The organism is Streptomyces sp. NPDC001194 (assembly GCF_042896985.1).
Lineage (GTDB): Bacteria > Actinomycetota > Actinomycetes > Streptomycetales > Streptomycetaceae > Streptomyces.
This window is the reverse complement of record NZ_JBIAXU010000023.1, coordinates 54,289-96,364: the sequence shown is the minus strand read 5'-3', so window position 1 is coordinate 96,364 and position 42,076 is coordinate 54,289. Positions and strand designations below refer to the sequence as shown.

Here is a 42,076-nt window from a genome sequence, read left to right as displayed (position 1 = left end):
GCGGCGAGTAGTGGGACGTTTCCGGTGGGGACGAAGTTGAAGGTGACCAATCTGGACAACGGTCAGTCGACGACGGTGTCGGTGAACGGGCCGTCGGGCAGTTGTGTGCTGTTGAACAACTCGGCTTTCGACAAGGTGCGGGAGCCGGGCAAGAACCTGATCCGCAGGGCGCGCATCGAGCGCGTGGGCGGCGGCGGCGCGCCGGCCGGTGCGACGGGTGCGACGGGTGCCACCGGTGCCGCGGGTGCGGCCGGTACGGGCGGTGTGCAGGTGCCGCCGGCCACCGGGCAGGTGGTGTGCCAGGGGTCGACGGTGACGTTGTCGGGGGAGGGTGGTGCGCCGGCGGCGAGTAGTGGGACGTTTCCGGTGGGGACGAAGTTGAAGGTGACCAATCTGGACAACGGTCAGTCGACGACGGTGTCGGTGAACGGGCCGTCCGGCAGTTGTGTGCTGTTGAACAACTCGGCTTTCGACAAGGTGCGGGAGCCGGGCAAGAACCTGATCCGCAAGGCGCGCATCGAGCGCGTCGGCTGAACCGCCGGAGGGCCGGGCGGGGGCCTCCCGGCCCTCCGAGGACGCCACCAGGCCCCGGTCAGAGGCCGGGCGGGGGCGTCAGGCCGTACCTGGCGATGACGTCGGGCAGCCAGGCGGGCCGCCCGAGGACGAGCCCGTACTTGGCGGCGAGTGCGGGCAGCGCGTCCTCGGGCGGCGGCTGACCGTCGGCGAGCATCTCGGTCATCTCGCGGAAGAAGTGCTCGAATCCGGCCGGGCTGATGATCTCGATCATTCGGGCGGGGACGGACCCGGCGTTCCACATCGTGTGCAGTTCCCCGCGCGGCTTGGTGATGTAGCCGCCCGCGCCCAGAACGGTTTCACGGTCGCCGGAACGGAAACCGATCTCGCCTTCGGTGACGATCGAGTACTCGTCCTCTCGGGTGTGCAGGTGCGGCGGCACCAGTGCCCCGACCGGGAAGGGGTGCTCGACGACGGAGACCGAGCCGTCGGTGTCCTCCCCCCACAGCTTGAAGGCGACCCCGATCGAGCCGAGGAAGCCCTCGGAGCCCTCGCCGGGACGAACGATGGTGAGCGGCGGGGCCAGCGGCTCTGTCATGGCGATCACTCCTCGACAGAATTTGGAGATACACTGGTGTTCTCTTAAAAAGTCTCCACCGCATGCGCCAGGACGTCAAGAATTGAGTGATCAGCAGCGTTCGACGACACGGCGTGGCTATGAGATGCGCAAACGCGCCGAGGACATGGGCCGCACGAGGCAGCGCATCATCGAAGCCGCCGTGCACCTGCACGGCACCGCCGGCCCGGCGTCGACGAGCATCGCGGCGATAGCCGAGCGCGCCGGCGTCACTCGGCTGACCGTGTACCGGCATTTCCCGGACGAGAACGCCTTGTTCGAGGCCTGTTCGGGGCACTGGCTGTCGCGGCAGGAGCTGCCCCGGCCCGAGAGGTGGGCTGCGTTCGAGAGCCCCGTGGAGCGGCTGACGGCCGGGCTCGCCGACCTCTACCGCTTCTACCGCGCGGGCGAGCAGATGCTGACGCTCGTCATGCGCGACCAGCACGCCGTACCCGAGGCGGTGCGCGAGGCCCGGCAGCGGACGAGCCGGGAGTACGTCGAGGTGCTGGCCGGCGCCTGGCCCGCGACCGACGCCCCGGTCCGGCGGGCGGTGATCGGGCACGCCGCCGCGTTCTCGACGTGGCGCTCGCTGTGCCGGGAGCAAGGGCTCACGGACGACGAGGCGGTCGAGGTCATGGTCGCGCTGGTGGAAGCGCTCGACGCGAGGACGTGAGGGCCCGCCCGTCCGGCATCAGGGGCTCATGGGCTTCCGTGGTGTTGTGGCGGGCGCCCGTACGGTCTCGTACGGGCTCCCGCGGTGGAGTGCCGGCCCCGCCGCGCGGTCCCGCGCGGCGGGGCCGGAATTCGGGGCGTGGTCAGCGCTCGGCGCCGGCGGGGGTGTTCGCGCCGACCGGGGTCGTCGCGTTCGGGCGGTCGGACTGGCAGCGCTGCTTCTCCGAAGCGGTCAGAGGGCCGGTGCGCTGGTAGATCCGGTCGGAGAGGTCGGTGGAGGGGTGGTCGACGACGGTGTGGAGGCGCCAGTCGTAGTTCGGGTCGGTGGCTTTGGCGGTGGCTTCGAACCACCCTTCGGTGCGCCGGCGGCCGGCCTGCGTCTCGATCCAGGAGGCTTCGGCCGGCTGGACGATCTCGGTGACCGGGCGTTCCCGGGTGGTGTTCCAGGCGGGGGAGAGGCCGGTGCCCTGCGTGTACTGCTGGGCCATGTTGCTCGGCGCTCCGGTGCCGCTGCCGGGCAGGCCGGCGGCCGCGGGGAGGTCGCCGTAGGAGCGGTTGGCGGTGGAGACGGGGCGGGTGCGGTTCAGCGTGTTGCGGGTGCAGTTGAAGTAGGTCTCGGCGGCGACGCGGGCGGGGGCGTAGTAGCTGAACGAGTAGTCCTCCTCGGCCGTGAACGTGCAGCGGTTCACGGCGCCGTTGCAGTGGGCGACGGCGTCCGCCGGGGTTCGGCGGTCGTTGCCGTAGAAGGCCTCGGAGGCCGGCAGGGCGCCGGCCGGGATGGTCTTGTCGACCGGCGGCGGCTCCTGGGTGGCGCGGACGTTGGTGATGAGCGGGCCGCAGTAGCCGTTGTTGTTCTGGGCGGCGGCGACGGTGGAGACGAAGGTGAGCAGCGGCTCGTTGGCTCCGGCGGTGAAGGCGAGGGTGACCCCGGTGCGCCAGGCCGGCTTCCAGTAGTTGCCGGCGAGCTTCTCGGTGGTCGGCAGGGTGGTCCGGTCGGTGAGGGGGCCGCCCTCGCCCTGGACGGTGTAGGTCTGGCCCTGTTCGAGCGCCGCGGCGGTGCAGTAGTTCGAGACGCTGGGGCTCTCGTCGTAGGTGACGGTGACGCGCGCCCCGGTGCGCACTCCGCGCAGCCGCTGCTTGAGGCCGTACGAGGCTTCGCCGGGGAGGCGGAGCATCGCGGCCGTCAGGCCGCCGGGGTGGCCGCCGGTGGCCGCGTCCCAGCGCCAGACACCGCCGGTCGTTCCGGTGCCGGAGGTGGAACCGACCGACCAGGCGTACGGGTTGGCGCTGGTGTTGACGCCGGTGAAGGCGGGCTGGGCGAAGTCGCCGCCCAGGACGGTGACCGGTACGGGGGCGGCGGCCCGGGCGGGCGGTACGGCGGCGGAGGCCTGGGCGGCGGTCGCGCCGCCGAGCAGGCCGAAGCACAGGCCCAGGCCGATGACCGGGGCGGTACGGGTGAGGGCGGTGCGGGTGGGCGCGGTGCGGGCGGGTCCGGCGGCGCTCTGGCGCGTCTTCATGGCGATCTCCACGGGTGCGGGGGGCGGTCAGGGCGTGCCGGGGGCGAGCACGTCGCGGTCCTTGAACCGGGAGCCCTCGGGCAGGTTCGCGGGCGTCAGGCCGCGGGGCGGGGTGGGGGTGGTGGTGTCCTCGGTTCCGGTCTTGCCCTCGGGCCGAAGCCGGTCGCAGGTGTTGCCGGGCACGGTGAAGGTGTCCGCGACGAAGGTGCTGGAGTTCACGGTGGAGGGGCCGTCGACGACGACCTTGCGGATGCCGAGGCCGCTGCCCGTGGTGATCTCGCCCTCGATGCGCTGCATGGCGGAGCTGGCGCCGAAGACGAGCGCGTCGCCGGGGCGCACGGTGGTGTTGTAGGTGGTCTTCTCGATGTGCTCGGTCGTCCAGGAGCGCTGGTAGGCGAGTTTGAAGGCGCCTTCGAAGGCGCCCTTGACGCCGAGGGACCCGGCGAGCTTCCCGCTGCCCGAGGCCCCGGCCTCGGCGCCGACGGTGGCGGTCGGGCCCTTCGACTTGTCCGGGGTGGAGAACTCGCCCTTGGCCTTCGCGTCGACGCCGGCCGTGACCTCGCCGGAGGTGCTGATCGTGCCCTCGATCGAGATCTTCCCCGTGATCTCACCGCCGAGGTTGTCGGTGCTCGACGTGCGCAGCGTGACCTCGCGGGCGACCGTGATGGCGTCCTTGGTGCAGTTCACGACCGCGTTGCCGAGGGACTTGACGGCGCTGTAGTACTCGCCCGACGCGGCACGGTTGATCTCGAAGCGACAGCCTCCGGGGTGTGAGGCGCAGTACTCGGTGACCTTCTGCGTCGAGGCGAGCGGGGTAGTGCCCTCGTAGCCGACGGGGGTCGGCACCTCGGGCGGCGTGGCCGCGTGCGAGGAGGCGGTGGTGGTGCAGGCGAGCGCGAGGACGGCCGAGCCGAGGGCCAGGGCCGCGCGTCGGCCCGGGGCTTGAGTGATCGTCTTCATCGGTTCATCTCCCCGCACAGAGAGGTCAGTTCCGTGGACTGGGACAGTCCGGCCGGCAGGTCGGCCGCGAAGGAGGCGCAGCTGCCCGACAGGGCTGATTCGGCGTTGCCGGACGGCTCGGGCCGCATGGCGCCCATCTCGCCACGGGCCTGCGCCATGTCGGTCTCCTGCGTCGCGCCGCCGCCGATCAGGTCCGTCATGCACGACTTGGACTCCGCCATGCACTTCTGGGCCGCCTGCTTGGCCGCCGCGATGTCCTGCTTGGCGGCGGCGCCGTCCTGCTTCGCGGCGTCACGGTCCTTGTCGACGGCCCCGCGCTCTTCGGGAGAGGCCGAGCAGGGCTTGGCCTCTCCTCCGGGGCAGGGCTCCTCGTCGTCGAGGGGCGCCGCGAGTGCGGTGATGCGGTGGACGTGGGCCGGTGGGCCGGTCAGCGCCGCCGCGGGCGGGAGCCCGCAGACGAGGGTGAGTGCCGCGATGGACACGACGACGGGGATCCGGGGAATTTTGCGCATGCCTGGTACGCCCCTTCAGGGGTGACGCGACGAACGGGAGTTCGCATCCGCACTGGATGCGCACGCAACGTAACAGTCCGCTACGCACCGTTACCAGTGTCGTGATCATGGTTCACCCGTATTGCCCCGGACGAGGCCGACGCGCGAGGGGGCGACCGCATCCTTCGGCCCACCGCATCCTTCGGCCCACTGCATCCTTCGGCCTACTCCGTTCTCGGCCCTGCGGAGGACGATCTCGCGGAACCGCCACGAGAGGGTTGATCCGTGCGAACAACCATCGGATACACCATCGAAAGCATCGGCTACGTCGTCGGAGCCCAGGGCCTCGTCAGCTTCGCTTCGCAGACCTTCTTCGGCACGGAGTGGGGCTGGCTGCACAAGCTCGTCGACCTTCCCTCCGCCGCCTACCTCGGCGTCGTCGCCGTGGGGCTGGCACTCGTCCTCGGCGGCGTGAAGACGCGGAAGGCGCCCGCACACCAGGGGCTCGCCCGACCGGCGGGGCCTTCCGGCCCGTGACCGCCCTTCACCCGCGGACAACGCACCCGTTCACGGTCCCGGGCCCTACGCTCGGGGCATGAGGCACAGCGACCGAGTCCCCGAGGTTCACGACGCACGGGAAGCGGGGGCGGACGCCACGGCGCGCCGACTCGTGATCCTGCGACACGCCAAGAGCGCCTGGCCGGACGGGGTTCCCGACCGCGACCGCCCGCTGGGGCCCCGCGGGCTGCGCGACGCGCCCGCGGCCGGCCGACTGCTCGCCGGCTCCTTCGGCGTACCGGATCTCGTGCTGTGCTCACCGGCGCGCCGCACCCGGGAGACCTGGGACCTGGCCGCGGCGGAGCTGGACCGCACGCCGCCCGTCCGGCACGAACCGCGCCTGTACGCGGCGGACGCCCAGGACCTGCTCGACGTGGTCCGCGAGGTCTCTCCCGAGGTGGGCGCCCTGCTGCTGGTCGGGCACAACCCGGGCCTTGAAGACCTGGTGCTGCTGGCCGCAGGGGCGGCCACGGGGGATGCCCTGGAACGCGTCCGCACCAAGTTCCCGACCTCGGCAGTGGCCGTACTGACCCTGCGGGGCCCCTGGTCGCAGCTCGGGCCGGGCGCCGCGCTCCTCACGGACTTCGCCGTCCCCCGGGGGTAGCCGGGCGGCGGGGTCCTCGGCGCCGGAAGCGCCCGGGCGGCCCGCTAGCATGCGACGCATGGCCATCAAACTCGAGAACGTCGGGATCGCGGTGCGCGACCTCGAAGCAGCGATCTCCTTCTTCACGGACCTCGGCCTCACGGTCCTCGGCCGTGACACGGTCAGCGGTGAGTGGACCGACACCGCCGTCGGCCTCGACGGCAATCACGCCAAGATCGCGATGCTCCAGACGCCGGACGGTCAAGGCCGCCTCGAGCTCTTCGAGTACATCCACCCCGAAGCGATCGAGACGGAACCCACCCGTCCCAACGAGATCGGCATGCATCGCGTCGCCTTCTCGGTCGACGACATCGACAAAGCCCTGGAGACGGCCGCGAAGCACGGATGCCGTCCGCTCCGCGGCGTCGCCACCTATGAGGACGTCTACAAGCTCACGTACCTCCGCGGTCCCAGCGGCATCCTCGTGATGCTCGCCGAGGAGCTGAAGAAGAACTGACGGGCGGGTCGGGCCGGTTGCCCGGCCTCCGCCCTCGGACCTACGAGCCCAGCGTCGTGTCGAGCCAGTCGAAGACGACCTCGCAGTGCAGTTGCGGGGCCATCGGGGAGCAGTGCAGTTGCGCCCCCTGGGCCGCCGTCAGCTTCAGGTAGTCCTTCGGCGAGGTGAGGGCGTCGTACATGCGGCGCGGCTGGCCGGGGTAGAACTGCTCCCCCTCGTAATCCAGCACCAGGGTCGGCGCCTTGATGCGGCCGACGACGTCCGTGATGGTCAGCGCCTTCACGCGGGTGGCCGGGGTGTAGAAGTCGGTGAACAGCCTGCCCTGGCGGGCTTCGAGCATCGCGGGCACAGAGAACGGCTCGAACCGCTTCTTCATCACATCAGCCGCGTCCGGGGGCAGTTCGGGGACGACTTCCTTGTTCCAGATGTCGTTCGTCTGCTGTTTGTCCGGGGTGAGGATCCTCCGGATCTCGGGCGGGAAGCCCAGCCACGGCTCCACGCAGCCCGGCATCGCGACCAGGGCGGCGATGCGCGTCTCGAACGCCGCGGCCCGCGGAGCGAGGTCGCCCGCCATGCTCAGTCCCGTCAGGGCGATCTTCCGGGAGTCCACGTCCGGGCGCGCCGTCAGCCAGTCGACGAGGGGCGTGACGACCCGCTCCCAGGTGGGGGTGAACACCACGCGGTCCACGAAGAGCAGTTGCCCCTGGCCCGGTCCGTCGTACACGAGGGCGTTCCAGCCCCGTTCCAGCGCGGCCGGGACCCCGTACGTCCACATGTCGACGTTCTGGCCGTCGCTGCCGTTGGTCAGGATCACCGTCGGGCGCGGGGCGCCCGACGCGTCGGGCCGGAAGAACCACACCGGCAGCGGCGTGGTCCCGTAGGGCACCTTCGCCTTCACCGGGGCGGGCTCGCACAGGTCGCAGAAGGTGTCCCAGGCGGCGCGGCCCGCCTTGTAGAGCTGCTCCTCGCTGCCGGGGTCGTCCGAACCCAGGACGAAGAACAGCGCCTGGCCGTAGTACTGGGCCGCACGCAGGGCCCGGAAGCGCTTGGTCTGGCCGTCGGCGGGGGCGCCCGGGGGCGCCGCCATGAGCCGGTCGCCGAGGCTGCGGAACGTCTTGACGTACGACTGCGCCGTCAGTCCGGCCGCGTTGATCGCGTTCACGGCCGTCAGGACCTCGCCGACCTCCGCGGCGCCGGCGCCCGAGCCGCCGAGCGCGAGGAGCCCGTTGAAGTTGTACGCGGGGTCCTTGAACAGCGTCATCGCGCCGGGGGTGAGGCCGCCGCCCGCCGCGGCCGGGCTGCTGGTGGCCGCGGCCGGGGCGCCGGGGGCGCCGCCGCGGGCGCACCCCGCCAGCAGCGCGGCTCCCGCGCCGGCGGTGAGGAGTGCGCGACGCGTGGGTCGGGAGTGCGGATCGCCGTGTACGGGGCTCATGGCACCGGAGCGTAGAGCCGGACCGGCGCCGCGACCTCCCGGACGGCCCCGCGCGGAGCGGGCCGACCACGGCCCCGACCCGCCTCCGGACAGGGAGGTCGCGGCCCCGGCCCCGCCGTAGGGCCCTTGCGCCGTCCGGGCGAGCGGAGCCGGCCGGGGCCGGGCGTGCCGGCTGTTGCGTACGCTGGCGGGTATGCGCATGCGCCCCACCCTGAGCTGGACGCCCCCCGTGGGCCTGCGGCCCGGCACCACCGATCCGGAGCCGGTCGCCGACGCGCTGCGCGGCGGGGACGTGCTGGTGCTCAGCGGGGCGGGCATGTCCACGGAATCGGGCATCCCCGACTACCGCGGCAAGGGCGGGAGCCTGAGCCGGCACACCCCGATGACCTACCAGGAATTCACCGCCAGTGCACAGGCCCGGCGCCGGTACTGGGCACGCAGCCACCTCGGCTGGCGCACCTTCGGCCGGGCCCGGCCCAATGCCGGGCACCGGGCCGTGGCGGCGTTCGGGCGCAGCGGCCTGCTCTCCGGTGTGATCACCCAGAACGTCGACGGGCTGCACCAGGCCGCCGGCGGTGCGGGCGTGGTGGAGCTCCACGGGAGCCTGGAACGGGTCGTCTGCCTCTCCTGCGGCGCCTTCGCATCGCGCCGGGACGTCGCGCGGCGGCTCGAGGACGCCAATTCCGGCTTCGAGCCCGTTGCCGCCGCTCTCAACCCGGACGGTGACGCCGACCTCACCGACGGGCAGGTCGGGGACTTCCGCGTGGTGCCGTGCGAGCGGTGCGACGGCATCCTCAAGCCGGACGTGGTGTTCTTCGGCGAATCCGTTCCGCCGCGCCGGGTCGAGCACTGCCGCGAGCTGGTCGGTGGGGCGCGCTCGCTCCTGGTCCTGGGCTCCTCGCTGACCGTGATGTCCGGGCTGAGGTTCGTCCGGCAGGCTGCCCGGGCCGGAAAGCCCGTACTGATCGTCAACAACGACCCCACCCGCGGCGACGAGCACGCTCTCGCCCGGGTCGCGCTCCCCCTGGGCCCGACCCTGACGGCCCTGGCCGAGCGGCTGGGCGTACCGCTCGACGACCGCGCGGCAACCTGAGACGGCCGGGCCGGCCCTTCGGCCCTTCGGCCCGTCCGTCTCGGCAGGTCAGCCGTGGTCCCCGCGGCGGCCCTGCGCACCGTGCTCCTGGGCGCCCGGGCCGCCCCCCATCATGGCGAGCATCCGGCGGCCGCCGGTGCGCAGGAACCGGATCAGGAACGCGGCGGCGAGCAGCAGGAACGCGATGTTCAGGTACGTCGTGTAGTTCCAGGAGATCCCCTCCGTGGGGATCGTGGCGTCGGCCTGGTCGGGGATGAGGCCCAGAGCACCGAAGAGGAACTCGACGGCGTAGCCCGCGACGACCGCCGCGGTGTAGAAGGTCCAGAGCAGGAAGAGCGCGGTCCGCGCGCCGTAGTACTTCCGGTAGATGTTGAGGATCGGCAGGATCAGCAGGTCGGCGAAGATGAACGCGACCACGCCGCCGAAGCTGATGCCCCCCTGCCACAGCACGACGGCGAGCGGCACGTTCCCGATCGAGCAGACGAACGAGGCGATCGCGACCAGCGGGCCGATGAGCGGGCCGATCAGCTTGGACGCCAGCGGATGGCCGTCGAGGAAGAGCGCGCTCCAGAACGAGTCGGGGACCCAGGCGGCGATGGCTCCGGCGATCAGCAGGCCGACCACGAGGTCCCGCAGGATCGCCGCCCACTCCATCACGAAGACGTGACTGGTGGAGGTGAACCCCTCGCCCGACAGCAGGCGCCGGGCGAAGGAGCCCTCACGCTTGACGGACATGTCCATCGCGGCGTGGCCCTCCATCGAACCGGCGACGCCTCGTTCGGCCTGCCGCCGCGCCTGGCGCAGCAGCCCGTCGCGCAGGAACAGCCGGAACAGCACGGCCAAGGCGATGATCATGACGGGTCCGCCGACGAACTCCGCCGCGGTGAACTGCCAGCCCATCAGCAGGGCCAGGATCACGCCGAGCTCGATCACGAGGTTGGTCGACGCGATCTCGAAGGCCATCGCCGCGGTGAAGTTCGCGCCCTTGCGGAACAGCGAGCGGGCCAGTGCCACCGCCGCGTACGAGCACGAGGAAGACGCCGCACCCAGTCCTGCCGCGACGGCCAGGGTCTTGGGACGGTCGTCCCCCAGGAGCGAGACCACCGTCGACTTGTGGACGACGGCCTGCACCACGGCGGACAGGGCGAAGCCCAGGATCAGGGCCCAGGTGATCTCCCACGTCATGGAAAGAGTGATCGACAGTGCGTGGACGACGGCGTGGATCATTCCCGAAGCCTCCCGGTTCGGGTCCCGTGTCGGGCACTGCGACACGTCGCCAGTGCGAACGGTGAGGTGTACCGCCACAGCTCGACGGGCGACGGCGGCACCGCGGCCTTCGCCGCCCGGTCGCGAAGCGGCGGCGCTACGCGCTGCGGGCGAGCCGCTCGCGCGGTGCCAGCGGCACCTCTGCCCACACCTGTTTGCCGCTGCTGAGCGGTACCGAGCCCCACGACGCCGTCGTCGCCTCGACGATGAGGAGCCCGCGGCCCCCGGTCGCCGTCCAGTCAACGGACGCGGGCTTGACCGGGCTGCGGGGCGAGCCGTCGTTCACGGCGATGCGCAGCCGGTCCGCGGACAGGGTCAGATCCAGCCGGACCTCGCCCTGCGTATGGGCGATCGCATTGGTGACCAGCTCGGACACCACCAGCAGCGCGACGTCGAGTTCCGCTTCCACGCCCCACGAGCGCAGGGCGCGCGCGGCGAAACGGCGGGCGTGCTGGACCGCGTTGGGGAGCCGCCAGACGGTCCAGTTCGTGCGCATCGGCCGGACGCGGGTGCCGTCGTAGCGCAGGAGCAGCAGCGCCACGTCGTCGTCCCGCCGGTTGACGCCGGCGAGCAGTTCGTCGGCCACCATCCCCGGGTCGGCGGGGTCCGCCGTGGCCAGTACCTCGCACACCCGGCGCATGCCGTCCTCGAGACGGACGTTGGACGACTCGACCATGCCGTCCGTCAGCAGGGCCAGCACGGCTCCCGGCACCAGGCCGACTTCCGTCAGCGGGAACTCGGCGTCGGCGACCACTCCCAGGGGCGGTCCTCCCTCGACCGCCAACTCCGCGGTGCTGCCGTCCGGGTGACGCAGGATCGGTTGCAGGTGGCCGGCGCGGACGAACCAGGCGATGCCCTCCTCCATGTCCAGGTCCACGTACAGGCATGTGGCGAACAGGTCCGTCTCCATGCCGACGAGCAGTCGGTTGGCCCTGGCGATGACGACGTCGGGAGGGTGCCGCTCCACCGCGTAGGCCCTCACGGCCGTCCGTATCTGGCCCATGATCGTCGCCGCTCCCGCGCTGTGTCCCTGCACGTCCCCGATGACGAGCGCCACGTGGCCGTCGTTGAGCGGGACGACGTCGTACCAGTCGCCGCCCACTTCGAGTCCCGCGGTCGCGGGCAGGTACCGGGCGACGGCCACCCCGCCGGGCAGCGAGGGCAGTTTGCGCGGCAGCAGGCTGCGCTGGAGCATCGTGGCGAGTTCGTGGCCCGCGTCCAGCGCGTGCGCGCGCATCAGCGCCTGGCCCACCAGTCCCGCGGTGGCGGTCAGCAGCGACCGCTCCTCGGGCCCGAACCGGTGCTCACCGTCCCATCCGACGAGGCAGACCCCGACCATCCGGCCGTCCGCCGGCAGCGGCAGGACCGCGAGACCACCGGGTCCGATGCCCGCGAGAGCGGGTTCGAGGTCCGCGCCCGGAGGCCACAGGCTCACGTGGCCCTCCCGGATCGCGTTCTGCAGGGTGGGCACGTCGTGCATCGAGGCGTCCGGCCACTCCGACCGCCATTCCGAACGCCACATGTCCGGCCAGGCCCGCGGCTCGGGAGGGTCGAGCACGGTGATCACGAGCCGGTCGGCTTCCAGCTCGGCGACGAGCACACGGCTCGCGTCCAGCGGGTCGCGCAGGGAGCCCACGACGATCTGGCTGACGTCCCTGATGGTCGCCGCGCCGGCCAGTTTGGTGGACAGCCGCTGCACGATGGAGACTTCGTCGGCGCTCGGACGCAGGTAGGAGGCGTCGGCCACGACACCGAGGACCCGCACGGGGGTGCCGTCGTCGTCCGTCATCACCCGGCAGCGCAGGCCCAGCCAGCGCAGTTCTCCTCCCGGCCTGCGGATGCGGAACGCCAGCTGCTGCGGGTCCGTCGTCAGCCTGTCGGGCTCCACGATGGCCATCAGCGCGGGGACGTCGTCCGGGACGGCCGCCGCGAGCAGCGTCTCCACGTTGCCGCCGAACTGGTCGGGCGGGATGCCGAGCAGCTCCAGTACGCGTGCGTGCGCCTCCATCCGGCCGGAGCCGAGGTCCAGGATGAAGGCACCGCCCCGCAGCGGCACCAGCGTGTGTCCCAGTACGGGGCGCGGGGCCGTACGGCCGGGGGCGTGGGCGGCCGCGGATTCGAGTCCGGCGGCGACCTGGTCCGCGTACAGCTCCAGCAGGCTCCGGCGGTCGCTGCTGAACCCGTCGGGGACCTCGCCCGCCACGATCAGGCAGCCCAGATCCCTGGCGCCGTGCCCGAGGGGCAGGGCGCCGAGCGAGAGCTTGGCCGGCGACGGCCTGAGGGAGTCGTTGCGTACCCGGCCGGGGAAGTGGTGCGGGTCCTCCTCCACGTACGCGGCCAGCGCCTTCGGGGTCAGCCACAACGGGCGGCCCGAGCGGTACGCCTCGGCGGCCGGGGAGTGCCCTTCCACGGAGAGGACGGCCGGGAGCCCGTAGAGCATGGAGCGGTTCCCGGTCATCTCGGCCAGGTGGAGCTCCTTGCGGCCGTCGGAGAGGACGTAGACAGCGGCCAGCTCGGCCCCGCAGAAGGCGAAATGCTCTCTGGTCACGGTCTGTATTGCCCTCGTGTGACGGCAGCCACGTCGACCGCCCTTCCTCCATGCTGTCGCGCTTTGCACCGTCAGCGCGAGTCAGGAGGGTCGGGGGCGTGGTGGGGGGCGTGCCGCGCCAGGGGTGCGAAGGGGCGGGGACGGCGGGACAGGCGGGGGTGCACGGCCGTACACCCCGGGTGTGGGCCGATCGTGCGCCGTACGTGCCGTCCTGCGGGGAGCTCAGCGTCCCAGCCGGGCGTCGAGCCAGGTCAGGACCTCGGGGGTGACGGGGTCGGTGATGTCCGCGAACTCCTGGTGCTTGGTGAGGAACTTTGCCACGTACGGGCAGACGGGCACGATCCGCAGTCCGCTGGCGCGGACGTCGTCCAGGGCCTGCCGGACGAGGACGGCGGCGAGCCCCTGGCCGGCGTGGGCGTCGTCGATCTCGGTGTGGAAGAAGACCCGCCGGTCGTCGCGGTCGCGGTAGGCGGTCAGGCCGGCGCGGTCGCCGTCGACGAGGATCTCGTAGCGGTGGCGGGCGTCGACGTGCCGGACGACGGGGGCGGTGGTGGCCTGCTCGCTCATGGCGAAGGTCCTTTCGGTACGCGGATCAGTGCCGGGAGGGGTTCTTGCGGGGTGTGATGACGGCGTTTGGCAGGGCGGGGGCCGGGATCCGGCCGCCGGGGTGGCCGTCGACGGTGCCGAAGCGGTCGGAGGCCCGTTCCCATTCATCCCTCGCCTCGACGATGTCCTGGTGGCTGCGGCCCACGAAGTTCCACCACATCACGATCTCCTCCTCGAAGGGCGGACCGCCCAGCAGGACCGTCCGGGCCGGCCGGTCGGACGCGCCCACGAGGGTGAGGGCGCTGCGGCCGGGGGAGGCGTAGCCGAGTTCGGCGGGGCGCAGGAGGGCGCCGTCGAGACGGACGTCGCCCTGGTCGACGAGGAGTCCGTGTTCGAACGCCGGGTCGACGTCGAGGGTGACGGTGGCGCCGGCGTCGACGAGGACTTCGGCGCCGAGGAGCGGGGTGAAGGTGCGCACGGGGGAGACCGCGCCCGCGAGGGCGCCCAGGAACACCCGCAGCCGGGCCCCGTCGAGGCGGAGCGGCTCGGGTGCGTGGTGCTGGAAGTCGCGTGGGGCGTTGCGGTGTTCGCCGGGGAGGGCCACCCAGAGCTGGACGCCGTGCAGGACGGTGGTGCCGGGAGTGGAGACCTCCGTATGACTGATGCCGTGGCCTCCGGTCATGAGGTTGACCTCGCCCGGCCGTACGAAGGCGTGGGTGCCCAGGCTGTCGCGGTGCTCGATCTCCCCGCTGAACAGCCAGCTCACCGTCTGGAGTCCGGTGTGCGGGTGGGGCGCGACGTCCATGCCGCCGGAGTCGGCGACCCGGTCGGGGCCGTAGTGGTCGGCGAAGCACCAGGCTCCGATGAGCGTCCGGGACCGCTGGGGCAGTGTGCGGCGTACGGTCATCGCCCGCGGTCCGCCGAGCGGGACGTCCCGGGCGGTGAGCACCTCGACCGCGATCTCCGTGTGACCCATCTCCCCGGTCCCTCCCACGCAAAGTAGTTTCGCTTTCAACAATCATGGGTGATCATAGTCCCGAAGGCAACCCACGACAACAGGCGAAGGAGCACAGGGTGATCGAGACGGAACGGGCCGCGGAAGCCCACCGGACCGGCGACCGGATCCACGTCGACAAGCAGAGCCCCGCCGCGTACCGGGCGCTCGTCAAGACCGCCGACGCCGTCCGCACGACGGCGGCCGAGGCGGGCCTGGACCGGCTGCTCGTCGAGCTGGTCAACCTCCGGGTGTCCCAGCTCAACGGCTGCGCCGTCTGCCTCGACGTCCACACCCGGGCCGCACTGCGCGCCGGGGAGACCACCCGGCGCCTCGGCGTGCTCGCGGCCTGGCGGGACACCGAGCTCTTCACCGCCCGCGAACGCGCCGCCCTCGCCCTCGCCGAGGCCACCACCCACCCGGCGGACGCCCTCGCCCAGGAGCGGGCCTACGCGCGGGCGCGCGAGGTCCTGGACGACGACGAGATCTCGGCCGTGATCTGGGTGGCGATCACCATCAACGCCTTCAACCGGGTCTCGATCCTCAGCAAGCACCCGGTACGGGAGGCCCCCATCCGCTGAACCGCCGAGGCCACCGCGGCACGGTCGTGGAAGCGATCGACGGCGGTCTCCGGCCGTGCGTCAGGCCCGCGCGGCCTCGGACCGGCATGCGGATACGAGCCATACCCGCCCTGAAGTCGCCCCCCATGCGACCGGATTCCGGCCGGTGCACGGCCGTCCCACCGGACCACACTGGGGCCATGGAGACGGTGTACGCCCTGCTCGTGGGCATCAACGAGTACCCCGCGGCAATGCGTGCCGGTCTGCGCGGGTGTCTGAACGACGTGGCGGGGGCCCGCGCCGCACTGGAGGCCGCTGCCCCGGGCCGGGTCCGCGCCCGTGTCCTCACCGACGGCGCGGCCACGGCCGCCGCGGTGGAGGAGGGCATCCTCGGCCACCTGGGGCGGGCAGGTGCGGGGGACACGGCACTGCTGTGGTTCTCGGGGCACGGTACGGAGTACCCGGCACTCACCCCGCAAGAGCTGCTCCTGGAGCCGACCGGCCGCTGCCAGGCGCTGGTGTGCGTGGACGGACCGCTGCCGGACAAGCGGCTGGGCACGCTGCTCGACGGGGCGGCGACGGGCGGCGCCCGGGTGGTGGCGGTACTGGACTGCTGCTTCTCGGGCGGCGCCAGCCGTGCGGAGGAGGGGGCCGTCGCCCGTGTGCTGGCGCCGCTGCCGCAGTGGCGGCCGGCCGCCGGCGCGCGGGACCTGAGCGGCCCCGCCCGGCCGGCGGGCCACGTACTGCTGGCGGCGAGCCGGATCGGCCAGCCTTCGTACGAGCGCCCCGTCGAGAGCCCCGAAGGGCCGCGCATCCAGGGCGTGTTCTCGTACGCCCTGACCCGCGCGCTGCGCCGGGCCGCGCCCGGGGCCACCGTCCGGGAACTGCTCGCGGAGGCGGACGCGGGGGTGCGCCGGCTCGTGGCGGGGCAGCAGCCGGTGCTGTTCCCGGCCGAGCCCGGCGGGCCCGCGGACCGGCCGTTGCTGGGCGGCACGGCCCGGCGGCCGAGCCCGTACCTGCTGCGCGAGGGACCGGAGGGCTGGGAGGTGGACTGCGGGCGGGTGCACGGACTGACCGGTGGCGCGGGTACGGAGTTCACGGCGTCGGGCGGCCGTCCCGTACGGGCCACGACGGTGCGGGCGGACCGGACACTGGTCGCTCCCGAAGGCTGGACTCCCGATCCGGGATCGGTGCACGCGGTGGCCCTGTCGGCCCTGGCGCTGCCCCCGGCCGCGGTGGTCCTCGACACCGAGGGCGCCGAGAGCACCGAGGGCGCCGAGAGCGCGGAAGGCGCGGAGGGTACGGAGCGGGCCGAGGACGCCGGGCGGGTCCCCCTGCCCGTCTCGCCGTTGCTGCGCGAGGTGGCGGCCGGTTCGGCGGAGGAGGCCGCGGCGGGGCTGCTGCTGCGGGTCGAGGTGCGGGGCGGGCGGGCACGGGTGCTGCGCCGTGACGGATCGCCTTACGTGCCGCCGCTGCCCCTGGCCACGGACGCGGACGGGGCGCGGCTGGGAGACTGCCTGACCCGGCTGGTCCACTGGCACCGGATCCGCGACCTCAGCTCGGGCCTGTCTCCGCTGAGCGGGCACGTCAGGGTGGAGGTGCTGCCCTGGCATACCCGCGACGGCGAGCCGCTGCGGCCCGACGGGAACGGGGAGGTCGTCCTCTCGTACGCGGGCGCGCGCGAGCCCTGGGTCACCGTGCGGCTGCGCAACACCGGCCCCCGGCCCCTGTGGTGCGTACTGGTCAGCCTCGACGACCGCTTCGGCGCGGGGACGGACCTGTTCCCGGGCGAGTTCATCGGACCGGGCATGACCGGCCACGCCCTGGACGGTCAGCCGCTGCGGCTGGTGCTGCCCGCGTCCCGGCCCGTGCGCCCGGGGGCCTCGGTACGGGACTGGCTGACGCTGGTGGTGGCCGAGGGGGAGCTGAACACGGTGCCGTTCCACCTGAGCCGCTGGGAGCCGGACGCCGACGCCGTACGCGCCGGTGCGCCGTGGCGGGCCCCGGCCGACGGCCTGCTGCGGCTGGCCGGCCCCGGGCGGCCCCCCGGGGACCGGGACCTGCTTCCGGCGGACCCCTTCGGCCCGGGCCAGTGGGCGGCGAGCACCACGGCCCTGCGCACGGTGGTTCCGTAGACCTGCCCCTCACTGCCCGAGGTGGGTGAAGCCCGCCCAGGCGGTGAGGTCGTGCGGGTCCAGATGGGCCAGCCGGGCCGCCAGCGCGGGCGGCATGCCTTCGGGGACGGTCCGGTCCGGGTCCAGCATCCACAGCTGGGCCCGGCGCAGGGCGCGGGCGGGCGGCTCCTGTTCACGGCGCAGGTAGTGGTGGGTCAGGAACATCAGGACCGAGGTCGCGTCGTCCGGTACCGGCCACAGCGAGCCGATCACGGAGCGGCTGCCGGCCACGAGGAAGGCGGAGGAGAGGCTGTAAGCCTCGTTGAGTCCGCGTCCCGAGACCTGGCTGCGGCACGCGGCGAGCACGACGAGCCCGAGCGGCCCGTGCGCCGCTCCGCTCAGTTCCTCGGCGGTGAGCACACCGTCCTTGAGGACGAGATGGGAGCTGCGGGGCCGGTTCTCCTCCACCGTGCCGTGGCAGGCGAGGTGCAGGACGGCGCCGCCGTCGGCGCGTTCGCGCAGCCACCGGGCGACCTCGCCGGGCGTACCGTCGCCGCTGCGCAGGCCCAGGTGCTCGCCCTCGGGGTAGAAGGCGCGCCGGACGGCGTCGGCCTCCTCGCCCGCGTACGGCAGGTCGCCCGTGGGGTCGCCGACGACCAGCGCCGTGCCGGTGAACGGGACGGCGGGGCGGGCAGCGACCTCGCAGAGCAGGCGCGCGGAGGCCGCGTACGAGATCTCCGCGTCCTGGAGGGCGTAGCGGCGGCGCGTGCTCCCGTAGGCGAACGCGGCGTGCCAGGGCACGAGCCCGAGGGGGCCCATCGGCACGAGGACCAGCCGGGGCACCCGGTCCGGCCGGCCGCGGGTGTCGAAGCGGCCGAGGAGCGGGCGCAGCGCGGCCCGCCAGGCCCAGGAGCAGAGCCGGTCGAGCTGGTCCCGCAGGGCCGGCTCCGGGGCCGGGCGGAGGGGGCCGTGACCGGGGACGGGTTCGATGTCGCGGGGAGCGGTGCCCCGGCCGGGACTGTACCTGCGCAGCGGTCCCGCGTCCGCCCGCAGGTCCGGCAGCGGCACCGCGCGGACGTCCCCGCGGGAGGTGACGACGACGGCGGTGCCGGGGCAGTCGGAGGTGGCGGCCACCAGGTAGACGAGGGCGTCCTTGCCCTGGGCGCGCAGCGCCGCGCCGATCTCCCCGAGGTCGGGCGGGTCGAGCAGCCGGGTGCGGGCTCCGGCGAGGGCGCCGACCACGCGGCGGCGCAGCTCGCCCGGAGCGGAGTCGGGGTCGTCCGCGGCGCCGGCGGCACGCCACTCGGCGGCGAGGGCGTCCTGTCCGGCGGCGGTGAGCAGTTCGGGGACGGACCGGCTGGTGGTGGCTGCGTGCAGGACCAGTCCGCGGCACGCGTCGAGGGCCTGGACCGCGTCCTCGAGGGCCCGGTCGGCCACGCACCAGCCGACGATCTCCTCGGAGAGGTCGGTGGCCATCCGGGCGGCCTCGGCCGCGTCCTGGGTGCCGGACTGGAGCAGTGCGGAGCACACGAAGCCGCGCATGGCTTCCAGCCCCAGCCGGCGGCCGCGTTCGCGGTCGCTGCTGCCCGCTCCCGAGCGGACCCGGTGGGCGCGTCCGAGGGAGCTGGCGGAGAGGGCCCACAGCCGGTGCTCGGGGCCGCCCATCGCCCCGACGGCCCCTTCGAGGAGGGTGATGGCGCGCTCCAGGTCGTGGGCGCGCTGCGGGGAGCGCCCCCGCTCCTCGGCCATGACCAGGGTGGAGTACATCGAGCCGGCATCGGAGGCGAGGCGGATCCAGGTCTCGCCGCCCGGTTCGCTGAGCCGGACGGCCTCCTCGCCGAGAGCGAGGATCTCGCGGATCCGGGGCACGTCGGCCGCGACGAGGGCGTCCTGCTTCCAGGCCAGGGTCAGGCTGCCGATCACCCCCGCCCGGTGCGCGCGCGGAATCCTGGCCGCCATGCGCCGCAGTTCGGCCACGGACGGCCGTCCTGCGGGGACCGGCAGGAGGGGAACTCCGAGGCGGGCCGCGAGGTTGTTGCGGGACATCCGGGCGGTCTCCAGAGTGGCCCAGCCCTCGATCCAGCCGGGATCGTCGGCATCCCCTTCGGCAACGGCCCGGGCCGCTTGCGCCACGTGCCGGTCCGCGCCGGCCAGGTCGCCCCGTTTCACGGCCATGCCGGCCCGCGCCCCCGCCTGCTGGAGGCGCAGCAGACGGTCCATGTTCGGGGACGGGCCCAGAGCGGACCGCAGCCGTTCCCAGTCGTCCTGGTCGATGGCCAACTCGCTCGTGATCCCGCGCAGTTGCGCGAGCATGCCCGAGGCGATGGTGGCGCCGTACGTCAGCCAGGGGCTGTCGTTGCCCGCCCGCGCGGCCTCCGCGAAGTGCTCGATCGCCTCGGCGAGCCGGGCGGCGTTGTCGTTCAGCATGCCCTGGGCGAGGCGGTAGTTGCCCAGGACCGCGTACCCGTGTCCGCGCCAGGCGGGATCCTCGTCCGCGTACGCGCGGACGGCTGCGGTCAGTTCGCGGTCGCGCTCGGGGCCGATCCGCTCACCGCCCGGATCCAGGATCACCATGTTCTGCAGGAGGTGCGCCGCGCGCTCGGCCCGCTCGGCTCCGGGCGCCGTCGCACGCCAGAGGTCGACCAGCTCCGAGAAGTGCCGCTCCCAGGACTCGCGGGCCGGTGAGCCCTCGCCGTACAGGATCTCGTCGAAGGTGAAGTCCGGGGACTCGCCGTCCCCGTAGCGCTCCCGGAAGTCCCGGTAGATGCGCATGATCTCCTCGCCCGACAGGGTGTCGGACTCGGCCTTCCCCTGACGTTGCCGGGCATCGGAAACCGTCAGGAGCAGCAGGTCGCGTACGTCGGAAGGCAGCTCTTCGCCGTCCAGGGCCAGCTGTCCGGCACGCTCCATCACGCTCAGGCGCGCCGGGTCCTGGTCGATCTCGTAACGCAGGCGCTGGGCGGTGGCCAGGGCCAGGGCCGCCCGAGTGACCTTCCCCTCGGCGGGCCGCCACCGGTCCACGGCCCGGGTCAGCAGGGCGATGGCGAGGTCGAGGGCTTGGGGGTCGAGTCCCTGCTCGACGCGGGTGACGAGGAACCTGCCGAACCGGTCGAGGTAGAACCACGGCAGCGCGTCGACGTCCGCCTCTGCGCCCAGCAGCTCCGTCAGCTCGGCGGCGGCCCGGTCGCCCTCCGCCCGCTCGGACCAGGTGGCGGAGATCGCCGCGCGGGCGAAGGCCGTCCGCAACCGTGCGTCCCTTTCCCAGGAGGGGTGGCCGCCCGCCTCGGCCAGCGCACGCAGCAGCTCGTCCCGGGCCTCCTCCAGTACGGCCCGGTCCGCCGTGTCGTGGCCCTGGAGCAGGAGGGAGGTCGCGCGCGACAGGCGGACCAGCGGCAGGTCCCTCCTCCGGTCGCCGGCCTCCAGCACCCGGGCGTAGTAGCCCGCGGAGCGGGAGTAGGAGGCGGCGTCGGCGCCGGTCAGGCCGCGGCGTTGCCACAGGAACCCGAGGGCCTCCAGGAGGTCCGCGTCCCCGCCGTCCGTGTCGTCCAGTGCGGCCAGACCCCAGCGCAGGGCCTCGTCGAGGAGGGCGGGCGCGTCGGACCCGTCCATGACGCGGATCTTGGTGATGTTGGCGAGGAGCCGCCGGGCGAGCACGGCCGTTCCGTCGTGCTCGGCGTCCGCGGGCAGTTCCGGCAGGCCCCGGGCGAGCAGGCTGTGGATCTCGGCTGCCGACTCCGGGTCGGGCCGCTCGTCGTAGCGCAGGGCGAGGAGGTGCCCGTACATGATCCGGCGCAGCGGCCAGGCCGGGCCCTCGGCCGGGCCCCGGAAGGCCTGGCCGAATGCCTCGGCGGCGAGGTCCCGGTCTTCGGGATCGGCCTGCTCCGCGTGGAGCCGGTAACTCAGCTCACCTGCCTGCCCATACCGTTCCCGCGCCTCGGCGCTGCCGGCGGGAAGCGCCGTGAGCGCGGCCATGGCCGCGTCGCGGGCGGCTCTCAGGGGGTGCGCGGCAGCGGGCACGGGTCCTCCGGGGCTCAGGGCGCGAGGCGCGCGTGGTAGGGCAGGAGGATCCCGTCGAGCCAGTGGCGGCCTTCGGGCGTCGTGAAGTCGACGGGGTCCTCGCCGGTGGGAGCCAGGACGGCGGGCGGGCAGCGATCGGCGAAGAGGACCAGGGCGCGTTCGCCCGGCTCCCGTTTGGAGGACCACAGGAAGCCCTGCGCCCACGGATCGGTGTGCCGGCGAATCCAGTGCGCCCAGTCGCGGGTGTACGGGTAGTCGCCGGCTTCCGCCTGCACCAGCCAGCTGTCCTGGTGTACGGCGGCCAGGTCCTGCCCGGTGACCAGCGCGACCACGTCGAGGGACTCCGCCAGGCGCAGCGCGGAGAGCAGCCGGCCGGTGACCGCCACCCGGGGCACCAGCCGTGCCGCGCCCGTCGGGTCGAAGGGCAGCGAGTGCAGGACGCTCTCGCCGACGGCGGCCTGCGGTGTGAGTCCGGCGTACAGGTAGCCGTACCGGTCGCAGGAGGTGGAGTCGAAGCGGCCGCCGCCGTAGAGGCAGTGGGCGGGGACCGGGTTGAAGGAGCCTCCGGGCCGGCGCGCGGAGTGCACCCGGTAGAGCGGGGTGCCCGCGGCGAGGGTCACCTTGGCGGGGGCGCCGGCCGGCTCGGCGGGCGGCCGGTAGTTGGGCACGGGTCACTCCCCTTCGGCGAGGAACGCGGCGGTCCCGGCGAGCCGTCGCTCGTCGGCGGTGTCCAGCAGGGCGACGGGGGCCGGGCTCCCGGCCAGCCAGGCGTTGGGGGAGAGCCACCAGTCGGCGGCGCCCCACGGGTCCTCGTCCGCGCCCAGCAGGAGATTGACCTCGCGCACGGTGGGGCGGGCCCGACCGCCGGCGGCGAACTGGAAGGCGGGCAGCCGGATCAGCCCGCCGGGGGCGCGCAGCCGGATCAGGTGGGGGGCGTACGGATCGTCGCCGGCCTCGAGGACTTCGGCGTCCCCGAGGGCGGGGGCGGCGAGCAGACGGTCGCGGACCTCCCCGAGGACCGGCCCGGCCATGCGGTGCCCGTCGAGGACGAGGACGGCCAGGTCCTCGGCGGTGAAGCCGAGGTGTTCGGCCGTGGGGGCATCGAGAGCCGCGGTGAGCCGGCTCTCGCCGGAGAACCGGCCGGGCAGCCGCTCCTCCAGCAGCCGGGCGGCGAGCAGCGCCGCGCGCCGGGAGGCCCCGCCGCTCTCCGTACGCAGAGCGGTGAGGTGAAGAGCGAGCCCGTCCAGGGCGGCGCGGTCCAGACGGGCGCGCAGCTCGTCCCAGTCGGCGGCCGCGGCGGCCAGCCGCGCGTACGGGTCGGTCATGTCCGGCCCCCCTCGGGATCGGCGAGCAATTCCGCGACCAGGTCGGCGCGTTCGGGCCTGCGCACCAGGAGGTGGACGTCCCAGTCGCCGCCGCGGGCCAGCTCGGCCTCGACGGCGGCCCAGACGGCGGCGAGGCTGTCGGCGGGGGTGAGGCCGCCACGGCCGGCGCCCAGCAGGGGGAGGCAGACGGAGGCCCGGCCGGGGCCGGCCGCCAGCAGGGCGAAGACGCGGGTGACGGCGCGGGTGACGTCCGTCGGCAGCACGTCGTAGTCGTTGGTGCCGGGGCGGGGCACCGCCACCGCGGCGTGGTGGATGTGGCGGATGCCCTGTTCCTCGAGGGCCCCGGCGCCGGTCACGGCGACCGTGCCGGGCGCCACCGGGAGTCCCCCGGGGGCGTACCGGTCGGTCCAGGCACGCAGTTCGTCCTGGATGCGGTCCTCGACGATCCGGCCGGCCGGATCCCGTACGGCGCCCGCACGGCGCAGAGAGGCGGCGACGGAGGCCTTGTAGGGCTCGGGCAGGGCGAGGTGGGTGTTCGACGGCGAGACGACCACGTCGATGTCGCGCAGCAGGTCGACGGCGTGCACGTGCAGGGTCAGCCGGTGCTCGCGGCCGCCCGCGCGGACGGTGACCGGGCGGTGGCCGGCGGCCAGTTGACGGGCCTGCCCGCCGGGCAGGGACGGACGGCCGTCGCCGTGGCCGCTGCCCGCGCCCGCGCCGTCGCCGGGTAAGGACCGGGCGGCGCCGCGTACCAGCTGTTCGGCCACCTGCCCGAGCACCATCAGCTCCTGGTGCTTGCGGAAGCGCTCCACGCTGACCCCGTACACCCGGGCGGCCCGCCTGCGCCGGTCGGCGGGGGGCCAGTCCCGGGTGCCGCGCGCGAGGCCGAGGCTGTACTCGGCGGCTTCCTGGAGGGTGCCCCCGCCCATGGCGGCGACGGCGGTGCGCAGCAGCCGCTCGACGGCGGGGAAGTGCGGCTCTCCGGAGCCGGTCCCTCCCGGACCGGCCGCCATGCCGGTGAGCACCGGGAGCCGGAGCTCACGCAGTCGGACGATCCCGGCCCGCCGCACTTCCCTCACCTCCGCGAAGACCTCCCCGTAGTCCGGCAGTTGTGTGGGCGACATGGCGGAAGGATCGCACCGCCCGCTCTCCCCGTACAAGCCGGAACCGGCCCTCTTCTCCCATGATGCGGACGGGCCCGGTCGAGGCCGGGTCGCCCGCCGGTCACGGCCGGGCGGGTCCGGGTCGGATCCGGGTCGGGAGCCGCCGCGCCCGCCGCAGTCGGCGCCTGCGCGGGGCACCACGGGGCGCGCGCATCACCCCCGCGACACCCGGACGGTCAGTCAGGGGGCATGAGCCACCCCGGCCGACTCCCTCGCGCCCGGCGTGATCGGCGGGACCCCTAGTGCATCGGAGGGAGGCGGGCGGGGCGGGGCGCGGGTGCGGGGGGTGGGGGAGGGCATGCTGGGGTGTCGTCGGCCAAGGGCTCCGCCCGGCCGGCGACTCGACCGCTGCCGCCGCCGCCCGCCACTGACCGCCGACCGTCGTTCGATGCCCGCCCGCCGGGAAGCAACGGAGACCCATGTCCGCGCCCGCCGCCCCCGAAGCCACCGCCGCGACCCTGCTGCGCCGCCCCCAGATCTGGGTGGTCCCCACCGTTCTGACGGGACTCCTCGCCCTCCTGCTGTCCCTGCTCTACATGGGCGGCATCGTCAATCCCAACGGGCACCTGCGCGACCTGCCGATCGCCCTCGTCGACGACGACACCGGAAAACAGGACCTCGGCGGCCAGATCACCGCCGCCATCGCCTCCGACACCGCGGGCGGCAAGGCGGACTGGCGCGTGATGACCCGCGCCCAGGCCCAGGACCAGCTCGACTCGGGGAAGGTCTACGGCGCACTGGTGGTCCCGGCCGGCTTCTCGGAAGCCGTCGCCGCGCTGACCACGTCCGGGGCCACGCACCGGCCGACCATGATCGTGCTCACCAACCCCGGCAAGGGCAGCCTCGGTTCCTCCCTGGCGAGCCAGATCAGCACCAAGGCGGCCCACAGCGCGTCGCAGTCGGTCGGCCGCCGGCTCACGCAGGCCGCCGGAGCCCAGGCGAGCCCGACGACGAAGGTGCTGCTCGCCGACCCCGTCGACGTCGTCACCCAGGTCGGGCACCCCGTCGGCACCAACAGCGGTCTCGGCCTTTCGGCCTTCTACTACACGCTGCTGCTGGTCCTCGCCGGGTTCATGGGCGGCAACGTCATCAGCAACGGCGTCGACACCGCCCTCGGCTACGCCGACAACGAGATCGGCCCGTGGCACACCCGGCGCCCAACCGTACCCATCAACCGCACGCAGACGCTGCTGCTCAAGATGGTGATGACCGCCGGCATCACGCTGGTCAGCTCCGCACTCGTGATGCTGGCCTGCATCACGATCCTGGGCATGGACGCCTCGCACCTGCCGCTGCTGTGGATCTACTCCTACTGCGCGGCCCTCGCGGTCGGTCTGGGGGTCCAGGCCATCAACGCCGCCTTCGGCGGGATCGGCCAACTGGTGTCCATGTTCGTGTTCATCGTGCTCGGCCTGCCGTCGTCGGGCGCCACCGTCCCCCTCAACGCGGTCCCCGCGTTCTACCGGTTCCTGTCCTACTTCGAACCGATGCGCCAGCTCAGCGACGGAGTGCGCGCCATCCTCTACTTCGACGCCCGCGGCGACGCCGGCCTCAGCCGCTCGTGGCTCATGATCGCGATCGGCGTCGTCCTGGCACTGCTGTTCGGCTTCGCCATGACCAGGTACTACGACCGCAAGGGCCTCAAGCGCCTCACGCCCCAGCCGGCTTGAGCGGGACCCCGGCGGCTCCCCACGACGATCCGCCGGACCCCGATTCCGTACCGGGGACCGGCGCACCGCGCCCGCCCGGTCACCGCGCCCGCGGCTCCGCCGGTGCGCCCTCCAGCAGTTCCCGTACCAGCTCGCCGACCTGCTCCGTCTCCAGCAGGAATCCGTCGTGCCCGTACGGGGAGCGGACGACCCGGACCTCGTCCGCCGACGCGATCCCCGCCGCCAGTTCCTCCTGCTGCGCGAGCGGGTAGAGGCGGTCGGAGTCCACCCCGGCCACCACCGTCCGCGCCCGTACCCGGCCGAGGGCCGCGCGCGTACCGCCGCGGCCCCGTCCGACGTCGTGGGTGTTCATGGCCTCGACCAAGGCCACGTAGCTGGCCGCGTCGAACCGCCGGACGAGCTTGTCGGCCTGGTGGTCGAGGTACGACTCGACGCGGTACCGGCCGCCGAGCCGGGGCTGCTCCCCGTCCTGGGCCTCGTGGCCGAAGCGGCTCTGCAGTTCCCCGGCCGACCGGTAGGTGATGTGTGCGATGCGGCGGGCGATGCCCAGACCCGTGTGCGGCCCCCGACCGGGTCCGGCGCCGTGGTAGTCGCCTCCCCGCCACCGGGGGTCGGCGCGGATCGCGTGCAGTTGCGTGCCGGCCCAGGCGATCTGCTCCGCGCTCGCCGCCGCCGGGCAGGCGATCAGCAACAGCGCGGCCACGCGCCGGGGTTCCCCGACCGCCCACTCCAGCGCCCGCATGCCGCCCATGGAGCCGCCGATCACCAGGGCCCAGCGCCCGATGCCGAGCGCGTCGGCGAGGCCGGCCTCGGCACGTACCTGGTCGCGCTGGGACAGGCGCGGGAAGGCGCTGCCCCAGGCGCCCCCGCGGGGGCCTGGAGAGGCGGGTCCCGTGCTTCCCTGGCAGCCGCCCAGCACGTTCGGCGCCACCACGAACCACCGGTCGGTGTCCAGTGCGCGGCCCGGGCCGACCAGCGCGTCCCACCAGCCGGCCGTCGGGTGGCCGGGGCCCGCGGCGCCGGCGACGTGGCTGTCCCCGGTCAGCGCGTGCAGGACCAGGACGGCGTTCGAACGGTCGGGCGCGAGCCGCCCCCAGGTCTCGAACGCCAGCCGCACCCCCGGGAGCACGCCGCCCGCCTCCAGCGCCAGCGGCCGCGTGCGCCGGAACCACTGACGGCGTCCGGGCGGGTCCCCCTCCCGCCACGCACCGGTGGCGGGAGGGGGGACCGCGATGGCCGGGGCCGCCCCGGCCGGGTTCAGGACGCTTCCTTCGCGGCGCGGAAGCCCGCCTCCAGATCGGCCTTCAGATCGGCCGTGTTCTCGATGCCGACCGACAGGCGCACGAGCCCCGCGGTGGTGCCGGTGGCGGCGAGCTGCGCCTCGTCGAGCTGGCTGTGGGTGGTGGACGCGGGGTGGATCACGAGGCTGCGTACGTCTCCGATGTTCGCGAGGTGGCTGAACAGTTCCAGTCCGTCCACGAACCGCCGGCCCGCCTCGACGCCTCCGCGCAGCTCGAACGAGAGGACGGCCCCGGCCCCGCGCGGCAGGTAGCGGCGCGCCGCCTCGTACCAGCGGTTGGACGGGAGGCCGGGGTAGTGCACCGCCGAGACCTCGTCACGCTGTTCGAGCCACTGCGCCAGGGCCAGCGCGTTCGACGAGTGCCGCTCCAGGCGCAGGCTCAGCGTCTCCACGCCCTGCAGGAGCAGGAACGCCGAGTGCGGTGCGATGGCGGGGCCGAGGTCGCGCAGCAGCTGCACGCGCAGCTTGACCGCGTACGCGCCCGCGCCGAGGGCGGGCCAGTAGCGCAGGCCGTGGTAGCTGGGGTCGGGCTCGGTGAAGTCGGGGAAGCGCTCGGGGTGCGCACCGAAGTCGAAGGTGCCGGCGTCGACGACCACGCCGCCGAGTGTGGTCCCGTGCCCGCCGAGGAACTTGGTGGCGGAGTGGACGACGACGTCCGCCCCGTGCTCGATGGGGCGCAACAGGTACGGCGTGGGAACGGTGTTGTCGACGATGAGCGGCAGCCCCGCCGTGTGCGCGACCTCGGCCACGCCGCGGACGTCGAGGACGTTGCCGCGGGGATTGCCGAGGGTCTCCGCGAACAGGGCCTTGGTGTTCGGGCGTACGGCGGCCCGCCAGGCGTCGAGGTCGTCGGGGTCCTCGACGAAGGACACCTCGATGCCGAACTTCGGCAGGGTGTGGCGGAACAGGTTGTACGTGCCGCCGTAGAGGGAGGCGCTGGAGACGATGTGGTCGCCTGCCGAGGCCAGGTTCAGGAGCGCGAGGGTCTCCGCGGCCTGTCCGGAGGCGACGGCGACGGCGGCGACACCGCCTTCGAGGGCGGCGACGCGCTGCTCGAAGGCGTCCTGGGTGGGGTTGTGGATGCGGGTGTAGATGTTCCCCGGTTCGGCGAGGGAGAAGAGGTCGGAGGCGTGCCGGGTGTCGCGGAAGACGAACGAGGTGGTCTGGTAGATCGGGACGGCGCGGGCACCGGTGGCCGGGTCGGGGGCGGTGCCGGCGTGCAGCTGCTTGGTCTCGAAGGACCAGGCCGGGGTCTCGGATCCGGCGGGCTCGCTCTCGGGGGTGTGGCCCGCGGTGACGGCGTCGATGGGCTGGCTCATGGGGTCTCCTCGGCGGTGGGTGGGTGCGGACGGCGGGGGCGGACGGGCACGGGAAGCCGGAAGGGATGCGCGGCGTCCGGTGCGGGGGTGCGGGTGCGGGCGGCCGGCGCGGCGGTGCGTGGGGAGTTCACCTCGGGGCGCAGTCCGCCACGTGACGTGCGGCCCGTCCGTCGGCCGCGACAGGCTCGGCGGGCGGGTACCCGGGATCACGTACGACGGCACCACGTACGACCGCACCACGTACGACGGGTGCGCGAGGTGCCAGGTGCAGGGTGGGAAGCGCGGGACGGTGCCGCGCGGCGCCGCGTCAGCCGGTGACGGGACAGCCCGTGGTCGTGACACGCACGTAGTCGACGTGGCGACGGGTCACGAGTACGGTCATGGGCCCAGACAACCACAGACGGGGCGGGGTGCACCAGGGCTCTCGCCCGAACCGGTGAGACGCGCCACCGCGCCCGCACCGGGCGGGAGTTCACCGGTGGGCCGGCGCTGCCGGTCGGCCCGGTCACCGAGACGAATCAGCGGATCAACAGCCGGGCGCACGGAGGTTGTCGGCCCGACAGAGCATGGTCGAAACACGCAGCAGATCCACGTGACGACGCGATACGAGTACGGGGGCCATGGCCGCATCCTGTCGGCGCGCTCGTCCCGCATGCGAGAGCCGTCCGAATATTGGACGAAACCGTCCCGCATCGAGGACGCACAGTCAGCGCCGCACGTCCCGCCGGTTCACGGAGGGATGCCGGCGGCCGTGAGTGAGTCACAGTCAGTTGCTTTTAGTTCTCCGGCACTTCTTTTCCCGCATGTTGCCAATTCCTGTGGCATCTGTGTCGGCAGGTATCGGGATCTTGTCCATCCCGTGAAGAGGTGGGCGGCGAATCCGACATGAGCGGCCGAACCGCCATTTGCGCCCCGTGACATGTCCACAGCCTCCTGCGAGTCTCCGTGCTCATCAAGGCATTCCTCCTTGCAGAGGTGGACGGCGATCCCGTCCAACTCCCCACGACTCGCTGGAGAAACCGCATGTTCTCGCTCACCCCCACCGCCGGCAGGGCCCGCCGCCTCGCCCTCGTGTCCGGCGCCGCCGTCCTCACCGGCAGCCTCCTCGCGGCCGGCGCGTCCGCCGCGTCGGCGGGTGCCGTCCCGGCGCCCGGCGAAGCCAACTCCCCGGCGGCCACCGCCGTATCGCTCGGCCTCGACGGCCAGGAGAAGCTGGTCGTCAAGGACGTCGTCAAGGACGCCGACGGCACGGTCCACACCCGCTACGAGCGCACCTACGCCGGTCTTCCCGTCCTCGGCGGCGACCTCGTCGTCCACCGTGGCGCCGACGGCGCCGTCACATCGGTCACCAAGGCCACCGAGGCCGACATCAAGGTCTCCTCGGTCACCCCGAAGCTGCCCCCGACCGCCGCCCATTCCGCCGCGGTCCAGGCCGCCGAGGCCGCGAACGCCACGGGTGCCGCCACCGGCGAGGCCCCGCGCAAGGTCATCTGGGCCGCCCAGGGCAAGCCCGTCCTCGCCTACGAGACCTTCGTCACCGGCACCCAGCGCGACGGGGTGACCCCGAGCCGGCTGCGCGTCGTCACCGACGCCAACACCGGCCAGAAGCTGTACGAGGCCCAGCTGATCACCGACATAGCCGACGGCGTCACGGCGAAGAGCGGTTCCGCGGCCGCCGCGCCGAGCGGTGCCGCGGCCGCCGCGGCGGGCACCGGCGCCAGCCAGTACAGCGGCACCGTCGGCCTCAACACCACCAAGACGTCGTCGGGTTACTCCCTCGTCGACAGCGTGCGCGGCGGCTCCAGCACCGTGGACCTCAAGCACAAGACGAGCGGCAAGGGCACCGTCTTCACCGACGCGGACAACAAGTGGGGCACCGGCCTGCCCGCCAACAACCAGACCGCCGCCGTGGACGCCGCCTACGGCGCGGCCCAGACCTGGGACTTCTACAAGAACGTCCTGCACCGCAACGGCATCAAGAACGACGGACGGGCTCCGGTCTCCCGGGTCCACTACGGCAACGCCTACCAGAACGCCTTCTGGGACGACCAGTCCTTCACCATCACCTACGGCGACGGCGCGAGCAACCAGCACGCACTGACCCAGCTCGACGTGGCCGGCCACGAGTTCAGCCACGGCGTCACCTCCGCGACCGCGAACCTGCAGTACTCCGGTGAGTCCGGCGGCCTGAACGAGGCCACCTCGGACATCTTCGGCACCGCGGTGGAGTGGAACGCGAACAACGCCCAGGACAAGGGTGACTACCTGCTCGGCGAGAAGATCGACATCTTCGGCAACGGCAAGCCCCTGCGCTACCAGGACAAGCCGAGCAAGGACGGGCGCGGCTCGGCCGACTACTGGAGCGCCGGCGTCGGCAACCTCGACGTGCACTACTCCTCAGGCGTCGCCAACCACTTCTTCTACCTGCTGTCCGAGGGCAGCGGCGCGAAGGACGTCAACGGCGTGCACTACGACAGCCCGACCGCGGACGGCTCCACGGTCACCGGCATCGGCCGCGACAAGGCGGTTCAGATCTGGTACAAGGCGCTCACCGCGTACTTCACCTCCACCACCGACTACCACGGTGCCCGCGAGGGCACTCTGAAGGCGGCCGCCGACCTCTACGGCGCGAACAGCGCCGAAGTCAACGCGGTGAACGCCGCCTGGGCCGGCGTGAACGTCAAGCCCTGACCGCCTGACCGCTGAACCACGCAGCGCCGCGCCGGTGTGCAACCGGTGCGGCGCCGCCGCGTCAGCGGGTGAGGAAGCGGGTGGCGCCCACGTAGACGCGGCCGGTGGAACCGATGGGCTCCTCCCTGACCGGGTCCCCGGTGCGAGGCGAGTTGATCATCATGGGTTCGCCGTTCCTCGTCCCCGTGTAGATCCCGACGTGGGTGACCCCGGTGCCGGTGGCGGGCCGGAAGGCGACGATGTCGCCGGGCCTGAGGTCCTCGGTACCGGTGATCCGCACCCCCGCGGCCGAGCCCGCGGGAACCTGCCCGCCGCCCGCGTCGAACTGCGGCTGGGCGTCCCGGGGGATCGTCACGCCGAGGGCGGAGTAGACCTGGCCGGTGAGACCGGAGCAGTCGTAGCCGAATCCTGAGGTGCCCGACCACAGGTACGGCAGACCCAGGAAGGCGCGCGCGGCGGCGACCACGTCGGCACCGCTCGGTGCGGCCGGCACCCTCGCCAGATCACCGGCGCGGAAGTACAGCCGGCCGCCGCCGGGGGAGTGGGCGGTGACGACTCCGGGCAGCGGACCTGCCTGCACCGGGAAGGAGGTGTTGTACGAGTACTCGCCCGCCTGCCCGGAGTCACGGCCGGCCGCCGCGGCCCGGGCGGTGGCGTAGCCCCGGGCCGTGGGGCGGGCCACGCGTTCCTCGTGCGTACCGCCGGGCGCGCGCCGGTGCTCCGAGGTCAGTTGCCGGTCGGGGATCCAGCCGGGGTAGGCGCCCCGCCCCGCCTGGTCCCTGGGAGTGGGCTGGTCGTGCACCCATACGTGGTCCCAGAGCAGGCCGCCGTGCCATTCGCTGCGGTCGACGGTCACGCGGCCGCCGTGGAGGGCCTGGGTCTCCCCGGCGACGTCGCGCCGCTCGTCCAGGGACATGGTGGTCAGCCAGCTTCGGATGTCGGCGGGATTGGTGGTGGCGGGGGCGTCCACGGGCCGGACCTGTTCGGGGCTCACCCAGACCTGAGCGACCGTCACGTCGACGTAGCAGGTCGGGGCGGCGTGGCAGGGGCGGGCTGCGGGCGAACGGGGGTGGGCCGCTGCGGCCGGGGCCGCGGGGAGCGCGGCGGCCGGAGCGGCGAGGGCGAGGAGCATTGCGGCGGTTGCCGTCAGGACGGTCTTCACGGAGTACATGCGTCGATCCTGTCCAGGGCCGTGCGGCTGCGAACCCCCGAGACCCGGACGGCCCCCGCGGGGTCGTGGGGATGGCCGGGCACCGTCCGCTCCGTACGGTCTCGCCCGGCCGGGCAGTTGCGGCAGTCGCCCCGGAGCCGGCCGTTCTCGTCCTATGGTGATCCGCGTGAATGCTACGGGCGGGGAACTGATCGGGGGTCGCTACCGGCTCCTGGAGCTGATAGGCCAAGGCGGCATGGGCCGGGTCTGGCGCGGGCGCGACGAGACGCTGGGCCGGGAGGTCGCGGTCAAGGAGGTCCTCCTCCCGCAGGGCGTCTCCGACGCCGATCGCGACCACCTCGTACAGCGGGTGCTCCGTGAGGCCCGGGCCAGCGCCCGCCTCAACCACCCGGGGATCATCACCGTGCACGACGTGGTCGAGCACGGGGGAGCGCCCGTGATCGTGATGGAGTACGTCATCGGGGTCTCCCTCGGCACCGTTCTCACGCGGAACGGACCGCTTCCGGTGCCTCAGGCCGCAGGGATGGCCCTCGCGATGCTCAAGGCGCTGCGCAGGGCCCACGAGGCCGGGATCGTCCACCGGGACCTCAAGCCCGACAACGTCCTGCTGATGGACGACCGGGTGATCATCACCGACTTCGGCATCGCGCACATGGCGGACGCCACCACTGCGTTGACCCGGACCGGCACGGTGATGGGCACTCCCGCCTACATGGCTCCCGAGCAACTGCTCGGACGGCCGCCGTCCCCGGCCAACGACCTGTGGGCCCTCGGAGCCACGCTCTACGCGGCCGTGGAGGGCGAAGCGCCGTTCAGCGGCGAGACGTTCAGCGCGCTGTGCATCGCGGTGGCGACCCAGGACCCGCGCCCGGCCCTGCGGGCCGGAGCACTGGGGCCGCTGCTGGCCGCTCTCCTGACCAAGGATCCGGATCGGCGGGCCACGGCGGAGACCGCCCTGGCCGAGCTGGAGCGGCTGGCACACGAAAGCCGGCCCGGCGCCGCGTACGGCCCGGCGGACGCCCCGGGTCCGCCGCCGGCAGCCACCCCGACGACGACGGCCCCGGCGCCCCCGGCGCCCGCCTTCGTACCGGCTTCGGCTCCGGCTCCGGCCCCGGTCCCGGCCTCGGCTCCGGCATTCGGCCCGCCCGTGACCGGGACGTGGCCGGCCGGAGCACCGCAGGCCGCCGTCTCCCCGGTACCGGCGACCGCCGCCGCGGCGGTCGCTCCCGGCCCGTCTTCCTCGAGCCCGTCTTCCTCGAGCCCGTCGCCGAGCCCGTCGTCGCCGATCCCGTCCCCTGCCCGGCTGATCCGCTTCGGCGGCTGCTTCGCCCTGCTGCTGCTGATCGGAACCCTGCTCCCGTGGAACTTCATGCAGCACTACCTCCGGGCCTTCAACATCCCGACCCTGGTCGTCCTGATCCTGTTCGCACTCGGCCACGCCCTGCCCCGCCCCCGCTGGCGCCCCGAACGGGTCCTGCCCGTACTCGTCGTCGCCGACGCCGTCCTGTGGTTCTTCCTCCAGCGGCTCCTCGCCGCGGGGCTGCATCTGACGGACCTGGGAACCTCCTGGCACCCCGGGCTGATCGCCACCAACATGCTGATCTTCGCCACCGGTGCCTGGCTCCTGTGGTGGAAGGTGCCGGGCAGCCGACCGGAGTGACGCGGCGGGGCGGTGACTCCGTGCGCGCCGCCGCCGTCAGCGCCACCGGACGATCCCCGCGGTGACCGCCGCGCACCGGAGTTGACAGGCGAAGGCCGCGCACCGGGGGCAGCCGCCCCGCGCGGCCTTATGGTCCACGCGAAGCCCGTCGAACGGCGAAGGCTTCGCCGGTACCCGTCCTCACGCCAGGAGCCTCCGCATGCCCGCACCCACCGGTCTGATCGACGTCCACCACCACGCCATTCCGCCCTTCTACGCCGAGGCCCTCGGCGACCGGAAGGCCATCCCCGGCGTGGACTACCCGACGTGGACCCCCGAGCAGAGCCTGGAGGTCATGGACGCCCACGGCATCGCCGCCTCCGTCCTGTCCATCACCGCCCCCGGTGTCACCTTCCTCGACGGCCCGGACGCCCCGAAGCTGGCCCGCCGCGTCAACGAGTACTTCGCCGAGCTGGTCCGCCAGTACCCCACGCGCTTCGGCGCCTTCGCGATCCTGCCCCTCCCCGACGTGGCCGCGGCGCGCGAGGAGCTCCGCTACGCCCTCGACGAGCTCGGCCTGGACGGCGCCGGCGTCCTGACCTCGTACGGACACCGCTACCTCGGCGACCCCGAGTTCGAGCCCCTCTTCGCGGAGATCGCCGAGCGCGGTGCGGCGGTCCACGTCCACCCGGCCGCCCCGCCCAGCCGCGACCTGGCCACCTTCGACCTGCCGGTCTCCCTCTACGAGTTCACCTTCGAGACCACCCGCACCGCGGCCAGCCTGCTCTTCAACGGCGTCCTCGACCGTCTGCCCGACCTGCGGATGATCCTTTCGCACGCCGGCGGCACCCTCCCGTTCCTGGCCCGCCGCCTGACCTACGGCACCACCATCGGCGCCTACCTCAAGGACCGCGCCCCGGAGGACGTCATCGCCACCCTCGGCCGTCTCCACTTCGACATCGCGATGTCCGCCAACGACTTCGCGCTCCCGGCCCTGACCCGCCTCACGGGCACGGACCACATCCTCTACGGCAGCGACTACCCCTTCATGCCGGCCGCCCACACCACCGAGAACACCAACGGTTTCGCCGAGTTCGCCGGCTGGACCGACGCCCAGCGCGCCGAGATCGGCCGGACCAACGCCCTGCGCCTCCTGCCCGCCCTGGCCGCCCGCCTCACCCCCTGAAACCCGCCCCGTGCCGGTCACGCCGGCCCTGCCGGTCATGCCGCTGTCGCGGGCCGGGCCGGCCGGCGTGCGAACCGGTCCGCGACAGCGGCGGCAGGCTGTGATCAGCCCTGCTCGCGGATGCCCCACGGGGAGCCGTACGCGGTCAGCAGGTCCAGGAACGGTCGCGGCGGAAGGGCCTCCGGGCCGAGTACGCCCGACTCCGCCCAGACCCCGCCGGCCATGAGCTCGAGCGCCACGACCGGGTTGACCGCGGTCTGCCACACCACGGCCTGGGACCCGTACTCGCGCATCGACCACTGGTTGTCCACCACGTGGTACAGGTACACCTCGCGGGGGCTGCCGTCCTTGGTGCCCTTCACCCAGGTCCCCGCGCAGGTCTTGCCCGACATCCGATCGCCCAGGGTGGCCGGGTCGGGCAGGCACGCCGCGACCACGTCGCGCGGGGAGACCCGTACGGGGGCGCCGTCCGCGCCGCGCACCGTGACCGGTCCGGTCGAGTCCAGGCCCAGCGCGTGCAGGGTCTTCAGCTTGCCGATGAAGTCCTCGCCCAGCCCGTACTTGAAGGTGACCCTCCGGGCGTCCACCCAGCGCGGGACGAGCAGCACCTCCTCGTGCTCGACGTTGACGCACTCGACCGGGCCGATGCCCTCGGGGAAGTCGAACACCTCCGGCTCGCTGAAGGGCTCGGTGGTGAACCATCCGCGGTCCCGCTCGTAGACCACCGGCGGGTTCAGGCACTCCTCGATCGTCGTCCAGATGTTGAAGGACGGCGCGAATTCGTGCCCCTCGACGGTCAGGTTCGCCCCGTCACGGATGCCGATCTCCTCGATCCCGTCGAAGAGTTCGTCGGCGGCGTACCGGGCGAAGACGTCGGACAGGCCGGGCTCCACGCCCATGCCGACCAGGGCCAGCCGCCCCGACTTCTCCCACGCCCCGGCCCGTGCGAACTGCTCGTCGCCGAGCTTGACACCGCACTCCGCGTAGGGCCGGCCGGGGTGCGGCCGGGACAGGGACATCGCCATGTCCACGTAGTGGCTGTCCGCCGCGAGCGCCGCCTCGAACAGCGGCATCACGAACCGGGGATCCGTGGCGTTCAGCAGTACGTCGCACCGCTCCTCGGTCAGGAGCGCGGTCACCGCCGCCTGGTCCGAGGCGTCGACGCGGCGCGCGTGGAACCGGCCGCCGGCCCCGCCGAGCGCGGCCACGGCCGCCTCGGCACGGGCCAGGTCGTAGTCGGCGACCACGAAACGGTCGAAGAAGTCCCGGCGGGCCGCGATCCGGGTGATCGCGGTACCCACGCCGCCGGCGCCCACAAGCAGAACACGCATGACGAAACCCTCTCTCGGTGAGGTCCGCGGAGATCCGCGCCCCATGGGAGGGATGAAAGCCGGGCGTGCAAGATAAGGTCAATGGTGTTGGCGTAAGGAGGAAGGCACCCGATGGCGAAGCCCGTGGTCCCCGAGGAAGCCCGCAGGCGAAGGCGCCCCACCCGGCAGGGCGTCGTCCTGTCCGAGCGGCTGATCGTCGAAACCGCCCTGCGCATGCTGCGCGAACACGGCAGCTCCGGCCTGTCCGCCCGCCGGCTCGGCGCCGCCCTCGGAGCGGATCCCAGCACCCTCTACCGGTACTTCGACGGCATGGACGGCCTCACCCTCGCCATCGGCGAGGAGCTCATCGGCCGGGCCCTCGACGGCTGGTCGATCACCGGTCAGTGGCGTCACGACCTGCGCGAACTCGGGCTGCGCATCCACGGCGCCTACCTCTCGCACCCGCAGGCGGCCGTGCTGACCGCCGGGCGCGTGACCGGCCGGCCCCGCGAGATCGCCGCCGACGAGGCCGTCCTCGGCATCCTGCGCACCGCGGGCTTCCCCGATCCGGAGGCGGTCCTGATCTACCACGCCTTCATCGACCAGAGCCTCGCCTTCGCGGCCCTCGACGCGGGCGCCCTCGCCCTGACCGAGCCCTCCCGGAGCTCCGACGAGGGGCAGTGGGAGTCCACCTACGCCCGGCTTCCCGCCGACGAGTACCCGCACATCGCCGCCACCAGGCGACTGCTCGCCGCCCGCATGAACCACAGCGCCTACCCGGTGGCCCTGGACATGCTGCTCGCGAGCGCGGAGGCCAGGCTGCAGGCGCTGCGGGCAGGCTGACCGGGGCGCACGCCGCCCCGGGACCCGCGCGGGCTCCTTATGCCAACACCATTGACCCATTCCCGCCCGCGCGGGTTTCCTCTTCGCAGTTCACGCCCTGTTCACACCGGGCCCGCCACGGCGCGGCCCGCACACCGCACTCAGTACAGCGAGGGACGATGGCCGAAGACACCCCGCCGGACACCACCACCCGAGCCGCCACGGCCACCGCCGCCGCGCCCGCGGTACGGGGCGGCACGACGGGCACAGCCGCCGCAGCCGGCACGGCCGGCACGGCGGCCCCGAGCGGGAACGGCACCCAGGCGGCACCCTCCGCCCCGGCCGGCGCCCTGAAACCGGACGCGATCGGCTTCCTCGACGCCCTCGCCATCGGCCTCAACGCCACCTCGCCCGCCTACTCGCTGGCCGCCGTCATCGGACCCCTCGTCGCCCTGGTCGGCGTACACGCCCCCGGAGTGATGCTCGCGTCCTTCGTCCCCATGCTCCTGATCGCCTCCGCCTTCCACTTCCTCAACCGGGCCGATCCCGACTGCGGCACGACCTTCTCCTGGGTCACCCGCGCGCTGGGCCCCACCACCGGATGGCTGGGCGGCTGGGCCATCGCGATGACCGGAGTGCTCGTCGTCGGCTCGCTCGCCGACGTCGCCGTCGGCTTCGGCCTGCTCGCCGTAGGGGCCGACGGCCTGGCCGGCAACGCCCTGGTCCGCGAGGTCCTCACCGTCCTGCTGATCCTCCTCATGTCCTGGCTCTGCGTACGCGGCACCGAGGCGTCGGCCCGCTTCCAGAACGTGCTCGTGCTGCTCCAGGTCCTCTGCCTCGTCGTGTTCGCGGCCGTCGCCGTGTACCGCGTGTACGCCGGCACCGGATCCCTCGACGCCGTCCGCCCGGCCGCCGGCTGGCTCGACCCCTTCGGGGCCGGCGGCCCGGCGCTCACGGGCGGCCTGCTGCTCGGCGTCTTCGCGTACTGGGGCTGGGAATCCGCCGTCAACCTGACCGAGGAGACCAAGGACCCCGCCAACGCCCCCGGCCGGGCCGGCATCTGGTCGACGGTGGTCCTGCTGGCAACGTACGTGGCCGTGGCCTTCGCGGTCGTCGCCTACGCCGGCACCGCCTACCTCGCCGGACAGGCGGACGCGGAGGAGGACGTCTTCGCCGCGCTCGCCCGTGAGGTGCTCGGCGGCTGGGACTGGATCCTGCTCCTGGCCGTCGCCACCTCCGCCCTCGCCTCGACGCAGACGACCATCATCCCGGCCTCCCGTACCGCACTGTCCATGGCCCGCCGCCGGGCACTGCCCGACGGGTTCGCCCACATCGACGCCCGCCGGGGCACACCGAGCACCAGCACCTGGTGGGTCACCGGCACCGCGACCGTCTGGTACGTCGTCATCCACCGGATCAGCGAGAACGCCCTCGCGGACTCCCTCACCGCCCTGTCGCTGCTCATCGCCTTCTACTACGCCCTCACCGGCATCGCCTGCGCCGTCTGGTACCGGCGACGGCTGATGCGGGGGCCGGGCCCCTTCCTGCTGCTCGGTGCGGGCCCCCTGCTCGGCTCGGCGCTGCTGATCTGGCTGCTGGTCGAGTCCGTCGCCGACATGGCCGATCCGGACAACGCCTCCAGCGCGACCGCCTGGTTCGGGTTGGGCGCCCCGCTGGTCATCGCGCTCTTCCTGGCCGGCGCCGGAGTGGTGCTGATGCTGCTGCGCCGCGCCGCGTCCGGAGCCTTCTGGCGCGAACGCCCCGGCGTGGCCCCCGAGGCGCCCTGGAGTCCCTAGAGGACCTGTCGGGCCCCGCCCCGCGGGGCGGGGCCCGACGGGCTCAGGGCTGTGCTCAGGGCGCGGCGGGCACGTCCACGGGCGAGGCCGGGGACGCGGACGCCTCCAGGGCCGGGACGGGGCGCGTTCGGCCCTCGGCGTCTATCGCGACGAAGGTGAGCCGGGCCGTGGCGACCTCGCTGGTCGGGCCCGAGGCGTTCCATCGCTCGGCCCGGACGCTCACGGCGACCGTCATCGAGGTGCGGCCCGCCCGTTCCAGCTCGGCGTCGGCACGGAGCAGGTCCCCGGCGCGTACCGGAGCGAGGAAGGACATGCGGTCCACGGCCACGGTCACCGCGGGGCCGTCGGCATGGCGGCCGGCCGCGGCGGCGGCCGCGTCGTCGATGAGCTTCATCACCACGCCGCCGTGGATGGTGCCGTAGAGGTTGGTGTCGTGCTCGCTCATGATGTGGGCGAGCGTCACCCGGGAGTCACCCGGCTGCTTGCGGCGGCGCCCTGCGGTGGTGGTCAGATCGGCCATGTCAACTCTCCTTCGCGAGTTGCGGCGGGAAGGCCCCGGGCGGTCTCGCCGGGACCCCGCACGACGGCTTCGGCGTGCGGGCAGCGGGCAGGTCTTCGGACTCGCGGGCACGTCTCGTCGTACGAGACCCCTACTGGCCGTCGCTTCCCGGACCGGTCCGGTCCAGTGCGTATGACGGCGGTCGTTCCCGCTCACCGCTGCGGGGCAGTCCCGGATTCCCACCGGGTTCCCTCTTGCGACGCATCCCGCCTGGCGGACGGGGCGCACCAGCTGCACCGGCCACCCTACTCGCGCCGGTGACCGGCCTGACCAGGGGCGTCTTCGTGCGGCGCAGGGGCCCACGGGCCATCGCGGGCCGATCGGCCGTTGCGGGAACAGCCGGTCCGGCTGGCACTGTTGCACCAGGAGGGGGGCCGGTGACGTACCGGCGGGCCCTGACGTACTTCCGCAGGAGGATTTTTCATGGCTGACCGGCCTTTGACGCTCATGGCAGTGCACGCCCACCCCGACGACGAGGCCACCGGAACCGGAGGGGTCCTCGCGCGGTACGCGGCGGAGGGCATCCGCACGGTTCTCGTGACATGTACCGACGGCCGCTGCGGTGACGGACCGGGGGGTACCAAGCCGGGTGATCCCGGGCACGATCCGGCGGCCGTCGCCTCGATGCGCCGACGGGAACTCGAGGCGAGCTGTGACGTCCTGAAGATCAGCGATCTGGAGATGCTGGACTATGCCGACTCCGGGATGATGGGCTGGCCGAGCAACGACGCCCCCGGATCCTTCTGGCAGACCCCCGTGGAGGAGGGCGCCGCCCGGCTCGCGGAGCTGATGCGCCACTACCGGCCCGATGTGGTCGTCACCTACGACGAGAACGGCTTCTACGGCCATCCCGACCACATCCAGGCGCACCGCATCACGATGGCGGCGCTGGAGATGACCGAGTCGGCATCGAAGGTGTACTGGACGACGATGCCCCGCTCCGGAATGCGGCGGTTCGGGGAGATCATGCGGGAGTTCCACGAGGACATGCCGGAGCCGGATCCCGCCGAGGCCGCCGCCCTGGCCGAGATCGGGCTTCCCGACGACGAGATCAGCACGTGGGTGGACACCACCGCCTTCGCCGGTCAGAAGTTCGACGCGTTGGCCGCGCACGCCAGTCAGGGCGAGAACATCTTCTTCCTCAAGATGGGCACGGAGAGGTTCGGCGAGCTGATGGGCACGGAGACCTTCGTCCGTGTCAAGGACTCCACCGGCGCGGCCGTTCCCGAGAACGATCTCTTCGCCGGCCTGCGCTGATCCGCCTGCCCGGCCGCCGGCCCCGGGGGCGGGGCCGGCGGATCGGGCGCCCGAGACGGACGGGGTGAGGTCCCTCGTCGCTCGGATGTCCGATGGTCCGACGCCCGTACGAGCGCCTGGCGGGCATCCGATTCGGGACCTTTCCGTGCGGCCGGTGACGTACATTCGGTTCTGCTGCGACGGACGCCGAGCGGTGTTCGCGCCGCCTGGCAGCATGCGCGGGGGACGACGGGGGTTGTCTGAGTGTCGGTGTCATGGGTCTGGGTGATCGACGGCACTCCCGGGGAGGCCGAGCTGGCGCAGGAGCTCCCTTCCCTGCCCCCGGGACCGGCCGAGCAGCGGCTGACGGACCTCCGCGGGCGGGCTGCGCAGGGCGACCCGGCGCACCTGAGACGGTATGCGCTGGCCCTGTCGTTGCGTGATCGCCCGGAGCTGGCGGCCCGGGTGTGGGAGGAACTGACGCGTCTGCAACCGTCATCGCTCCCGGTGTGGTTCAACCTTGCCTTCGCGCGCCTTCTGTGCGGCCGGCCGGACGGGGCGGCCGACGCGCTCCGGCGGGCCCGGGAGGCGTTCGCCCAGGACCCGTCGGCGACGGCCCGGGTCGATGCGAGGGCACGGGAACTCCAAGGAGCCCGCGACCGTGCCGCGCAGTCATCGCGGCTGCAGGTGCTCCGGACCGAGGCCCTTCGTGAACGCCTCGCCGCCGGCAACGGCGAGCCGGGCGACCGGCTGCGGCTGGCCAGGCTGCTGTGCTCCTCGATGCTCACCCCGGGCGGCAGCGTCACCGTGGGCGAGGTGCTCGCCGCGGCCCGGGCCGCGCACGCAGACGATCCTTCCGACGTCGCCGCGCTGGAGCTCCTCGTGGCCGTGCTCACGCAGGCCCGCCTGTTCGAGGAACAGGCGGACGCGCTGCGCAAGCTGGAAGACGTGGCCCCGCACTCCCAGGTGCTGACGAGGGTGCGGGAGGTGTCCCGCCGGGATCCGTCCTTCGAGGCGGAAGTCACGGCGCACGGGAGCCGCACCAGGGATCTGATCGGCCGGGCCGTCGAAGGCGACCCGGAGGCCGAGGCGGAGATCCGCGACCGGCTCCGGCAGTATCCGGACGCCACGGAATACCAGCTCGGGCTGATCATCGCGCTGGAGTCGCGCGGAGAGCGGGCGGAAGCCTTGCGCGCGGCCCGGGCCCTCGCCGCGGCCCGGGACGGTGACCACTACGTGCACTTCCACCTGACCCAGTTCTTCTGGCACCGGGGAGACTCCGGCGAGGCACGCCGGCACTGCATACGGGCCCTGCGGACCGCTCCGACCGTGCAGGACAGGGAAGAGGTCGGCGTGATGCTGCGGGCCATCGGAGCCGGAGCGCTGGTCACCGAGGTGAGCGGGGATGCGTGAGCGGGAACGGGCCGTGGCGGACCGGATCCTGGCGGCGCAGACGCCCCCGGCGGTGGAGGCCGCCCTGCTGGAGTCGTACGCCGAGGAGTCCTACGACATCGACGCGCTGATCGCCGAACTCGGCTCCCGCGGGCGGCGGTTGACGGAGAGCGGACGCCCCGCCGAGGCAGCCCTGGTGGCGGCCCTGGCCGGTGAGGTCGAGGAGTGCCGCGCCCTGCTGGAGCAGATGGCGGACGCACGCGCGCGGATCGAAGCCGGCCACACGCGCCGCACCTGGCCCACCGGCGTTCGCCCCCCGCACCACATGAAACGGACGGTCCTCGAGCAGGACCTCGCGGACCTGGTCGAGCGCGGAGACCTGGACCTGGCACTGGAGGCGGCGCACCGGGCCCGCGAGGTCCCGATCGTCGCCCCGGTCGAGCAGGTCGCCGTGATCGGCGCCAGGTCGGGCCTGGCGGGGCGGCTCCGCGCGGCCGGGC

Annotated in this window: 35 protein-coding genes and 1 riboswitch (1 of these 36 cut by a window edge); of the genes, 17 read left to right on the top strand and 18 right to left on the bottom strand. The window is 73.4% G+C overall.

Going from position 1 to position 42,076, the window contains the following annotated elements:
• Positions 1–534, top strand: a 534-nt coding sequence (locus tag ACFY1T_RS31965) for a hypothetical protein (protein WP_390791281.1), incomplete at its 5' end; no start/stop codon positions are given.
• Between the two features lie 58 nt (positions 535–592).
• On the opposite strand, the gene ACFY1T_RS31960 is transcribed toward ACFY1T_RS31965, so the two are convergent.
• A complete protein-coding gene (locus ACFY1T_RS31960; RefSeq protein WP_390791280.1) occupies positions 593–1,111 on the bottom strand; it encodes a cupin domain-containing protein in 519 nt (172 codons plus the stop codon).
• 124 nt (positions 1,112–1,235) lie between these two features.
• Between ACFY1T_RS31960 and ACFY1T_RS31955 the strand changes: the two genes are divergently transcribed.
• Positions 1,236–1,802, top strand: coding sequence for a TetR/AcrR family transcriptional regulator (locus tag ACFY1T_RS31955; protein ID WP_390791279.1), 567 nt, complete (start codon positions 1,236–1,238; stop codon positions 1,800–1,802).
• Positions 1,803–1,944: 142 nt separating this feature from the next.
• Here ACFY1T_RS31955 and ACFY1T_RS31950 read toward each other — a convergent pair whose 3' ends face one another.
• From ACFY1T_RS31950 to ACFY1T_RS31940, 3 genes are read right to left on the bottom strand one after another with little or no spacing between them, the layout of a single operon-like run.
• On the bottom strand, positions 1,945–3,318 hold the full coding sequence (locus ACFY1T_RS31950; protein ID WP_390791278.1) for a hypothetical protein: 1,374 nt from the start codon (positions 3,316–3,318) through the stop codon (positions 1,945–1,947).
• 27 nt (positions 3,319–3,345) lie between these two features.
• Complete coding sequence (locus ACFY1T_RS31945; protein ID WP_390791277.1) at positions 3,346–4,278, bottom strand: hypothetical protein; 933 nt, start codon at positions 4,276–4,278, stop codon at positions 3,346–3,348.
• Positions 4,275–4,790 (bottom strand): hypothetical protein, encoded by a 516-nt coding sequence (locus tag ACFY1T_RS31940; protein ID WP_390791276.1) that lies wholly within the window; start codon positions 4,788–4,790, stop codon positions 4,275–4,277. The genes ACFY1T_RS31945 and ACFY1T_RS31940 overlap by 4 nt, the downstream gene beginning before the upstream one ends.
• Positions 4,791–5,054: 264 nt before the next feature.
• On the opposite strand from ACFY1T_RS31940, the gene ACFY1T_RS31935 reads away from it, so the two are divergent.
• The 3 genes from ACFY1T_RS31935 to ACFY1T_RS31925 are packed head-to-tail and all read left to right on the top strand — an operon-like array spanning position 5,055 to position 6,427.
• A complete protein-coding gene (locus ACFY1T_RS31935) occupies positions 5,055–5,306 on the top strand; it encodes a hypothetical protein (protein WP_390791275.1) in 252 nt (83 codons plus the stop codon).
• Positions 5,307–5,364: 58 nt separating this feature from the next.
• Positions 5,365–5,931 (top strand): SixA phosphatase family protein, encoded by a 567-nt coding sequence (locus tag ACFY1T_RS31930; RefSeq protein ID WP_390791274.1) that lies wholly within the window; start codon positions 5,365–5,367, stop codon positions 5,929–5,931.
• A 58-nt stretch (positions 5,932–5,989) separates the two neighbouring features.
• Positions 5,990–6,427 (top strand): VOC family protein, encoded by a 438-nt coding sequence (locus ACFY1T_RS31925; RefSeq protein WP_390791273.1) that lies wholly within the window; start codon positions 5,990–5,992, stop codon positions 6,425–6,427.
• Positions 6,428–6,467: 40 nt separating this feature from the next.
• Here the strand turns inward: ACFY1T_RS31925 and ACFY1T_RS31920 are convergent, their stop codons facing one another.
• On the bottom strand, positions 6,468–7,859 hold the full coding sequence (locus tag ACFY1T_RS31920) for an alpha/beta hydrolase family protein (RefSeq protein ID WP_390791272.1): 1,392 nt from the start codon (positions 7,857–7,859) through the stop codon (positions 6,468–6,470).
• Between the two features lie 193 nt (positions 7,860–8,052).
• Between ACFY1T_RS31920 and ACFY1T_RS31915 the strand changes: the two genes are divergently transcribed.
• The gene (locus ACFY1T_RS31915) at positions 8,053–8,952 is read left to right on the top strand and encodes an NAD-dependent protein deacetylase (RefSeq protein ID WP_390791271.1); all 900 of its coding nucleotides are present in this window, start codon (positions 8,053–8,055) and stop codon (positions 8,950–8,952) included.
• A gap of 48 nt (positions 8,953–9,000) precedes the next feature.
• Here ACFY1T_RS31915 and ACFY1T_RS31910 read toward each other — a convergent pair whose 3' ends face one another.
• The 4 genes from ACFY1T_RS31910 to ACFY1T_RS31895 all read right to left on the bottom strand — a co-directional run bounded on the left by ACFY1T_RS31910 (position 9,001) and on the right by ACFY1T_RS31895 (position 14,288).
• Positions 9,001–10,176, bottom strand: a complete 1,176-nt coding sequence (locus ACFY1T_RS31910) for a permease (RefSeq protein ID WP_390791306.1) — start codon at positions 10,174–10,176, stop codon at positions 9,001–9,003.
• 139 nt (positions 10,177–10,315) lie between these two features.
• Complete coding sequence (locus ACFY1T_RS31905; protein ID WP_390791270.1) at positions 10,316–12,766, bottom strand: SpoIIE family protein phosphatase; 2,451 nt, start codon at positions 12,764–12,766, stop codon at positions 10,316–10,318.
• Between the two features lie 222 nt (positions 12,767–12,988).
• Positions 12,989–13,333, bottom strand: a complete 345-nt coding sequence (locus ACFY1T_RS31900; protein ID WP_390791269.1) for a GNAT family N-acetyltransferase — start codon at positions 13,331–13,333, stop codon at positions 12,989–12,991.
• A gap of 25 nt (positions 13,334–13,358) precedes the next feature.
• Complete coding sequence (locus tag ACFY1T_RS31895) at positions 13,359–14,288, bottom strand: pirin family protein (RefSeq protein ID WP_390791268.1); 930 nt, start codon at positions 14,286–14,288, stop codon at positions 13,359–13,361.
• 98 nt (positions 14,289–14,386) lie between these two features.
• Here ACFY1T_RS31895 and ACFY1T_RS31890 point away from each other — a divergent pair, with 98 nt between their 5' ends.
• Positions 14,387–14,887, top strand: coding sequence for a carboxymuconolactone decarboxylase family protein (locus ACFY1T_RS31890; RefSeq protein ID WP_390791267.1), 501 nt, complete (start codon positions 14,387–14,389; stop codon positions 14,885–14,887).
• Between the two features lie 179 nt (positions 14,888–15,066).
• Positions 15,067–17,001: a caspase domain-containing protein gene (locus tag ACFY1T_RS31885; RefSeq protein WP_390791266.1), complete on the top strand. Its 1,935-nt coding sequence runs from the start codon at positions 15,067–15,069 to the stop codon at positions 16,999–17,001.
• Positions 17,002–17,010: 9 nt separating this feature from the next.
• Here the strand turns inward: ACFY1T_RS31885 and ACFY1T_RS31880 are convergent, their stop codons facing one another.
• From ACFY1T_RS31880 to ACFY1T_RS31865, 4 genes are read right to left on the bottom strand one after another with little or no spacing between them, the layout of a single operon-like run.
• Entirely contained in the window at positions 17,011–20,997 is a 3,987-nt protein-coding gene (locus ACFY1T_RS31880; protein WP_390791265.1) for a CHAT domain-containing protein, read from the bottom strand.
• A 14-nt stretch (positions 20,998–21,011) separates the two neighbouring features.
• Positions 21,012–21,665, bottom strand: a complete 654-nt coding sequence (locus tag ACFY1T_RS31875) for an RES family NAD+ phosphorylase (RefSeq protein ID WP_390791264.1) — start codon at positions 21,663–21,665, stop codon at positions 21,012–21,014.
• A gap of 3 nt (positions 21,666–21,668) precedes the next feature.
• Positions 21,669–22,322, bottom strand: coding sequence for a hypothetical protein (locus tag ACFY1T_RS31870; protein ID WP_390791263.1), 654 nt, complete (start codon positions 22,320–22,322; stop codon positions 21,669–21,671).
• A complete protein-coding gene (locus ACFY1T_RS31865) occupies positions 22,319–23,446 on the bottom strand; it encodes a hypothetical protein (RefSeq protein WP_390791262.1) in 1,128 nt (375 codons plus the stop codon). Before ACFY1T_RS31865 ends, ACFY1T_RS31870 begins: the two co-directional genes overlap by 4 nt.
• Positions 23,447–23,904: 458 nt before the next feature.
• Between ACFY1T_RS31865 and ACFY1T_RS31860 the strand changes: the two genes are divergently transcribed.
• Positions 23,905–25,155: a YhgE/Pip domain-containing protein gene (locus ACFY1T_RS31860; protein ID WP_390791261.1), complete on the top strand. Its 1,251-nt coding sequence runs from the start codon at positions 23,905–23,907 to the stop codon at positions 25,153–25,155.
• A 79-nt stretch (positions 25,156–25,234) separates the two neighbouring features.
• Here ACFY1T_RS31860 and ACFY1T_RS31855 read toward each other — a convergent pair whose 3' ends face one another.
• Positions 25,235–26,389: a homoserine O-acetyltransferase gene (locus tag ACFY1T_RS31855; RefSeq protein ID WP_390791305.1), complete on the bottom strand. Its 1,155-nt coding sequence runs from the start codon at positions 26,387–26,389 to the stop codon at positions 25,235–25,237.
• Between the two features lie 23 nt (positions 26,390–26,412).
• Positions 26,413–27,774: a bifunctional o-acetylhomoserine/o-acetylserine sulfhydrylase gene (locus ACFY1T_RS31850; protein ID WP_390791260.1), complete on the bottom strand. Its 1,362-nt coding sequence runs from the start codon at positions 27,772–27,774 to the stop codon at positions 26,413–26,415.
• Positions 27,775–28,797: 1,023 nt separating this feature from the next.
• On the opposite strand from ACFY1T_RS31850, the gene ACFY1T_RS31845 reads away from it, so the two are divergent.
• Entirely contained in the window at positions 28,798–30,465 is a 1,668-nt protein-coding gene (locus ACFY1T_RS31845) for a M4 family metallopeptidase (protein ID WP_390791259.1), read from the top strand.
• 61 nt (positions 30,466–30,526) lie between these two features.
• On the opposite strand, the gene ACFY1T_RS31840 is transcribed toward ACFY1T_RS31845, so the two are convergent.
• Entirely contained in the window at positions 30,527–31,636 is a 1,110-nt protein-coding gene (locus ACFY1T_RS31840; protein ID WP_390791258.1) for a C40 family peptidase, read from the bottom strand.
• 166 nt (positions 31,637–31,802) lie between these two features.
• Between ACFY1T_RS31840 and ACFY1T_RS31835 the strand changes: the two genes are divergently transcribed.
• On the top strand, positions 31,803–33,296 hold the full coding sequence (locus tag ACFY1T_RS31835) for a serine/threonine-protein kinase (RefSeq protein ID WP_390791257.1): 1,494 nt from the start codon (positions 31,803–31,805) through the stop codon (positions 33,294–33,296).
• A 199-nt stretch (positions 33,297–33,495) separates the two neighbouring features.
• The gene (locus ACFY1T_RS31830; RefSeq protein WP_390791256.1) at positions 33,496–34,461 is read left to right on the top strand and encodes an amidohydrolase family protein; all 966 of its coding nucleotides are present in this window, start codon (positions 33,496–33,498) and stop codon (positions 34,459–34,461) included.
• Positions 34,462–34,565: 104 nt separating this feature from the next.
• Here the strand turns inward: ACFY1T_RS31830 and ACFY1T_RS31825 are convergent, their stop codons facing one another.
• Positions 34,566–35,792 carry a saccharopine dehydrogenase family protein gene (locus tag ACFY1T_RS31825; RefSeq protein WP_390791255.1) on the bottom strand — a complete coding sequence of 409 codons (1,227 nt, stop codon included), beginning with the start codon at positions 35,790–35,792 and terminating at the stop codon, positions 34,566–34,568.
• A 111-nt stretch (positions 35,793–35,903) separates the two neighbouring features.
• Between ACFY1T_RS31825 and ACFY1T_RS31820 the strand changes: the two genes are divergently transcribed.
• Together ACFY1T_RS31820 and ACFY1T_RS31815 are read left to right on the top strand one after the other, a co-directional pair.
• Entirely contained in the window at positions 35,904–36,614 is a 711-nt protein-coding gene (locus tag ACFY1T_RS31820) for a TetR/AcrR family transcriptional regulator (protein ID WP_390791254.1), read from the top strand.
• 158 nt (positions 36,615–36,772) lie between these two features.
• Complete coding sequence (locus tag ACFY1T_RS31815) at positions 36,773–38,389, top strand: APC family permease (RefSeq protein WP_390791253.1); 1,617 nt, start codon at positions 36,773–36,775, stop codon at positions 38,387–38,389.
• A 55-nt stretch (positions 38,390–38,444) separates the two neighbouring features.
• Here the strand turns inward: ACFY1T_RS31815 and ACFY1T_RS31810 are convergent, their stop codons facing one another.
• On the bottom strand, positions 38,445–38,909 hold the full coding sequence (locus ACFY1T_RS31810) for an acyl-CoA thioesterase (protein WP_390791252.1): 465 nt from the start codon (positions 38,907–38,909) through the stop codon (positions 38,445–38,447).
• An 89-nt stretch (positions 38,910–38,998) separates the two neighbouring features.
• Positions 38,999–39,144, bottom strand: a riboswitch (cobalamin riboswitch).
• Between the two features lie 227 nt (positions 39,145–39,371).
• On the opposite strand from ACFY1T_RS31810, the gene ACFY1T_RS31805 reads away from it, so the two are divergent.
• The 3 genes from ACFY1T_RS31805 to ACFY1T_RS31795 form a co-directional block, all read left to right on the top strand.
• The gene (locus ACFY1T_RS31805; protein ID WP_390791251.1) at positions 39,372–40,205 is read left to right on the top strand and encodes a PIG-L family deacetylase; all 834 of its coding nucleotides are present in this window, start codon (positions 39,372–39,374) and stop codon (positions 40,203–40,205) included.
• A gap of 264 nt (positions 40,206–40,469) precedes the next feature.
• Positions 40,470–41,597 (top strand): tetratricopeptide repeat protein, encoded by a 1,128-nt coding sequence (locus ACFY1T_RS31800; protein WP_390791250.1) that lies wholly within the window; start codon positions 40,470–40,472, stop codon positions 41,595–41,597.
• A protein-coding gene (locus ACFY1T_RS31795; protein ID WP_390791249.1) for a CHAT domain-containing protein crosses the window boundary here: on the top strand, positions 41,590–42,076 show its start. Its footprint extends 2,489 nt past the window's final position; the window shows 487 of its 2,976 coding nt (coding positions 1–487); it begins with the start codon at positions 41,590–41,592; its stop codon lies off the right edge, out of view. The genes ACFY1T_RS31800 and ACFY1T_RS31795 overlap by 8 nt, the downstream gene beginning before the upstream one ends.

Excerpts from the sequence above, each read along its gene's own strand:
- ACFY1T_RS31960 (WP_390791280.1), bottom strand. The coding sequence starts at position 1,111 with ATGACAGAGCCGCTGGCCCCGCCGCTCACCATCGTTCGTCCCGGCGAG.
- ACFY1T_RS31955 (WP_390791279.1), top strand. The coding sequence starts at position 1,236 with ATGCGCAAACGCGCCGAGGACATGGGCCGCACGAGGCAGCGCATCATC.
- ACFY1T_RS31950 (WP_390791278.1), bottom strand. The coding sequence starts at position 3,318 with ATGAAGACGCGCCAGAGCGCCGCCGGACCCGCCCGCACCGCGCCCACC.
- ACFY1T_RS31945 (WP_390791277.1), bottom strand. The coding sequence starts at position 4,278 with ATGAAGACGATCACTCAAGCCCCGGGCCGACGCGCGGCCCTGGCCCTC.
- ACFY1T_RS31940 (WP_390791276.1), bottom strand. The coding sequence starts at position 4,790 with ATGCGCAAAATTCCCCGGATCCCCGTCGTCGTGTCCATCGCGGCACTC.
- ACFY1T_RS31930 (WP_390791274.1), top strand. The coding sequence starts at position 5,365 with ATGAGGCACAGCGACCGAGTCCCCGAGGTTCACGACGCACGGGAAGCG.
- ACFY1T_RS31925 (WP_390791273.1), top strand. The coding sequence starts at position 5,990 with ATGGCCATCAAACTCGAGAACGTCGGGATCGCGGTGCGCGACCTCGAA.
- ACFY1T_RS31920 (WP_390791272.1), bottom strand. The coding sequence starts at position 7,859 with ATGAGCCCCGTACACGGCGATCCGCACTCCCGACCCACGCGTCGCGCA.
- ACFY1T_RS31915 (WP_390791271.1), top strand. The coding sequence starts at position 8,053 with ATGCGCATGCGCCCCACCCTGAGCTGGACGCCCCCCGTGGGCCTGCGG.
- ACFY1T_RS31900 (WP_390791269.1), bottom strand. The coding sequence starts at position 13,333 with ATGAGCGAGCAGGCCACCACCGCCCCCGTCGTCCGGCACGTCGACGCC.
- ACFY1T_RS31895 (WP_390791268.1), bottom strand. The coding sequence starts at position 14,288 with ATGGGTCACACGGAGATCGCGGTCGAGGTGCTCACCGCCCGGGACGTC.
- ACFY1T_RS31885 (WP_390791266.1), top strand. The coding sequence starts at position 15,067 with ATGGAGACGGTGTACGCCCTGCTCGTGGGCATCAACGAGTACCCCGCG.
- ACFY1T_RS31870 (WP_390791263.1), bottom strand. The coding sequence starts at position 22,322 with ATGACCGACCCGTACGCGCGGCTGGCCGCCGCGGCCGCCGACTGGGAC.
- ACFY1T_RS31865 (WP_390791262.1), bottom strand. The coding sequence starts at position 23,446 with ATGTCGCCCACACAACTGCCGGACTACGGGGAGGTCTTCGCGGAGGTG.
- ACFY1T_RS31860 (WP_390791261.1), top strand. The coding sequence starts at position 23,905 with ATGTCCGCGCCCGCCGCCCCCGAAGCCACCGCCGCGACCCTGCTGCGC.
- ACFY1T_RS31850 (WP_390791260.1), bottom strand. The coding sequence starts at position 27,774 with ATGAGCCAGCCCATCGACGCCGTCACCGCGGGCCACACCCCCGAGAGC.
- ACFY1T_RS31845 (WP_390791259.1), top strand. The coding sequence starts at position 28,798 with ATGTTCTCGCTCACCCCCACCGCCGGCAGGGCCCGCCGCCTCGCCCTC.
- ACFY1T_RS31840 (WP_390791258.1), bottom strand. The coding sequence starts at position 31,636 with ATGTACTCCGTGAAGACCGTCCTGACGGCAACCGCCGCAATGCTCCTC.
- ACFY1T_RS31830 (WP_390791256.1), top strand. The coding sequence starts at position 33,496 with ATGCCCGCACCCACCGGTCTGATCGACGTCCACCACCACGCCATTCCG.
- ACFY1T_RS31825 (WP_390791255.1), bottom strand. The coding sequence starts at position 35,792 with ATGCGTGTTCTGCTTGTGGGCGCCGGCGGCGTGGGTACCGCGATCACC.
- ACFY1T_RS31820 (WP_390791254.1), top strand. The coding sequence starts at position 35,904 with ATGGCGAAGCCCGTGGTCCCCGAGGAAGCCCGCAGGCGAAGGCGCCCC.
- ACFY1T_RS31815 (WP_390791253.1), top strand. The coding sequence starts at position 36,773 with ATGGCCGAAGACACCCCGCCGGACACCACCACCCGAGCCGCCACGGCC.
- ACFY1T_RS31810 (WP_390791252.1), bottom strand. The coding sequence starts at position 38,909 with ATGGCCGATCTGACCACCACCGCAGGGCGCCGCCGCAAGCAGCCGGGT.
- ACFY1T_RS31805 (WP_390791251.1), top strand. The coding sequence starts at position 39,372 with ATGGCTGACCGGCCTTTGACGCTCATGGCAGTGCACGCCCACCCCGAC.